The following is a 56,156-nucleotide window of genomic DNA, read 5'->3' on the forward strand; positions in this document are numbered from 1 at the left end:
CGGGCGTGCGGGCCCGCGCGGTGCGGCGGGGGCGCGCCCGCGGCGCCCCCCGCCCCCCCCGGGGGCGGGGGCGGGGGGGGGGGGGGGCCGGCCCCGGGCCCCCCCCCCCCCACCACCGATCCTCGCGGCCCGGACATCACCGGACCTGAGTACGGGTACTCAACTCGCCCTGGGTGATGGGGGCTTGGCCGCTGAGGCCTAGGCCTTCAGGCCTGCCCTGTCCCCCATCACCATCACCGGATGCAGATCCGGGTCGAGTGTCCGCAGCAGATACTCCATCGCCGACTTGGACACGCTGATGCACGCCGACGTACCGCTGCCGTGGTCCATGTGCAGCCAGATGCCGCCGCCTTTCTCGTCGCCCTGGGGGCGGTCCGGGTCGTCGGGCGGGGTGCCCTTGACGCGGTTGTAGTCGATGGCGATGACGTAGTCGAAGTCGTGCCAGTGGGACTCCGCCCAGTAGTGCGGGGCCGCGAAGGATGCGTCCTGCGTGTAGGGGAGGCGGGCACCGGGGTCGGCGAGGGTACCGCCCGCGTCGGACAGGGTGAACACACCGATCGGGCTGCGCCGGTCACCCTCGTGGTGGTCGGCGGTCCAGCCCTTCTTGCCGTTGTGCGCGGGCCAGCCGCGGGTGCGCTCCCAGGTCGAGCCGCGCTTGATGTACAGCACGGCGTTGGAGTACGCGGAGTTCCTGCCGGCGCCGTAGACCGCCACGACCTGGCGGGAGTCGGCGGGGATGCGGCGGTGCAGTCGGTCGCCGATGCCGGGGATCGTACGGGTACTGGTGGTGTCGGCGGTGTGCGGGCTCCTGAGGGCGACGCTGCCCGCAGCACCCTTTTCACCCTTGTCTCCCTGCTGTTCGCTGCCGCAGCCGGACGTGAGGGCCAGGAGGGTTCCGAGGGCCGCTGCCGCGACCGCTGTACGAGATGCACCGTTCTTTCGCATCGTCCCATTCTGTACGGCGCGGCAGAAAACCTGTTGCTTCCGACCACGCCGCGAGGCGAACCTTTCACGGTTTGCTACCGCCGTTCGCGGTCCCCATCAACCAACTGACACGAGCCACTGGGACGTCAGCCGTCATGCAGATTCAAGACCTTCCGTATCCCGACCCGGGCGTGCCGGACGCGCGTTCGGGTCCCCGGTTCCTGTGGTGGCTGGGCCGGAATCAACTGGGCGGCCAGTTCAAGGCGATGGCCTGGGGCCTGCTGCACTTCACGTCGGTCTCCGCGCTGCCGTTCTGCGTCGGCATGGCCATCCAGGCAGCGGTCGACCGCTCGGGGAGCCAACTTGCCCTCGCGGGCGGCCTGTTGGCGCTTGCCGCGTTCGGCATCGCGCTCGGCGACACCTTCCTGCACCGCACCGCGGTCACCAACTGGATCACAGCCGCGGCCCGCGTGCAGCAACTGCTCGCCCGCAAGGCCGCGCGGCTGGGCTCGGCGCTGACGCGCCGCGTAGCGGCCGGCGAGGTCGTCGCCGTCTCCACCGGTGACGTCGAGAAGATCGGCTGGTTCGTCGAGGCCGTCTCGCGGTTCACCGCGGCGGCGCTCACGGTCGTAGTGGTCTGCGTGGCCCTGCTCGTCTACCAGCCGGCGCTCGGCCTGGTCGTCGCCGTGGGCCTGCCCGTGGTGGCGCTGGCCGCGCTGCCGCTGCTGCCGCGGGCGACCCGGCGCGCCGACTTCCAGCGCGAGAAGGCGGGGCGGGCCACCGAACTGGCCTCGGACACCGTCGCCGGCCTGCGCGTGCTGCGCGGCATCGGCGGCGAGGAGCTGTTCCTGGACCGCTACCGCAGCGCCTCCCAGGAGGTCCGCCGCGCAGCGGTGCGCAGCGCCCGCATGTGGTCCCTGATCTCCGCGATCCAGGTGCTGCTGCCGGGGCTGCTGATGGTCGGGGTCGTCTGGTACGGCATCCATCTGGCCCGCCAGGGACAGATCACGGTCGGCGAACTGGTCACCGTCTACAGCTCCGTGATGATCCTCGGGTACCCGCTGCGGCACTTCGAGGAGATCGCCATGGCCTACTCGTTCTCCCGGCCTTCCGCCCGGCGAGCCGCGCGGGTGTTGTCGCTGGAACGGGCCACGGACACCGACGGCGCGCGCTCGGACGACGTACCGAGTGACGACGTACCGAGTGACGACGTACCGAGTGGTGATCTGTACGACCCCGCCACCGGGCTGCTCGCTCCCGCGGGCCGGCTGACCGCCGTGGTGTGCGGTGACCCGGACGCGGCGGGCCGGCTGGCCGAGCGGCTGGGCGGGCATCCGTCCGAGCCGGGCGCGTCAGTCCTGCTGGGCGGTGTGCGGCTGGACGACCTGCCGCTGGATGCGGCCCGTCAGGCCGTGCTGGTGCAGGACAAGGACCCGGTGCTGCTGTCCGGGTCGCTGCACGAGCTGCTCGACGTGCCCGCCTCGGGGAGCGTCAGCGCGAAGGACGCGCTGACGGCCGCGCAGTGCGAGGACGTACTGGAGGCGCTCGCGCAGGGCTCGTTGGACGCCGAGGATGCGATGGACACGCGGATCACCGAACGCGGGCGGTCGCTGTCCGGCGGGCAGCGGCAGCGGCTCGCACTGGCCCGGTCGCTGATCACCGACCCGGACGTGCTCGTCCTGGACGAGCCGACCTCGGCCGTCGACTCGCACACCGAGGCGCGCATCGCGCGCGGCGTGCGCGGCCTGCGGGAGGGGCGCACGACGGTGGTGTTCACCTCCTCGCCGCTGCTCCTGGACCACGCGGACCGGGTCGTGCTCGTGCACGAGGGCGAGGTCGCCGCGGTCGGTATGCACCGCGAACTGGTGCGCACCGAGCCCCGCTACCGGGCCGTGGTCACCCGGGAAACGGACGAAGAGGCCGCCCTGAGCGGCGTATTGGACGGACGTCAGGAAGCCGACGTGCGAGCGGACGAACTTCAAGAGATCGAGGAGTCAGCATGATCGGCGTGGCGCCACCCGCGTACGACCCGGCGGCCCCGACGACGGCGAACACCCTGCCCGTCGGCGCCCCGGCGACCGTACGCGCGTATGTGGCCGAACTGTTCCGGCGCCACCGCCGCGCCTTCGTGATCCTGATGGCCGTCAACACGGTGTCCGTGATCGCCTCGATGGCGGGCCCGTGGCTGCTGGGCGATCTCGTGGAACGGGTGTCGGACGGCGCGAAGGAACTCCATCTGCCGCTCATCCTCTCGCTGTTCGTGTTCGCGCTGCTCGTCCAGGCCGTCTTCGTACGGGAGGTGCGGCTGCGCGGGGCGATGCTCGGCGAGCGGATGCTGGCCGACCTGCGCGAGGACTTCCTCGTCCGGTCGGTCGGGCTGCCCCCGGGTGTCCTGGAACGGGCCGGCACGGGCGACCTGCTGTCCCGCATCACCACGGACATCGACCGGCTCGCCAACGCGATGCGCGAGGCGGTGCCGCAACTGTCGATCGGCGTGGTCTGGGCGCTGCTGCTGATCGGCGGTCTCGTCGTCACGGTGCCGCCACTGGCGCCCGCCGTACTGGTCGCCGTGCCGCTGCTGGTGATCGGCTGCCGCTGGTACTTCAAGCGGGCGCCGTCGGGCTACCGTTCGGAGGCCGCGGGATACGCCGCCGTGGCCGCCGCGCTCGCCGAGACCGTCGACGCCGGGCGCACCGTCGAGGCCCACCGCCTGGGCGACCGCCGCATCGAGCTGTCCGAGCGGCGGGTGAAGGAGTGGACGGCCTGGGAGCGCTACACGCTGTGGCTGCGCTCCGTGCTCTTCCCGGTCATCAACCTCACCCATGCGACCGTGCTCGGCTCGGTGCTGATGATCGGCGGCGTGTTCGTCCTGCAGGGCTGGATCGGCGTGGGCCAGCTGACCACGGGCGCGCTCATCGCGCAGATGCTCGTGGACCCGGTGAACCTGATCCTTCGCTGGTACGACGAGCTGCAGGTGGCGCAGGTGTCGCTGGCCCGGCTGGTCGGCGTGCGCGACATCGAGCCGCACGCCGGGGAGCCGACGCTGGCCCCCGACGGCCGCGACGTGCACGCGGACCGGGTGCACTTCGGCTACCGCGAGGGCGTGGACGTCCTGCGCAAGGTGTCGCTGCAGGTCGCCCCCGGCACACGGCTGGCGCTGGTCGGCCCGTCCGGCGCGGGCAAGTCCACGCTGGGCCGCCTGCTCGCCGGCATCTACGCGCCCCGCAACGGCAACATCACCCTCGGCGGCGCGGAGCTGTCGCGGATGCCCGCCGAACGCGTCCGCTCGCACGTGGCTCTGGTCAACCAGGAGCACCACGTCTTCGTGGGCTCCCTGCGCGACAACCTGCTGCTGGCCCGCACCTCCGCCGCCGACGCAGAACTGTGGGCGGCGCTCGGGGCGGTCGACGCGGACGGCTGGGCACGGGCGCTGGACGACGGCCTGGACACCGAGGTCGGCTCGGGCGGTCAGGCGCTCACCCCGGCCCAGGCCCAGCAGATCGCGCTGGCCCGCCTGGTGCTGGCGGATCCGCACACGCTGGTCCTGGACGAGGCGACCTCACTGCTGGATCCGCGCGCGGCACGCCACCTCGAACGGTCCCTGGCCCGCGTCCTGGACGGCCGCACGGTGGTCGCCATCGCCCACCGCCTGCACACCGCCCACGACGCGGACGTGATCGCCGTAGTCGAGAACGGCCGCATCGCCGAACTCGGCAGCCACGAGGAACTGGTGGCGGCGGACGGCGCGTATGCGGCGCTGTGGCGGTCCTGGCACGGGTGAGCCGGCCCGATTCAGGGGTCGGGAGCTGCGCCACGGCGGCTCCCGACCGGCTGGCGTACAGCGGCTCCCGACCGGCTGGCCTACGGCGGCTCCCGGCCTGGTCAGTAGCCTCCGCCGCCGCTGCCCCCGCTGCTGTTGCCGCTGCCCGTGCTGCTCGACGCCGGGGCGGCCGTCTTGATCGCGGTGCCCTTGTCGTTCATGACGTACCAGATCTTGTCGATGCCCTGCCCCTTCACGTCACCGGCCGAGTGGTCGTTGGCGTAGTAGTAGAGCGGGTGTCCGGCGTACGTCACCTGCGCCTTACTGCCACCCTTCGTGGCGCTGATGAGGCTCGACTGCACGCCCTTGCCGGCGTGCGGCTTTCCCTCCATGTGCGGCCAGAGCCTGACGCACGCCGCGTTGCAGTTCATCGAGTTGGTGTTCCTGCCGTCCTCGGTGAACAGATACAGCGTGCGTCCGCTGCCGTCGGTGAGGATGTTGCCGAGCGGCGAGCTGCTGACCTTGATCGTGGAGGTGTCCATGGCGGCCGGCGCCTGACTGGTGGCATGGCTTCCGCCGCCTCCGCTGCTACTGCTGCCGCAGCCGGCCAGCGCCAGTGCCGACGCGAGTGCGAACCCGGCCACGGTGATCCTGCTGATGCTCATGATCTCTCCGTCCGTTTCGACGGAGGTTGTACGAGCGAGCGGCCCCGGCGGATTGCGCCGCGGCCGGTTCAATCCCTTCGGCCCTTTCATACGTACCTTTAGACATGGAGCTGTTCCCGCGTGCGAACCGGGTCGACGACGCCTCGCTCGTCGCCGGTCTCGCGCTGGGCGACGAGCAGGCGGCGCTCGCCTTCGTCCGCCGCTTCCAGGACGCCGTGTACGGCCTGGCCGTGTCGGTGACCCGCGATCCGGCGCTCGCCGAGGACGTCAGCCAGGAGGTGTTCGTACGGGCCTGGCGGGCCGCGGGCAACTACGACCCCCGGCGGGCCTCGGCCCTCACCTGGCTCCTCACGATCACCCGCAACGCCGCCATCGACGCCGTCCGGGCACGGCGCCCCACCCCGGTCCTGGCCGAGACGCTGGAACGGCTCCTGGACGCGACCCTGCGCTCCGGCGCCGACGCGAACGACACGGAGCGCCAGGCCCTGCTCGCCCTGGAGAGCGATCGCGCCCTCGCCCGCCTGCAAGCCCTGCCGCCCGAGCAGGCCCGCGCCGTCGCCCTGGCCGTGCTCGGCGGCTGCACCGCCGCCGAGGTGGGCCGGCACGAGAACATTCCCCTGGGCACCGCCAAGACCCGCATCCGCACCGGCCTGCGCAGGCTGCGCGACACGCTGAAGGAGGGAAGCCGCGATGGAACGCCACCCTGACGAGCAACGCCGTCCTGACGAGGAACGCCACCCCGACGAGGACGAACTGACCGCCCTGGCCCTCGGCACCCTCCCGGGCGAACCGGCAGAACTGCTGCGCCACCTCACCGCATGCGACACCTGCCGCACGGCCTACGACGACCTCTCCGCGGCCGTCGACGCCGTCCTCCCCGCAGCCCCCGCCGTCGCGGCCCCGCCCGGCTTCGACTCCCGGGTCCTGGACCGCCTCGAACTGCGCCGCCCCTCCCCCGCCCGTCGGCCCCGCCCCGCCCGCTGGCGCCACCGCACCCCGTTGCTGGTCGCCGCGGCCGCAGCGGCCGGTCTCTGCCTGGGCACGGCCGCCACGGCTGTGCTGCACCACGATTCCGCCCCGGTCCAGGTCGCGCCGAGCGAGCACGGCGCCGCGCTGGTCACCGGCTCGGGCGCCCGGGTCGGCACGGTGGAGCCGAGCAGCGCCGGCAACGAACGCGTGGTCGTCATGCAGATCACCGCGGGCAGCCCCGGCACGCACTACACCTGCCGGCTCCAGCTCAAGGACGGCTCCACCCGCGACGCCGGCCAGTGGTGGATGCCGTCGTCCGGGCGGGCCACCTGGATCGCGTACGGGTCGGCGGCCTCCATCCACCGCGTCGACCTGGTGACGGACGACGGCCACGTCTGGTCCTCGGCCGTTCTGTCCGGCTGAGCCCGCTGCCGATTCCTCCCTGCCGGTACCTCCTCCCGCCGTGCCGTTGCGCAGTCACGAAAAGGGGTGGAAGGCTGGATAACGGCACCGGCTCGGGGAGCGCCCTGGGACCATCGGTTCCTCCGGGGCGCAGCGGGTGCTCCGCGCGGCGACGGCCCGACGTCCGGCGCGGTCCGGGCCCGTCCCCACCACTGGAGGTATCCGTGAACAGCGCCGACGGATGGGGAGACGAGGTCTACCAGCCCGATGGATCCGAGATCCAGGAAGACTCGGGCATTCTCGACGCCGAGGACACGCTGGTCGACGACGGTGTCGACGACCCCCTCGACCGCGGCTGGTCCCCTCCGGACAGGCCGTGGGCGGTGGAGCACGCCGGTGTGACCGCCGCCGAGGCCAGACGCGGAGAGACCCTGGAGGAACGGCTCTCCGAGGAGATGCCCGAACTCGTCATGTCCGACGGCGACGGCCTCGGCGACTGCGACGGCTCCGACGGCGAACTCCTGGACAACGAGGTCGGCGACCGCCGCTCCGGCCGTCTCGTCGCCCCGGACGAGGGCACCCACGAGGACGACGAGAGCGCGCTGATCGCCACGGACGTGGGCATCGACGGCGCGGCGGCGTCCGCCGAGGAGGCGGCGATGCACGTCGTCGACGAGGACTCCCTGTCCGGCTGACCTGTCCGGCTCACCTGTCCGGCTGACCCCGGCGCCCAGCACCCAAGGAGCACGTATGCAGCAGGACAAGCAACCCGACTACCACCCGGTCGTCTTCCGCGACCGCGCCGCGGGCTACGCCTTCCTGACCCGGTCCACCGCCACCAGCGACCAGACCATCGACTGGGACGACGGCGAGACCTACCCGGTGGTGGACGTGGAGATCTCCTCCGAGAGCCACCCCTTCTACACCGGCAAGGCGCGAACGGTGGACACCGAGGGCCGCATCGCCCAGTTCGAGCGTCGCTTCGGCGGTGGAGCGGGCCAGGGCTCGGGCAGCGGCAGCTGAAGCAGCCCCCGACCCTCAGATGAAGTTCAGCGCCGCCGCGCAGCCCACCCCGCCCAGCAGCATGAACACCGGCATCAGCACCTTCAGCTCGACCCAGCTGCCCGCACGGAAACGCATGATCTTCGGCGGGCCGATGGGGTACCAGCGCTTGCGGCCCACCGGGATCGGCCACAGGACCGGGCAGCCGGAGACGGTCAGTGCGTCCCCGATGTCGTGCACGAGCGCGCCCAGCACGATCGGCAGCCCCAGCCACAGGTACTGCTGGCCGGGCTGGGTGAACAGCCAGTCGGAGCCGTTGCCCGGCTTGTCCAGCACACCGGCGAGGATGTACGCGCTGGTCGCGGCCAGCAGCCAGACCAGGACGTCGCTGCTGGAGCCGCGGGCCGCCCGCCACAGCAGACCCTCGATGGCCAGCACCATGTGGACGAAGAGGATGGCCAGCACCGCCCAGCGGCCACCGGTGATGGCGATGACCGACGTACCCGCACCGATCAGGACCGCCCACAGCCAGGTGTGCGTCAGCGTGCGGTGCCCCCCGGAGCGGCGCGGGTCGCCCTGCTTCCTCGTCGCCTTGTAGACGCCGTAGGAGATCTTGTCGACGATCTCGCACAGTCCCCGTGAGAGGGGACCGAAGGCCCTCGAGATGGTGGCGGCCTTGTGGTCCAGGTCCGGGGCGAGTGCGGCTCCGGCGCAGATCAGCGCGCCGACGAGGAGAACCGGCCAGGGCATGGGGTGCCCGGTGGCGGCGGCCGCCGCACCGACCCCGAGCCAGGCCGCGGCGCCCGACAGTGAGTGTGCTGGTCCCATCATGGCCGTTGCCCGTCCCATTCCTCTTGTGCCGCTGTCCAGTTGACCGGGTGCGCTGACACTCCGTCGGCGTCACAGCGTACTGGTCGTGATCTTCGTACCGGCAACCGATTCCCCTATGAGGGAGGACGCCAGGCAAGATGGGTGCGTGACCCTTATCGATCAGCTGCCGCCGACCGCCGACCCCGACGCTCTCTACGAGGCCTTCGAGTCGTGGGCCGAGGAGCGCGGTCTCACGCTCTATCCCCACCAGGAAGAGGCACTGATCGAGGTGGTCTCCGGCGCGAACGTGATCGTGTCGACGCCCACCGGCTCCGGCAAGAGCATGATCGCGGCGGGTGCGCACTTCGCCGCCCTGGCCCGGGACGAGGTCACCTTCTACACGGCCCCGATCAAGGCGCTGGTCTCGGAGAAGTTCTTCGAGCTGTGCAAGATGTTCGGCACCGAGAACGTCGGCATGCTGACCGGCGACGCGTCCGTGAACGCCGACGCGCCCGTCATCTGCTGCACCGCCGAGGTGCTGGCCTCGATCGCCCTGCGCGACGGCAAGAACGCCGACGTCGGCCAGGTCGTCATGGACGAGTTCCACTTCTACGCCGAGGGCGACCGCGGCTGGGCCTGGCAGATCCCGATCCTGGAGCTGCCGCAGGCGCAGTTCGTCCTGATGTCCGCCACGCTCGGCGACGTCTCGATGTTCGAGGAGGACCTCACCCGGCGCACCGGCCGCCCCACCGCGGTGGTCCGCTCGGCGACCCGTCCGGTGCCCCTGTCCTACTCCTACGAGCTCACCCCGCTCACCGAGACGCTGACCGAGCTGCTCACGACCAAGCAGGCTCCGGTCTACATCGTGCACTTCACGCAGGCGCAGGCCGTGGAGCGGGCGCAGGCGCTGATGAGCATCAACATGTGCACGCGCGAGGAGAAGGACCAGATCGCGGAACTGATCGGCAACTTCCGCTTCACCACCAAGTTCGGCCGCAACCTCTCGCGCTACGTCCGGCACGGCATCGGCGTGCATCACGCCGGCATGCTGCCCAAGTACCGGCGCCTGGTGGAAAAGCTCGCCCAGGCCGGCCTGCTGAAGGTCATCTGCGGCACGGACACCCTCGGCGTCGGCGTCAACGTCCCCATCCGCACAGTGCTGTTCACGGCGCTCACCAAGTACGACGGCAGCCGGGTGCGCACGCTGCGCGCCCGCGAGTTCCACCAGATCGCCGGACGCGCAGGGCGGGCCGGCTTCGACACGGCGGGCTACGTCGTCGCGCAGGCGCCGGAGCACGTCATCGAGAACGAGAAGGCGCTCGCCAAGGCGGGCGACGACCCGAAGAAGCGCCGCAAGGTCGTGCGCAAGAAGGCGCCCGAGGGCTTCGTCGGATGGACGGAGAACACCTTCGAGAAGCTGATCGCCTCCGACCCGGAGCCGCTGACCTCCCGCTTCCGCGTGACGCACACGATGCTGCTGTCGGTCATCGCGCGCCCCGGCAACGCCTTCGACGCGATGCGGCACCTGCTCGAGGACAACCACGAGCCGCGCAAGCAGCAACTGCGGCACATCCGGCGGGCGATCGCCATCTACCGCTCCCTGCTGGACGGCGGCATCGTCGAAAAACTCGACGAGCCGGACCCCGCCGGCCGCATCGTCCGCCTCACCGTGGACCTGCAGCAGGACTTCGCCCTCAACCAGCCGCTGTCCACGTTCGCGCTCGCCGCGTTCGAACTCCTCGACCCGGACTCGCCGTCCTACGCCCTGGACATGGTCTCCGTGGTGGAGTCCACGCTGGACGATCCGCGGCAGATCCTCGTCGCCCAGCTGAACAAGGCCAAGGGCGAGGCCGTGGCCGCGATGAAGGCGGACGGCGTCGAGTACGAGGAGCGCATGGAGCGCCTCCAGGACATCAGCTATCCCAAGCCTCTGGAGGAGCTGCTCTTCCATGCCTACAACACGTACCGCAAGAGCCACCCATGGGTCGGCGACCACCCGCTGTCGCCGAAGTCCGTGATCCGCGACATGTACGAACGGGCCATGTCCTTCACGGAGTTGGTGTCCTTCTACGAGCTGGCCCGCACCGAGGGCATCGTGCTGCGCTACCTCGCCAGCGCGTTCAAGACCCTGGACCACAACATCCCGGACGACCTGAAGTCCGAGGACCTCCAGGACCTCATCGAGTGGCTCGGCGAGATGGTCCGCCAGGTCGACTCCAGCCTGCTCGACGAGTGGGAGCAGCTCGCCAACCCCGAGGTGATGACGGCCGAGGAGGCCCAGGAGAGGGCCGACGAGGTCAAGCCCGTCACCAGCAACGCCCGCGCGTTCAGGGTCCTGGTCCGCAACGCCATGTTCCGCCGCGTCGAGCTCGCCGCCCTCGACCACGTCGACGAACTGGGCGAGATGGACGCCGATTCCGGCTGGGACGCGGACGCGTGGGGCGAGGCGATGGACAAGTACTGGGACGAGTACGAGGACTTGGGCACCGGTCCCGACGCCCGCGGCCCCAAGCTGCTGCGCATCGAGGAGGACGCTGAGCACGGTCTGTGGCGCGTGCGGCAGACCTTCGCCGACCCCAACGGCGACCACGACTGGGGCATCAGCGCGGAGATCGACCTCTCGGCCTCGGACACGGAGGGCCGCGCGGTCGTCCGCCTCACCGACGTCGGCCAGCTGTGAGCCAAGGAGAGATCCCCCGCATGACGAACCCGGCCGAGCGCCTCGTCGACCTGCTCGACCTGGAACAGATCGAGGTCAACATCTTCCGCGGCCGCAGCCCGCAGGAGTCCCTGCAGCGGGTCTTCGGCGGCCAGGTGGCGGGCCAGGCCCTGGTCGCCGCCGGCCGCACCACCGACAGCGATCGCCCGGTGCACTCGCTGCACGCCTACTTGCTGCGCCCGGGCCGGCCCGGCGTGCCCATCGTCTACCAGGTGGAACGGGTGCGCGACGGCAGGTCGTTCACGACCCGCCGGGTCACCGCCGTGCAGCAGGGCCGCACGATCTTCAACCTCACCGCCTCCTTCCACAAGCCCGAGGAAGGACCCTTCGAGCACCAGCTGCCACCGGCCCGCAAGGTCCCGGACCCGGAGTCGCTGCCGACGGTGATGCAGGAGGTCCGCGAGCATCTGGGCGCCCTGCCCGAGCAGTTGGAGCGGATGGCCCGGCGCCAGCCCTTCGACATCCGCTACGTGGACCGGCTGCGCTGGACCGCCGAGGAGGTCAAGGAAGCCGAACCGCGCAGCGCCGTGTGGATGCGCGCGGTCGGCCCGCTCGGCGACGCCCCGCTGGTGCACACCTGCGCCCTGACCTACGCCAGTGACATGACCCTGCTGGACGCCGTCCGCCTCCCCATCGAACCCCTTTGGGGCCCACGCAGCTTCGACATGGCCTCCCTGGACCACGCCATGTGGTTCCACCGCCCCTTCCGCGCGGACGAGTGGTTCCTCTACGACCAGGAGTCCCCGATCGCCACGGGCGGCCGCGGCCTGGCACGCGGCCGGATCTACGACGTGGAGGGCAGGCTGCTGGTGTCGGTGGTCCAGGAGGGGCTGTTCCGGGCGCTGTAGATCAGGTGGTTCAGCCCCACCCTGGCCGCCACATACGCCGTCGGCGTGGGGCCTGCCCGGATGTGGACCGAGGCTGACGATTACGTCGCTGATCTGGGGCTTTTGCGCTGATTGGCATTGAAGCGCGCCTTCTTCTGACGATTCCCGCACGTGTTCATGTCACACCACCTGCGGGTGCGACTTTGACTGGTGTCGAAGAAGGCGGCTTGGCAGGTCGGCGATGCGCACAAGGCCAATTTTCCGTCTCGTTCGCCCGCGAGGATGCTGATCGCGTCGGCGGCGATCACGCCCAGGGCGTCTTCTACGCAGGAAGCCGAGCTGAGCCGCCATTGCCGATGGCCCTCGGGTGTCAGGAGCGCTGCGGCCCTGCCTTGAACGCTGCGGTCATTGATGACTTGGACAGCAGACTCAGGCAGAGCGTCCTGGATCGCGGCCGCTGTAAGCGTGGCGTGAATTGATTCCCTCAGTTCCCAAGCGAGTTCGAGCTGGGCGGTTGTGCAGGACTCCACGGCGAGGCCACTCACCACGAGCCAGTCGACGAGTCGCTGCGGCACGGGGATGCGTTCCACGGCGTCGCCACGACGCTCCGTCAGGGTCGCCGTGAAGCTGGTCGCCAGCACCTTGCCGAGACGGAAGTCAGGGTACCGAGCATGCATGGAACCACCTTAGCCGGTTGCACACCGGCATCGAGACTGTTAGAACCGTCTTAGACGGTTCTCAGGTCCAAGCCGGTTCCACGACGACCAGGAGGTCTCATGTCCAGCGACGTGCAAGCATTTGAAGCCCACGCAACTGACGCCGACCTCGACGATCTGCGCGCGCGACTGGCCGCGGCGCGGCTGCCGGAAGCCGAGACGGTCCATCGCGCAGCGCCCGGCCCTCGCCGATGGGAGCAGGGCGTTCCTCTCGCCGACCTCGTCGACGTCGTGAACTACTGGCGCACCGAGTACAACTGGCGGTCGTTCGAAGCGCGTCTTGACCGGATCGGCCAGTTCCGCACGACCGTTGATGGTCTGGGAATCCACTTCCTGCACCGCCGATCCGCGCGCGCAGATGCCACTCCCCTGGTCTTGACGCACGGCTGGCCAGGCAGCATCGTCGAGTTCGTCGATGTAGTGGACGAGCTGGCAGATCCGAAAGATGCGGACGCGCCGGCGTTCCACGTCGTGGTCCCGTCGCTGCCAGGCTTTGGCTTCAGTGACAAGCCGACCACCACCGGGTGGGGAATCGAAAAGATCGCGGCAGCATGGGTGGAACTGATGGGAAGGCTCGGCTACAGCAAGTTCGTAGCCCAGGGCGGCGACTGGGGAGGTGTGATCACCACGGTCCTCGGCGGCAGGTTCCCGGCGCACGTTCTCGGCATCCACACAACGTTCGCGGAGGCCCCGCCCGGGTTGACGACGGACGGGCTGACGGCGACCGAGCGCGAATGGACCGAGGAAACCCGCGATTTCTGGCTCAACCGCGCGGCGTACGCGAAGCAACAGGCGACCCGGCCGCAGACCATCGGCTACTCGCTCGTCGACTCACCGGTCGGGCTTCTCGCCTGGATCCTCGACAAGTTCGCCGAGTGGACAGATACCGACGACAGCCCGTTCGAGACGATTTCCAGGGACCGCGTTCTTGACGACGTCTCCCTGTACTGGCTGACGCGGACCGGAGCATCGGCGGCCCGCATCTACTACGAAAGCCACAAGTCGCTCGACCCCGAACTTCGGGTCGATGTCCCGTCAGCAATCAGCATGTATCCCCGCGACATCGAGAAGTGTCCGCGCGTTTGGGCACAGGAGCGGTACCGGCAGATCGTCCGATGGGGGTCGCCCAAAACCGGGGGACATTTCCCGTCGCTGGAGGTTCCCGAGTATTTCGTCAGGGATCTGCAAGAGGGCCTCGCTGCAGTGCTGGCCGCAAGTCGGTGAACGCGGCCGGGTCGGAGTACGAATCCACCGGCTGATGTTCTGCTGGTGTGAGGTGACGGTGCGTGGGTGCCGGTGTTGCGCAGGTGCAGATTGTCGGCGAGAGGAGCTGCAGCCCGACCCGCTCGGTGAGGCGCAGGAGCGGGACGAGCCCGGCGTCAGGGACGAAGTCCTGGACAAGCCCAGAGTTAAGCGGTGTCGCGCCGCAGCCACCGCATCAGGCCGCGCGAGCGTGGCGGTTCCTCTGGGACCGGCTGGATCTGGTCCGTCGCCGGAGCGGGCGTCGCGCGCGGCGGCACGGGGGCCACGGGAGCCGAACACGACGGTGTCGGCGTCGGGCGCGCTCCGGAAGCCGGGCGCGGCGCGGGCTGGAGTGTGCGCGCCTCGCTCACCGCCTGGGCCAGATCGGCTCGCAGCCAGCAGATCTCGTCCGGGTCCTGCGCCATGGCGAGGCTCTCGGCCAGCCGCGCGGCGGGCGAACCGGGTGCGCCGTGCGTGGACGGCCTGGGCCGAAACCTGTTCAAGTGGGCGCGCTCGTAGGGGTCCTGCACGATCTCCGCGACCTGGGCAGCGTCGAGCAGCGAGGCCACGGCCGCCGCATACGCCCACGGGTGGTCGCCGGCCTGTCGCCGCAGGAAACCGAGATTCCGGCCCCGCCAGGTCCGGGGCCGCAGATCCAGTCCCGTCTCCAGCCGCTCCCGCAGATCGGAGGGCGTACGGCCGGCCAGCAATTGCGCGTTGGTCTCGTCGGCCGCGAACTGCCGTAGTTCTTCGGCCAGATAGAGCCAGACGACGGCCCGGTATCGATTGAGGTAGAAGCGGACCGGGACGACGACGCCGAGCCTGGCCAGCCGGGTGAACCTGCCGTGGGAGACCTTCAGCAGGTCAGCGCCGTCCCTGGTCCCCACGGCCTCGACGCGTTGCTGCAGCGCCTCGGGATATCCCTCCTCGGCACACAGCCGATCGATCTCGGTTCGGGCGACCCGCAGGCCCCCGCCTCCCTCGTCGGGCACGGCGCGGATGTGTCCGAGGTTCACGGCGAGGTCGAACTCTCCTCGCTTGAGCCCCAGTTCCCGCGCCGCCCGGCTCGGCGTGCAGAAGGTGTTGAAGGTGTCGTTCGCTTGCGTGACGGTGTTGCCTGACATGGTCGGTCTCCCCCGTGGAGTGCGTGGTCCGCGCCGTCCGCGCGGCCTCGGGAAAAACCGTAGCCGCATCGGCGGATCTTGGGGCTGGCCTGTGGATAACCCCAAGGGAGAGGGTAAATGTGCAGGTCAGGAGTCTGCCTTCGGGAAGACCTCGGGCTGCCGGGTCTCCACGTCGAGGCGCTCTCCGACCCGGTTGACGAGCAGGGTCATCTCATAGGCGATCTGGCCGATGTCGGCCTCGGCACCGGCGAGGACGCACAGACAGCTGCTGTTGCCGGCGGCGGTGACGAACAGCACCGCGTCGTCGAACTCGACCATGGTCTGGCGCACTCTGCCCGCGCCGAAGTGGCGTCCCGAGCCCTTGGCCAGGCTGTGCAGTCCGGACGAGACGGCGGCGAGGTGCTCGGCGTCCTCGCGCCGCAGCCCCGTGCTCGCTCCCGTGACCAGCCCGTCGTTGGACAGGACCAAAGCGTGCCGTACGTGTTCGACACGCTCGGTCAGATCGTCCAGCAGCCAGTCAAGTCCCTGGTTCTGCGCCATGTTCCGGTCTCCCCGTGTGACGACTCCCCCTGGCCGGAGGATCTCCAGCAAGCCTTCACCACCACCGGCCCACGGGCAAGGAGGATAGGTCCATGGCGCAGAAGATGACCGAGGAAGAGTGGCGGGCGTTCCTCTCGCAGGGCACCCGCACCGCGAAGCTCGCGACCGTCCGGGCGGACGGAAGCCCACATGTGACGCCGATCTGGTTCGTGCTCGACGGTGACGACCTGGTGTTCAACACCGCCGGCACCAGCGTGAAGGGACGCAACCTCGTCCGTGACGGCCGGGTCGCCCTGTGCGTCGACGACGACAGGCCGCCCTTCGACTTCGTCGTGCTGCACGGCCGTGCCCGGATCTCCGAGGATCCCGGGGAGTTGAGGCACTGGGCCGCCCGCATCGGCGCCCGGTACATGAGTGAGGACCGCGCGGAGGAGTTCGGGGCCCGCAACGGCGTACCGGGCGAACTCCTGGTTCGCGTCGCGATCGACAAGGTCCTGACCGTGAAGGGCGTCGCGAACTGAGCTTGTTCTCTCGCCCCGTCCGGCCAGCATGCCGACCATGCTCGGTCTTCACCTCGCATCGGGCCGAGGTCGGCAAAGCTCAACGCCCGGGACAGCGACGCGGACGGGGACAGGGACAGGGACGGTCAGTCCGCGAGGTCGGCCGCCTGCCGGCGCAGCGCGTGTGTCAGCGCCTGCGTGGGAGCCTCGACGGGACCCGGCATGCGCACCAGGCTGACGCGTCGTACCTCCTCCGCAACGCCTTCGACGGGCACGAAGCGCACGCCGGGCGGGACGACGGGCAGCAGTGTGGGCGTGGCTGTGGTGATGCCGGCACCGGCCGCGACCAGGTGGAGCTTGGTCAGCCAGTCGCGGGCGGTGTGACGGACCTTGGGCCGCCCGGGCAGCCCGGGCCAGACGCCGAGCAGTGGCTCGTTCGCGGTGCCGGGACTGGCGATCCACGGTTCGCGCGCGATCTCCTCGACGCTGACGCTGCCCCGTTCGGCGAACGGCCCGCCCGCCGGCACCGCCACGGCCAGGTGCGTTTCCAGCAGTGGCTCGACACTCAAGGGCGGATCTTCCGTGTCCGGCGAACGGTGCGGTGGCCTGGAGGAGAGGATCGCGAGATCCAGGGTGCCGGCACGCAGCGCGCGCACCAGCGAGGGAGTGGTCCCCTCACGCGTCGTCACCTGGAGGTGCGGGTTCTCGCGGCGCAACATCGTCAGGGCATGGGGCACGATCACCGCTCCGGCGGTGGGGAAGAAGCCGAGCCGGACGCGGCCCCTCTCGAGCTCCTCCGCTCCGCGCAACTCCCGGTCGGCCGCCTCCAGGGCGTCCAGGGCGACAACGGCGTTGCGCAGCAGGGCACGGCCTGAGCCGGTCAGCCGGACACCACCGGCGAAGCGGTCGAAAAGCCGGACACCGGTTGCCTGTTCCAGCGCAGCCATCTGCCGGGAGACGGCCGACTGCGTGTACCCGAGCGCGTCTGCCGCAGCGGTGAAGGTGCCTCGCTCCGCCACCTCGCGCAGCATTCGCAGCCCGACCAGCGTCATCTCCATGAGCGTTCCGTTTGGTCTCCATGAGCTATGAACATGAGTAATCAGCATGTCCATTATGCCGAACATTCGCTGGTGGAATGTCTCCTGCGTTCCTAGCGTGGAGGGCGTGAACGAGCACCCCGTCAACGGAACTTCCGGACTGGGCGGCCGGTTGTCCCTCCTGCCTCCCGACGCCCTCGATGAAGCACAACGCGCACTGCGCGACCGTCTGCAGGCCACGCGAGCGCGCGACGCCCAGGAGGCGGGCTACACGGCCGCCCTGCCCGACGGGCGGTTCATCGGACCGTTCAACGCCCTGCTGCGCACACCGCACATCGCCCGGCCTCTACTGGAGTGGGCCCAGGCGCTCACCCGGGCGGGCATTCCGGCGGATGTCCGAGAGGTGGTCATCCTCACCGTGGCCGCTCACTGGCGGGCCGAGTACGCCCTGTACGCCCACACCGCGGCTGCCGGGAAGGCCGGTCTGCCCGGCCCTGCCATCGCATCTCTGCTCCGTGGCGAGGCTCCGCGCGGTCTGCGCCCCGACGCTGATATCGCCCACCGTCTGGCCGTCGCGCTGGTCCGCGACCATCACGTGCCGGACGACCTGTATGACGAGGCAGCGGCGGCGTTCGGCACCAACACACTCATCGCCCTGGTCAGCCTCGTCGGCCAGTACCTCAGCACCTCGGCCCTGCTGGCCTGCTTCCAGGTACCGGCACCCGGCCACACCCAGGCACCCGCCACGTGAAACGCCGGCCCGAGGCACCGCTGACGGCCCGGACAAGAACCAGGAACCGGAAAGCACCGGGAACGTGAAGGAAGGCAAGACACCATGCCGCTGATCAACGTCTATCTGCGCCAGGGCACCAGCTCCGAGTACCGCCGGAACGTGTCCCTGGGCATCCACAAGGCGATGGTGGACGTCCTGAAGATCCCTCAGGACGACCAGTTCCATGTCTTCCACGAGGTGTCGCCCGACAACTTCCAGATGCAGCCGGTCGTGTTCGGTCTGCCCCGCGGCGAGCGCGCCATGCTCATCCAGATGTCCTTCAACCACCGCACCGCCGAGCAGAAGGCCGAGCTGTTCCAGGCGGTCGTCGACAACCTGCGGCTGTTCGCCGACGTTCCTGAAGAGGACATCCTGATGATGGTCGTCGAGACGGCCCGCGAGAACTGGTGGGCGGCCGGCCGCGTCGTCGACCCCGCCACCGGCTACGACGAGCGCATGAACGACGTCCTCACCGGCGCCGAGGCGCCGAGCTGAGCCCGCGCCGGAACCGTAGGACAAGCCGGCCGTGCCTGCCCGCCGACAAATCCCGTAGCACCCGATCGAAACCAGCTGTCAGCCAACCGAGTTGAGCAGTCGGGCGGTGTGCACCCGCCCTGCGTACTCGACGAGGCTGATCAGCACCTCCTTTCCGGACGCGCGGTCTCGGGCGTCGCAGAGCACCACCGGTGTGCCGCTGTCGAGGTCGAGTGCGTGGGAGATGTCTTCGGCTTCGTAGGTGCGGCTGCCGGTGAAGCAGTTGACGGCCACCACGAACGGGATGCTGCGGTGCTCGAAGTAGTCCACCGCGGGGAAGCAGTCCGCGAGTCGTCGGGTGTCGGCCATGACCACGGCGCCGAGCGCGCCGTGCGCCAGCTCGTCCCACAGGAACCAGAAGCGGTCCTGGCCGGGCGTGCCGAAGAGGTAGAGCGAGAGGCCGGAGCGGATGGTGATGCGGCCGAAGTCCATGGCGACGGTCGTGGTGACCTTCTGGTCCACGCCGCCGGTGTGGTCCACCGACCGCCCGGCCTCGCTGAGCAGTTCCTCGGTGCGCAGCGGCCTGATCTCGCTGACCGCGCCCACCAGGGTGGTCTTGCCCACGCCGAAGCCGCCGGCGACCAGGATCTTCAGCGCCAGCGGGGCCGTGTCACCGCTGTCCGCGTCGGAGTACTCGGAGACCATCGATCACTTCTCTCGGGATTGCCGGCCAGGGCCGACGCAACTGGGCATCATCACAACTACGTTCTCTCTGCGAAGGCTCGGCCCGGTCGGCGTGCGCGTCCTGGCGGCTTCGTCTACAGCCCCGAAGCCCTTCACAGCCCTCGCAGTCCTTCGATCACCTCGCGCAGCACGACTTCGTCCGGGAGCTGACCGGGCGGCGCCGGACGGCTCACGAAGACGCAGCCGAGCTCCAGCAGATCGCCCAGAAGCACGCGGACGACTCCCACCGGGAGGTCGACGCCCGCGGCGAGTTCGGCGACCGACTGGGTCTCCGTACGGCACAGTTCGATCAGGGCCCGGTGTTCGGGCCCGAGCCCCATGTCGTATCCGGGACGTGGCGCGCCCAGGTTGAGGGTGACCAGGGCGATCAGGTCGCAGTGGACTCCGGCGAGACCGGGCCGGGTGCGTCCGCCCGTCAAGGCGTACGGGCGGACGAGCGGCCCGGCCTCGCCGTCGTACCACTGACTGCCCGGCACGCGCGTGCCGCCGTTGCTGTCCTGACTCATGGGTGCGCCTCACCTCGCCCAACCCGCCTCACCGGCCGGTGGGCGGCCGCGCGGTGGCGCGCGTCGGCGTGTACAGGTGCTCGCCGACGCGTTTGACCAGCCGTGCCATCTCGTACGCCACCAGGCCGATGTCGGCGCTCACGGCGGTGAGGACGGCGAGGCAGGAGCCGTCGCCGGCGGCGGCCACGAACAGGAAGCCGTCGTCCATCTCCACCAGCGTCTGGCGCACCCCGCCCGTGCCGAAGTGGCGTCCCGCGCCCTTGGCGAGGCTGTGGAAGCCGGAGGCCACGGCGGCGAGGTGTTCGGCGTCCTCGCGGCGCAGGTCGGTCGAGGCGCCCACGGCGAGGCCGTCGTTGGAGAGCACCACGGCGTGCCGCACCTCGCGCACGCGCATCACCAAGTCGTCCAGCAGCCAGTCGAGTTCGCCTGAGCGCCGGGAGGCTCTCGGGCTCGGTTCCTGGATCATGCGCGGTCTCCTTCGCTGCTGTCGCGGCGCGGTGTGGGATCCGGTCCGGCACCGCGGCCGGGCTGCCTGCCGCCGCCGCGCCGCCAGCCGTCGCGGTAGGCCGCGATGCGCTCGCGTACGTCCTCGGGGGTGCGCCGGTCCTCGCGCGGGGAGGCCGGGCCGGCCGATGTCCGCATCGGCTCCTCGGTGTGGCGTGCGCGCAGTTGGGGGGCGAGGTTTGCCTGGCGTACGCGGCGTGGCAGGTCTTCGGACTCTTCTCTGTCCTCCGGGGGACGGTGCAGGCGCAAGGTGGTGACTCCGGGAGGTTGGGGGTCGGACGTCGTCTCCGCCGCGGCCGGCAAGTGCGCCACCAGCGCGGGCCGTTCTGCCGTCGCCGGGACGGACTCCTGGTGCGTTGCGGCGTCGGGTGTGCGCGCGTACGCGCGTGCCACGGCCGGCGGTGCGTCCGAGGCCTGGTCCGGCGAGCGTTCGGCCGTGCCCTCGTGCAGCAGTGCCGTGGGGATCAGGACGACCGCGGTGGTGCCGCCGTAGGGCGAGGTGCGCAGGTGCACCTTGATGCCTTGGCGGGCCGCGAGCTTGCTGACGACGAACAGGCCCAGCCGGTCGCTGTCGAAGAGGTCCAGTGCCTCGGACTGCTCGATGCGCCGGTTGGCCTCGGCCAGGGTTTGGGTGCCCATGCCCAGGCCCCGGTCCTCGACCTCGATGACGTAGCCGTTGCCGACGGGTTCGCCGATGACGCGCACGCGCGTGTGCGGCGGCGAGAACTGCGCCGCGTTCTCGATGAGTTCGGCCAGCAGGTGGGTGAGGTCGGCGACGGCCGCGCCGACGACGGACGCCACCGGGAACTGCCGTACCTCCACGCGCGCGTAGTCCTCGACCTCCGACACGGCCGCGCGCACCACGTTGGTCAGCGGGACCGGCATGCGCCAGGCCCGGCCGGGTGCTGCCCCGGAGAGGATGATCAGGCTCTCGGCGTGGCGGCGCATGCGGGTGGTGAGGTGGTCGAGCCGGAAGAGGTCGCCGAGTTCGTTCGGGTCGTCGGAGCGGCGCTCCATGCTGTCGAGCAGGTTCAGTTGGCGGTGGACGAGCACCTGGCTGCGGCGGGCGAGGTTGACGAAGACTCCGGAGATGCCGCTGGCGAGTTCGGCGCGCTCGACGGCTGCCCTGAGGGCGGCGCGGTGCACGGTGCCCAACGCCTCGGCGACCTGTCCGGCCTCGTCCTCTGTGGGCCGCCCGGGCGGGGCCTCGGCCTGTACGTCGATCTCCTCGCCCGCGCGCAGCCTGCGCATCGCGTCGGGCAGGCTGCGCCGGGCGATCTCCAGGGCGCTGTCGCGCAGGCTCACCAGCTCGACGACGAGGCCGCGTCCGATGCGGACCGAGATGACGAACGAGGTGATGATCGCGAGGAGGCCGAAGAGGACGGCGGCACCGGCCGGGGTGAGCAGAGCGCGGCGGAAGGGGGCGGCCCGGTCGACCATGCCGCGTGCCGCGTCCCCCTGGATCGTCTGCATCCCGTGCTGCACGCGCGCGTGCGCGTCGGTCCAGGTGGTCTCGGGTGCCGTGGTGAGCGGCCCCGGGGTGCCGTCGACGGCCGCGTCCTCCGCCGTGGTGAGTGCGGCGTACGAGCTGCTGCCGGCGAGCGTGTGCCAGGCGTCGCGCTGCGGTCCGCGCAGGTCGGTGGCCGCGGCGTCGGTGAGGGCGCGGCGGGTGGCGACGGCCCCGGTGAACAGCCGCAGCCGCTCACCGCTGAGGGCATCGGCCGGGCGGACGCCGGCCAGCACCGCGTCCTCCTGGGCCAACGCCTCTCCCGCGCGGGAGAGTTCGAGCAGCACGCGCACGTCGGAGCCGAGTCCGGCGTCCTGGATGCCGGTGAGCGCGCCGTCCACGCCGAAGGCGCCGCCGATGGTGTGGGTGTACTGCGCGTACGTCGTCTCCCAGGCCGCGCGGCGGTCGAGCACGGAGGCTCGCAGGGACCGCAGCCCTTCGGCACCTTCGACGAAGGCCTCGAGCCGCCGGTTCACCGCGGCGGGCAGTTCCTCGCTGTCGGCGACGGTGTGGTGGTTCCCGAGCCGGAGTTTGGCCAGTGCCTTGTCGGTGCGGCCGGCCAGCTTCTTGTAGGTGCCGCACTGTCCCGCTGCCGGGACGGTGGTGCAGCGCACCGCGGCCGTGCGTTCGGCCTGCAGCGCGGCGACAGTTGTGGCGAGCGGGGTGCGGATCTGGGCGTCGACGCGCTGCACCTGCCTCAGGCGTGCGATGTCCTGCGCGGTGGTGACGGTGGCGTAGGACCACAAGGCCAGCAGCGAGACCACCGGCACCATCAGGAGGCAGACGATCTTCGCGCGTACCGTGCGCGGGCGTATCCGCCAGCGGCTCTCGGGTGCGGCCGCGCCGCCCGTGGCTCCGCCCGCGGGTTCGTCCTGGTCCTCGTCGGCGGCCGGACCGGCATGGGCCCGCCGGCCGCGCACGGGAGGTGGTGGCGACGGCTCGGCGCCCGGTGTCCATCGGGGTGTACGCATGGCCTCCTCGCTCGGGCAGGTGATGGGGGCGGGCCGGCCCTAGGGGGCGGTCTCGACCGGCCGCTGTGCCGGGGCGGGCGCCTCGCCCTCCCCGGTCGTCGGCGACAGTGCGACGAAGGCCGAGGTCAGGAACAAGTAGGAACCGAGGCCGACGGCGAGGGGGAAGATGAACTGCATCGCCGTGGCCCCGGGCAGGGTCTGGCCGGACGGCGTGACGCGGACGCTCACCGCGAGCATGCCGGTGTAGTGCATGCTGCTCACCGCGGCTCCCATGATCAGCGAGGCGGCGGTGACGGCGAGCGGTGACTTGATGTTGAGGCCCGCCCACAGGGCCGCCGTCGCCGCGATCACGGCGATCAGCACGGAGAGCACGACGAGCGCGGGGTCGTAGCTGACGTCGCCGTGCAACTGCACCGCCGCCATGCCCAGGTAGTGCATGCTCGCCACACCGAGCCCGGTGGTGACTCCGCCGAGCAGGAGCGCGCGGGTGCGGTCGCGACCGTAGCCGACGGCGAAGACGCCGGCACAGACCATGATCATCGCGACGAGGAGGCTGGCGAGGGTGAGCGGCACGTCGTAGCGGATGTCGGTGCCGCTGACTCCGAATCCGAGCATGGCCACGAAGTGCATGGTCCAGATGCCGGTGGCGATCGCCGAGGCCGCGGTGAGGAGCCAGTTGCGGCGTGAGCGTCCGGTGGCGCCGAGCGCGCGGACGGTGCAGCGCAGCCCGAGTGCGGCGCCTGTGCACGCCATCGCGTACGACAGCACGGGGGTCAGCCAGCCGAACGTGGCATGGTCCATGTGTCCCATGGCCCCGGGACGCTAGACCCGTCGGGGGCGCGTCAAGGGGGCGCATTTCGAAAGCTGTTGGAAGATGACGCAGAGGTGCAACTGAACGACCGCGTCACGCTCGAACGTGTGCACTGCGGCGTCATCCGTGTCGGTGAGGGAGCATGCGGAACATGAGCGACGGCCACACACACGTCCAGGAATTCTTCGGCGCCCGTGCCGCCGACTGGGACAGCCGCTTCCCCGACGACGGCCCGGCCTACGCCGCCGCGGTCGCCGATCTGGGGCTGCGCGAGGGCGATCGGGTGCTCGACGCGGGCTGCGGCACCGGCAGGGCCCTGACGCCGCTGCGCGCCGCCGTGGGGGCCTCGGGAGTCGTCCTCGGGGCCGATCTGACCCCGGCCATGCTTCAGGCCGCCGTACGCGCAGGCAGGGCCGACGACGGGCAGCTGCTGATCGCCGACGTGGCCGCGCTGCCACTGCAGTCGCACGCGCTCGACGCCGTGTTCGCCGCCGGCCTCATCGCGCATCTGCCCCAGCCGGGCGAGAACCTGCGGGAGTTGGCCCGGGTGGTCCGCCCGGGCGGCAAACTCGCGCTGTTCCACCCCATCGGCCGGGCGGCGCTGGCGGCGCGGCAGGGCCGCCAGATCACCCCTGACGACCTGCGGGCGGAGCCCAATCTCCGCCCGCTGCTGGCCGGTTCGGGCTGGCGTATGACCTCCTACGTGGACGAGGACGCCCGCTTCCTGGCACTGGCCGTGCTGGATGGCTGAGCCTCGGCGCACCGGCCGTACGCAAGGCTGAGCCTCAGTTGCCGCCCGCGACGGCCGCCACGAAGGCGTCGGCATTGTCGAACATGATGTTGTGGCCGGCACCGGCCACCGTCACCACGCGCACACCGGACGCCTCCAGGGCCTGACTGCCGGCGAGTTGGCCGCTCCGCTCGCCCTGCAGATACACGCGCTCGATCGGCAGTCCTTGGAGGATCTCCCGCATGGGCGGGTCCGATCCGAGGCGCAGATGCGTGGCCGAGCGGTGCAGGGCGCGCGGATCGGCCAGGCGCATGGTCGCGGCCCACAGGGGGCCGACGTTCTCCAGCACGCGCGCGTGGGCGCCGTCGACGAACTCCTCCTCCTCGTAGGAGGCGATGTTGCTGCTGCCGGCGGTGGGCGGCGGCATGGAGTCGAGGTTGGCCTCCGTGAGGAGAAGCCGGGAGACCAGCTCCGGGCGCCGGTGGGCGAGCACGATGGCGACGGCGCCGCCCATGCTGTGCGCCACCAGTTCGCAGCCGGTCAGACCTGCCGCGTCCAGAGCCGTCGCCAGGGCGTCGGCGTGCCCTTCCAGCGTGTAGCCGAAGTGCTCGGGTCGGTCGCTGATGCCGTGCCCGGGGAGATCGACGAACAGGCTGCGCCGCCCCGCGAGTTCGGGCCGGGCCGCGATGTGCGCGTGGTAGACGGCCGAGATCGAGCCCAATCCGTGCACGTACACGCGCGCGGGTTCCTCACCCGGCATCTCCGTCCACCGGATACAGCTTCCCTTGCCGTCGAAATCGGCCTGCCTCATCGCGTCCTCCCTCGTGGTCCCGAGGCCATCCTCGGCACGCACCGAAGATACATCGGAATCGAGGTATAGCGAAAGCGAGGTACCGGGAAAGCGAGGTACAACGGTTGTAGGAGACAATGCGCGCATGCTGGAGCTGGCCATCCTCGGATTCCTGTACGACACCCCGCTGCACGGCTACGAGCTGCGCAAGCGCATCACCGCATTGACCGGCCACGTGAAACCGGTCGCCGAGAGCACGCTGTACCCCGCGATCAAGCGCCTGGAGAAGGCCGGCCTGCTGGCACGCGCCACCGAACCCGGCGCCGTCGCCGCGCCGCGTCACGTCCTGACCCTCACCGAGGACGGCCGGCAGGAGCTGCGCCGGCGCCTCGCGGAGCCCGCCCAGGGCGACCTCACCGACGAGAACCGGTGGTTCACGGTCCTCGCCTTCCTGCGCCACCTCGACGACGCCCCGGCGCAGGCGGCCGTGCTCCGGCGCCGACTGGCCTTCTTGGAGGAACCGGCAAGCTTCTTCTACGACGGCGACAGGCCGCTGCGCGCCGAGGAGCTGGACGACCCCTTCCGCCGCGGGCTGCTCACCATCGCGCGCGCCACGTCCCGGGCCGAGCTCAGCTGGCTGCGCGAGACGATCGGGGCTCTGGACGGCTGATCCGCTTCGGCTTCACCGTTCCGTCCCCCTTCTGCCGCCGGAACTCCAACTCTAGGTTGAATAGCAGGAGATGAACGATCGAACGATCAGCCGCGGGCAACCACGCAGGGGGAAGGTGGTCAGCATGTTGGGCAGGGTGCACAAGTTCTGTACAAGATTCTTCAACGCCGTTCGGGCCGACGTGAGCAACGGCCGGGACAAACGTACACACAATCTTTTCGAAGCCGCCGCCGCGTACGTCTCGGCCTGCGCGGAGGACGACCAGGACCGCATCGACGAGGCGGCGGGCTGGGTGTCGCCCGAGGCCCTGTCGTTCGGGGTCAACGAGCTGGCATGCAGGGCTGTCATCGCCTTGGCGCGGGAGCGTGACGAGTCACCGGGGACGGTGGCCCGCACGCTGCTGGGGCTTCCGGCGGCCTGATACGTGAGGGGCACAGGTGGTCGATTCGCCCCGTCCAGCCGGAAAACTGCAGGTCCACGTGCTCTTGCGGGTCGTGACAAGCTGCTTCCGCTCGCATTAGGGTGCGCGCGATCGGATACATCCATGGGGAGGCTGGCATGGCCGGGACGGACGAGGACGCCGTCACCGCCGCGGACGAGGCGCTTTATGTGCTCACGGCGGTACTTCTGACGCCGGCGAAGTTCCCGAGCGTGCTCGGCGACGACTATCCGGAGGCCTGCGCGGCCCTCGGACTCGCGCCGCTCGCCGACGGATACGGCCTGGTGATCGGCCAGGACGGCGACGGTGCCCGGTGGACCGTCGTGGTCGACGACGTCTCCCTGGTCGCGGTCGCCATCGCCTCCTGGGACTGCGGGATGGAGTACGACCTCTCGCCCGACGAGCGGTCCGTCGTGGCCGCGCTGCCTGGCTGGCCCCTCGCGGTCGCCGTCGCGGCGCCCAACGTGCCCGCTCCGCACGACCCCGGCCCCGATGTCGCGGACGGCCCGCCGCTGGCGCCGCCGGACACGAGCAGGTGGGGACCGGCCCAACGGCGCCTGGGTGCCGACGAGATCGCGCTCCAGTGGGCGATCTGGCGGGAGCAGATCAGCGATACGGACTTCGCCGTTCCGGGCGGTGCGGGCGGCGCCGGCAGTCCGGACGAGGCCACCGCGTCCGCCGAAGCCGCGGAAGAGGCCGTGGCTGTGGCCGTGAAGGACGAGCCGGTCGAGCAGGACGGTCAGACGGACGGGTCCAAGGGGCACGGCGGAGTGCGGCGCGTGCTCGCCGAAGCACGCGCGTACGTGGAATCGCCGCCGCCGCTCGGCCGTGTCCGGTCGTCCTTCGCCCCGGGCGACGCGCGCACGCTGCGTGCCGACGGGCCGGGCTGGTCGCTGGTGGCCAGGACCGACGACATCGCGTTCGTGCTGCTCGACGCGGAGCCCGGCGAGGTGCTGCCGGTCGGCCGCGGCCCGGAGCTGCCCGGACTTCTGGACGCGCTCGAGAAGATGGCGGTACGGCCCCTCTGAGTCCCGTCCGCGGCTCCTCGTTCGTGGCTCTCCGTCCGAGTCTCCCGCCGATTTGCCGGGGCGGTCGGGACGGCGTTCGCGCCGCCCCCGGTCCGCCCCCTCGGCGCTCACCGGGGCGTTGCTGGTCTCCTCCGCCGATTCGCCTCCTCCATACGGGACTTCATCTACGGGCCTCTGCACACGGGCCCTACCCACGAGCCCTGTATTGAGCCGCCATGCGGTGACGGCTTTCAATGTGGTCCCGGCCCATGGATGCCGCCAAAACCGCACCGCACGATGGGGCAGCCCGCGGCGCCCGCTTCCCTGCGGTCGCCTCCCACTCCCCTGCCCCGGAGGCCGTCATGCGTCCGTCCCGCGGTGTTCCGCTCGCCGCCGCCACACTGGCGGCGGCGGCCCTCGCCTGGCCGACCCCCGCCGATGCCACGGCAGCCGGCGGTGAGCACTGCGCCCGCCAGGCGCACGTGCACGTGCCGGGCGCCGCCTTCCAGCAGAGCGCCTGTCTGACCGATCTGACCACCACGGGACTCGCCGGTACGCCATACACGGACATGGCCGACCAGGCCGGCCTGACCGCAAAGGCCACCCGCACCCCGTCCGGGGTGCCAGGAGTGCAGATCGACGGCTATTTCCCGGACTCCTCGCACTTCAACAACACCCACGGCTGGCAGCACGACGCCCAGTTCGTGATCCGGTTCCCCGACCACTGGAACGGTGGCCTGGTGGTCACCGGCGCGCCCGGCACGCGCAAGCAGTACTCGACGGACACCGCGATCTCCGACCAGGTGCTCGCCCGGGGCTACGCCTACGCCGCGACCGACAAGGGCAACAGCGGATCCGACTTCTACCGCGACGGCTCCCGGCCCGGCGACGCGATCGCCGAGTGGAACGCTCGCACCACCCAGCTCACCCGGGCCGCCAAGCGCGCGGTCGCCCAGCGCTACGGGCACGCCCCTCGCCGCACCTACATGACCGGCATCTCCAACGGCGGCTACCTCACCCGCTGGCAGCTGGAGAACCACCCGGAGCTCTACGACGGCGGCGTGGACTGGGAAGGCGCGCTGTGGACCGCCGACGGCCCCAACCTGCTCACCTCCCTGCCCACCGCGGCGGCCCGGACGCTGGGCACGGCACAGGACGAGGACATGTACGCGGCGGGCTTCGCACGGGGCTCGGAGTTCCTGTGGCCGTACCACGAGAAGGCGTACTGGGGCGTCACGCAAAAGATCTACCGCGCGGAATTCGACCCGACCTACGACCCCGCCTGCCCCGGCCCGTCCGCCGGCAGCACCACGGACCAGATCCTGTCGCCCTGCGCGAGCGACGCGACGTACGACTACGCGTCACGCCCCGCCTCCGTGCACCGGGCCGTGGCCCGGGTGTCGCTGACCGGGCGCATCGGCCGCCCGCTGATCACACTCCACGGCGACATGGACTCCCTGCTGCCCAAGGCCGCCGACTCGGACGTGTACGCGCGCATGGTCGACGAGAGCGGACGCGGCCCGCTGCACCGCTACTACACGATCCAGGGCGGCACCCATGTCGACGGGCTCTACGACACGTATCCGGACCGGCTGCGGCCGATCCTGCCCTGCTACCGCTCCGCGTTCGACACCCTGGTCTCCTGGGTCGAGCAGGGGACCCGGCCGCCCGCGGACCACACGGTCGCGCGGCCCACGGGCGGGGACGTGGTCAACTCCTGCGGGCCGGCCGACCGGGCCGACCCCGTGCGGTAGAAGGTCAGCGACCGAGCTCCTTGCGGGTGGCGCGGCGCAGCCTGCGCCGCTGTGAGGGGTCCAGCGTGAGGTACGCGGCGGTCGGCACTCCCAGGACGATCAGGAGCGATGCCCACCAGGGCAGCCAGATCAGCAGAATGAGCCCGACCGCCACACCCCCCGCCGCGATCTTCGCGTTCTTCGACATTGCGTCGCCTCCTTCGCGGCCACTGCCGCTCTCTGTCCTGAAAACGGACCCGCGCTGCCTGCGGTTCCTGACCGCGACCCTGAGACGTCCCTGATACGCGACCCCGACTCGTCCCTGAGAGCCGCCCTGTCATTCTGCCCGCAGCGGCTCGCCCACCTCGTGCAGATGACGCAGTGCCTGCCGGTACGAGTCGACGAGCCCGGTCTCCGCATAGGAGATACCCAACTCCTGGCAGTGCGCGCGCACCAGGGGCTGGGCGAGACGGAGATGGGGCCGGGGCATGCTGGGGAAGAGGTGGTGCTCGATCTGGTAGTTGAGGCCACCGAGGAACCAGTCGGTCAGAACGCCGCGGCGGATGTTGCGCGAGGTCAGTACCTGCCGGCGCAGATGACCCCACCGCTCGCCGTCCGGGTCGGGCATCTCCATGCCCTTGTGGTTGGGAGCGAAGGCCAGCCCCAGGTGCAGGCCGAACAGCGCGTGATGGAGAGCGGCGAACGCGAGCGCCTTGCCCGGAGAGAGCGTGGTGAGCAGCAAGGTGGCGTACGTGGCCACATGCGTCACGAGGAGCAGGCCCTCCACCGCCCGCTCCCGGGGAGGCTGCCGGCGCAGGTCCTGGAAGCCGTGAACCTTCAGGGCGACGCCCTCGAGGAGGGTGAGGGGGAAGAACAGCCAGGCCTGGTTGCGGGTCAGCCAGCGCCGGAACCCGGACCGCACCTTGGCCTGCTCACCGGTGAAGACCAGGACGTCGGCGACGACATCGGGGTCCTTGTCGATGTGGTTGGGGTTGGCGTGGTGACGGTTGTGCTTGTCGTTCCACCAGGCGTAGCTCATGCCCAGGAGCAGATTGCCGTGGATCAGGCCGATCGCCCGGGCGGCCGACTTGCCGTTGGTGATCTGGGAGTGGCCCGCGTCGTGGCCTATGAAGGCCGTGCGGGCGCAGAACACGGCCAGGAGCGGGGCCAGCAGGAGCGACCACCAGGAGTCGCCGATGAGGGCGACACCCGTGACGACGGCGGCCAGGGCGAGAGCGTTGGTGGCGATGCGGAGGGCGTACCAGAGGGGACGCCGGTCCAGGAGTCCCTGGCCCCGGACCGTGCGCAAAAGAGGAGCGAACTCGCTTCCGCCGGGCGGGGCGTCGCGGGTTTTCCGCGGCGGTTCGGCGACGGCTGTGGTGGGCTCGGGCATGTCCGGTCTCCGGCTCTCTCAGGCAACGGGCTGACCTGAGGAAACGTACGAACCAACGACCTTCCGTGACCATGACGCCACCCCCCGGGTACGGGCGGGGGCCAGCCTGCGGCGCACAGGGGGGCTGACAGCACCCGGCGCTCGAAGATCGGGATGGCGGAGAGCTGACAGCACCCCGGCGGCCGAAGATCGGGACGATGGCCCGCGCTCTCGCCCATCACGGGCCGAGTTGATGTACCCTCGGCGACCCCGCCCCCGGTAGTCAAGTTTGAGGAGTACAGCTTCGCTGTGCAGACGTTCCCCGCGGCAACGCCCTCCGAGATCTCCGAACTGGCCCGCTACTGCGCCGTCTTCCTGTCCGGCGATCCGGCCCGTACCGGCCGGGTCGCGTTCTGGCGGCCAGACGGCACCGCCCCTCCGCCCCTCGCGGCCGGGTCGATCGAGGAACTGAGCGTCGTCCTGCCCCGCTGCGACGATGGCGACGCCGTCGAGGTGGTCGAGGTCCCCGCACTGCTGCTGCCGGTGCGGGCCGCGCTGCCGGTCCTCGCGCGTGCGCGAACCGACGCGCACGGACACCCGGCGGCCGTCTTCTGGGGCGCGGCCACCGTGCTGGCCCTGCAGTTCGTGGCGCGCGGCCTGCTGCTGCCGGGCCTGTCGGCGGGCGATCACGACGCCTGGCGTGTAGGCCCGCTGCCCCTGGAGGACATCGACCGGGTGCGTCGGCTGGCCGCCTCGATGCCGCCGGAGGCGCACGCTGTGTCTGTGGCCGGCGGGGCAGGGCCGCCGCGGCTGCCCGCACCGGAGCGGCTGCTGCGCGCCTTCCTGGACGCGGTGACTGACGCCCTCCCCCGCTCTCCCGCGGCGTCCATGGTGACGGGCGGGCCCGCCTACGCGGCGCAGGAGCCGCAGCACATGCCCGAACAGCGCGCGTGGGCCGCCGATGTCGCAGCGGGCCACGACGCGGCCGTACGACTGTCGCTGCGGATCGAGGTGCCCGGCCTCACCGAGGTGACGCAGGACGACGCCTCCGTGCATTTCCAGGCCGTGCTGCAGGTGCACAGCGTCAGCGACCCGGCGCTCGTGGCGGACGCCGCCGAGGTCTGGGGCGACTCCAGGGGCGGAGGCTTTGGCGCACGTGCGCGTATGGACGCCCTGCTCGCGCTTCGCCGGGCAGCCAGGTCCTGGCCGGCCTTGACGCCTCTGCTCTCGGCGAGCGTGCCGGATGCCGTCGAGCTCGCCGACGAGGAGATCACCGAGCTCCTCGGACAGGGCGCCCGGGCACTCGCCGAGGCCGGAGTCGAAGTGCACTGGCCCAAGGAGATGTTCCGCACGCTGACCGCTCGCGCGGTGATCGGCCCTTCGGACGAGGAACCGGCGACCGCCCGGGCCGCCGTGGGCACTCCTTCGTTCCTGTCCGCCGACGCGATGCTCGCCTTCAACTGGCGCTTCGCGCTGGGCGACGAGCAACTCACCCGTGAAGAACTGGACCGCCTCGCCGAGGCCAGTCGCCCCATCGTGCGCCTGCGCGACCAATGGGTTCTGGTCGACCCACAGGAGGTGCACCGCGCCCGATCCCAGCAGGACCGGAAGGTCAGCCCCGTAGAGGCGCTCAGCGCCGCGCTGACGGGCTCGACAGAGGTCGACGGCCGCCGGGTCGACGTGGACCCCACCGGGTGGCTGGCGAGCCTCAGAGAGCGCCTCGCGTCCCCCGAGACGCAGGAGCCGGTCGCGCAGCCCGACGCTCTCGCGGCCACCCTGCGCGACTACCAGCGGCGCGGACTGAACTGGCTGGCCCGGATGACGTCCCTGGGACTGGGCTGCTGTCTGGCCGACGACATGGGCCTCGGCAAGACGATCACCCTGATCGCGCTGCATCTGCACCGGCAGAACGACCCGTCGACGGCCGGTCCGACGCTGGTGGTGTGCCCGACATCGCTGATGGGCAACTGGCAGCGCGAGATCGAGAGGTTCGCACCCGGCACACCCGTACGCCGCTTCCACGGGACACGGCGCGGCCTGGACGCCCTGGCCGACGGGGAGTTCGTGCTCACCACGTACGGGACGATGCGTCTGGACGCGGACCGCCTCGCCGAGGCGTCTTGGGGCATGGTCGTGGCGGACGAGGCACAGCACGTCAAGAATCCGTACTCGGCGACCGCGCGGGAGCTGCGCTCCATTGGTGCACGCGCGCGCGTGGCGCTCACGGGCACCCCGGTGGAGAACAACCTCTCGGAGCTGTGGGCGATCCTCGACTGGACGACACCCGGGCTGCTGGGCGCGCTCGGCACCTTCCGCACACGCTATGCACAGGCCGTCGAGAGCGGTCAGGACCCGGCCGCCGCGGACCGACTCGCCCGTCTGGTACGGCCATTCCTGCTGCGGCGCCGCAAGGCGGACCCGGGGATCGCGCCCGAACTGCCACCCAAGACCGAGACCGACCGCGCCGTGTCGCTGACCACCGAACAGGCGGGCCTGTACGAGGCGGTGGTGCGCGAGACGCTGGCCGAGATCTCCGGCGCCGACAGCATGTCGCGACGCGGGCTGATCATGAAGCTGCTGACGGGGCTGAAGCAGATCTGCAACCACCCGGCGCAGTTCCTCAAGGAGGAACTGCCAAGGATTCCCGGCCGGTCGGGAAAGCTGGAACTGCTGGACGAACTGCTCGACACCATCCTCTCCGAGGGGGCGAGCGTCCTGATCTTCACACAGTACGTGCGCATGGCGCGCATCATCGAACGCCATCTGACGGCTCGCGGCGTCGGCTCGCAGTTCCTGCACGGCGGCACACCCGTCGCCGAACGCGAGGCGATGGTGCGGCGCTTCCAGGACGGCGAAGTGCCGGTGTTCCTACTGTCGTTGAAGGCCGCAGGCACGGGACTGAACCTGACACGGGCCGAACACGTCGTGCACTTCGACCGCTGGTGGAACCCCGCCGTCGAAGCGCAGGCCACCGACCGCGCCTACCGCATCGGCCAGAACCGGCCCGTGCAGGTGCACCGGCTGATCGCGGAGGGCACCATCGAGGACCGCATCGCCGACATGCTCGGCCGTAAGCGCGAACTGGCCGACGCGGTCCTGGGCTCAGGCGAGGCGGCACTCACCGAACTGACGGACGCGGAGCTGGCCGATCTGGTGGAACTGCGAGGTGGCGCGCGATGAACGACCGTGACACGGAGCGTGGCGAGGAGCGCACGTTCGCCGCGCTGCCGCCCGCGCACGGGCGCGGCTTCGCCGAAACCTGGTGGGGCCGGGCCTGGTTGAAGGCCCTGGAGGAGACGGCGCTCGACTCGCAGCAGCTGAAGGCGGGCCGCAGGCTCGCACGCGCGGGAGCCGTGGGCGCGGTGTCCGTTCGCCCGGGCCGCATCACCGCCGTGGTCCAGGACCGCGATCGCACCGCGCATCGGGCCGACGTCCTGCTGGAGCAGCTGGACGGCGAACAATGGGGCCGTTTTCTGGACCTGGTCGTCGAGCGCGCCGGGCACGTCGCGGCGCTGCTGGACCGGGACATGCCGCCGCATCTGGTCGAGGACGCGGCGAGTGAGGGCATCGAACTCCTGCCGGGCATGGGCGATCTGGAGCCGGAGTGCGACTGCGACGCGTGGGATCACTGCGCGCACTCGACGGCCCTGTGCTACCAGGTGGCACGGCTGCTGGACCAGGATCCCTTCGTGCTGCTGCTGATGCGCGGACGGGGGGAAGGCACCTTGCTCGACGATTTGCAGGCACGCACCAGCAAGCGCACTGAAGTGCGGTCCGAGCCGGACGGGGTGAACGCTGCCGAGGCGTACCGGAGCGGCGACATCCTGCCGCCGCTGCCCGCTTCCCCGGAGCTTCCCGCCGACCCCGGGCTGCCGCCGTCGCTGGACACAGAGACCCCGCCCGCACCAGGCGTCTACCCGGCCGCCCTGCGCCACCTGGCCGCCCGGACCGCCGTAGAGGCACGCCGTCTACTCGCGCGCGCCCTCAGCACCGAGCGGGAAGAGCCGGGCGCGGAAGCAGAGTTGACGACTTCGCAGGACGCCGTCCGACTCGCCGTGGGAACGCCGGAGCGGGCCGTGGCCGACCGGTTGGCCGACGGCTCGGGACGGGACCGGGAGGCTCTGGCGCGGGCCACGCACGCGTGGATCCTGGGAGGTGCGGCGGCGCTGGCCGTCCTGGAGGAGGAGTGGGCCCTCACGGATGAGGCGCTCGCACGCGCGCGTGCCGCGCTGGAGTCGGCCTGGGAGGAAGACGAACGGCCGCCGCTGCGGGCGAAGGGAAACCGCTGGACTGTCGTCGGCGCACCGGCTCAGCTCCGCCTGGGGCGGGACGGGCGCTGGTGGCCGTACCGGAAGGAGCGGGGCCGCTGGGTGCTCGCTGGGGCGTCCTGCCAGGATCCGGGCACGGCTCTGGCCTCAATGGGACCTGCGATCGGTCAGGAGCCCGCCTGAGATGCGCTCCGGGCGGTTCCGGACGGCCCAAAGGATCAGTCCAGCGGCGGGAGTCGCGTACGCCGTGGACCGCTGGCGAACCGTTCCGGGGACGGGACGGTAGCGCCTGGGCGCCTCCCTTGTGCCGCGGCAGCCGGAGCCGCACCACCGCTGACGGGCCCGGCGTGAACACCGGTGTGGCTGAGCCCAGTTGCCTTGTTACCGAATGCGGACAGACCCGACTGAACGCCCCCAGCCGGGACGTCATCTCATGGGGTGCAGCGAAACAGACGATGCGGCCGGTCGCCCTGCGGGAGCAGGGGAAGCCGCGTCCTGACAGTCCATGGGGGACCTTTCATCATGACCACGCACCGTGCCCGCCGTACCGCCCGTTCCGCCGCCCTGGCCACCGTCACCGCCGCGTTGGCGCTGGGCCTGACCGCGTGCGGCGGCTCCGACGACGGCTCGAAGGCGGCGGGTGGCGACCACGCCGCTGGTACCGCACAGAGCCAGTCCGCGTCCAACGGGGCCGGCAAGGGCAGCAACGGGAGCGGCAAGGGCAGCGCGAAGCAGGCCAACAGCGGAGGCACCACCAAGGAGGGGGCGCGCCCGGCGACCGCCTCGGGCGGGACGGACGAGGTCGCGAGCAAGGGCACGCCGGGCGGCGCCCAGCAGTGCCGAGGAGACGAGATGCTGGTCACCGCGGTGCACCGGTTCGCCGGTCAGCAGGGCGACCACCTGCTGATCACCGCGTCGAACGAGGGCACCAAGCCGTGCTGGGTCACCTCGTACCCGGCCGTGAAGCTCGGCGGGGACGTCGACAGCGCCGCACTGCCGCACTCGAAGAAGGACAACCCGGGCGGCGACAAGCACATCACGCTCCAGCCCGGAGGCAAGGTTTACAGCGCGGTGAACCTCTTCGACTACGGCTCGAAGAACCACACGGCGAGCTCGTTCGCCATCGCACTGCGCGGCGCGAACGGCCATGACGGCCCCTTCTACTCCGTCGACACCAAGGGCCAGAAGCCGCAGTTCACTTGGAACGAGGCCGACGTGCTGAACTGGAACACCGAGAAGCCGTACAACTTCTGACGGTGTTGGTGGGCGCGTCAACCGTCGTCGCCTTGTGTGGTTACGCCTCGGGGTGCCGGGACCGCGTCGAGTCGACGCGGTCCCGGCATCCCGCGCCGTTACCCGGTTCTGGCGGCGGGCACAGGTTGCGAACACCTATTCATGCAGTCGTGCTGTTGCGATGTGGACTTTGACAGCGCAGGGGACGGTCCACTCGGGCGTGGTCATGTCGCGCACGCTCGCGACGAAGGAGTCACGCAGGCCCTCCACGACCGCCCCATCAAGGGGGCCGAGATCATAGAAACCGGAGACGGAAGCCCATACCTGTTCCACCGATCCACTCAGGTCGATGGGAACCGTCTCCCAGTCCACCGCGGCGAAGCCGGCCGGGGCGAGGACGTCATCGAGCCCGTTGCGGCTGCGTGTCCTCCTGTCGCCCAACGCCGGGATGCGCTGCGTGGCCGGAATCTCGTTGATCGCCTCTCGCAACAACGCGAGAAAGCGGTCATAGGCGTCGCCGCCGACGGCCCCGCCTCCCACCACGCAGGCCAGGGTCCCGCCCGGTGACAGAACGCGGGCGACCTCTGCTGCCACTTGCTCGATCTCGCCCATCAGCATCAGCGCCATGTGGGAAACACATGCGTCGAAACTGTCGTCGCCGAAGGGGAGTTCCTGAGCCCGCCCCTCTTCCAGCCTGGCCCCGGTGAGCGCCGGACGACGTCGTGCCAGCGCCAAGGACTGCGGGGACAGGTCAACTCCCGCGAGCAGTCTGCCGTCTTCCCGGGCCAGAAACTCGAGCAGCAGGCCGTCACCACAGCCGAGGTCGAGGACGCGCTTGCGTCCAGCCACCCGATCGCTCAAGAGCTCATAGCTGGATCTGCCATCTGGAGCGCGACCGCGGCCGAACGCCTCTGCGGTCACCCCCGGGCGCTCAGCGTGAAACGCCCGCAGAAATGCCTCTTGCGTAGCAGTAGTCGTCACTCATCCAACCTACGGCGCAGGCCGGCCCGCGACTGTTCCTTCGCCACCAGTGAACCGGCGTCGGACATGAGCAATCGCGTCACGCGGCCCCCGCGAAACGCCCTCCCCCGCGCTGCCGCACCGCAATGCGCCCGCCACCCACCAACAGCTCGCTCATGTGCTCGAAATCCCGACGCCCTCCGTTCACCCGGCGGTAGCGAGACGTTCGCTGCAGGACCCAAATCTGGCCACTGTCAACGTACTTGCTCCTCAGGAGGCTCGATGTCCGCGCACGCCACAGGCCGGTCCAGCGTTCGGCGCTCTGTCACAGCAGGCGTTCCGCTTGCCGTGGTCGCGGCCCTTGTGGCGGCCTGTCCGCCCGCGAGTGCGGCGTCGCAGGACGCGCATGTCGTGCGGACCGCGACGCTCGGCAACATTCCGCTCGGCGCCTTCAGCAACGCGCTGCTGCCCGGGACGGTGGACGACGACCGGGGCATCAACCTCGGCGGCATCGGCAGCGACATCTACCCGGCGGGCCGCAAGGGCGAGTTCTGGACGGTCACCGACCGCGGGCCCAACGGGCAGATCAAGGTGGACGGGACCAAGCGCCGTACGTTCCCGGTACCCGGGTTCGATCCGGCGATCGTCAAGGTGCGCGTCTCCGGCGACAGCGTGAAGGTGCTTCAGGCCATCCCGATCACCACCTCCTCCGGCAAGGCCGTCACCGGGCTGTCGAACCAGGCCGGCCGGGACGAGGCGCCGTACACCTACGACGCCAAGACGCTCCTGTCGTACAACCCGAACGGGCTGGACACCGAGGGCATCGTGCGGGCGAAGGACGGGAGTTTCTGGCTCGTCGACGAGTACGGCCCCTCCCTGGTGCACGTCTCCGCGCGCGGGAAGGTGCTTACGCGTTACGTGCCCAAGGGGCTCAATCTCAAGGGCACGGACTACCCGGTGGTGGAGGCACTCCCCGCGATCTTCCTGCACCGTAAGATCAACCGCGGTTTCGAGGGCCTGGCCCAACTGCCCAGCGGCGACCTGGTGATGGCCCTGCAGAGCCCGCTGTCCCTGCCGGACGGGGATGCCGGTGACGCCTCGCGCACCACGCGCCTGGTGCGCTTCTCGCCGAAGAAGAAGGCGGCCACCGCCGAGTACGCGTACCGCTTCGACCCGGTCGACGTGGTCGACCCCGGCGAGGACGACACCTCCGAGCTGAAGATCTCCTCGATCGTCGCCGTGGGCGACGACCGACTGCTCGTGGAGGAGCGCACCGACAAGGCAGCCCGGCTGCAGATGGTGAAGCTGGACCGGCATTCGAGCATCCTTGGCGGCGCGTACGACAACGACAAGACGTCCCCGTCCCTGGAGCAGCTCGACGACCCGGCGGCCTCCGGTGTCCCGGTGCTGCGCAAGCGACTGGTCGTCGACCTGGGCAAGGTCGCGGGCGTGCCCGGGAAGATCGAAGGCATCGCGCGCGTGGACCACGACACGCTCGCCCTCATGAACGACAACGACTTCGGCATGACGGACGGGGCGGGCGCGTTCGACGCGCAGGGCCGGCTGATCGACAGCGGGATCAAGACGACGCTGACCTACCTGCGGCTGCCGCACAGCATCTGACCACCGTGTAAGCGGCCGAACGGCCTGGTGATCACGGCAGTTGGACGTCTCCCAGGGACGGGATCAGTGATTCCAGGCCGCTCGGGACCTCACTGGGCAGCTTCGACGGAAGCTCGCTGGGCAGTTTGCTCGGCAGCTCGGTCGGAATGCTCAGCGAGGGTGAGGGTTTGGCGCTCGTACTGCTCCCCGCGGGCGACTTCTTGTCGGGCGAGTCGTCGTTCCCGGAGTGGGACAGCAACAGGACGACGGCGACGGCTGCGAACCCCGCGAACAGGACGAGCAGGATGTGGAGCCGGCTTCCTCGCTTCCTCGGAGGTTCCGGCGGGGGTTGCCAACCCCCAACAGTGGGCGGCTCGTTGCCGCCCGGCGGCGGCCCGTACCCTCCTCCAGGACCGTACCCTCCTCCGGGTCCATAGCCCCCGCCCGCTCCGTAGCCGGAGCCGTAGTCGTCGGGGGGTGGTCCGAAGCCGCCGCCGGGAGGCGGCGTGTCCCCCGGCGGTCCGGGCGGCGGAGGCGGTGCGGGCGGCATGGCCATACCGTCCAGAGTCCCCGCACATCGGGCAGCGGGCGACCCCCGTACGGCGGTTGATACGGATCCATGCCCTGGAGGGCATGATTCCGGAGCATTCCGTACGGGGATCGCTCACGCGCGCGTGCACGTCACGCAAACCGTGCCTACGGACACGCACACACGGCTTGCGGACACGCGCGCGTGCCTCGTGCTTCAGCCCCGCGCCCCCAGCAGGTGGTCCATGGCCAGCTGGTCGAGGTGCTCGAAGGCCATCCCGCGCGCGGCGGCCGCCTCGACGTCGAACTCCTCGAAGGCGCCGCGGTCGGCGAGCAGGCTCTGCAGGCCGTCGGCGGCGGTCTGCTGGGCGAGCTGGTCCAGGCGCGAGGCGCGCAGGGCCTCCTGGACCTCCGGGTCGGCGCGGAAGGCGGCCGCGCGGTCCTTGAGGATCAGGTAGTTGCGCATGCAGCCCGCGGCCGACGCCCACACGCCGTCGAGGTCCTCGGTCCGGGGCGGCTTGAAGTCGAAGTGACGGGGACCGGCGTAGCCGGCCGTCTCCAGGAGGTCGACCAGCCAGAACGCGGCGCGCAGGTCGCCGGCGCCGAAGCGCAGGTCCTGGTCGTACTTGATGCCGGACTGGCCGTTGAGGTCGATGTGGAAGAGCTTGCCCGCCCACAGGGCCTGCGCGATGCCGTGCGGGAAGTTCAGCCCGGCCATCTGCTCGTGGCCGACCTCGGGGTTGACGCCGTACATCTCCGGGCGCTCCAGGCGCTCGATGAAGGCCAGGGCGTGGCCGACGGTGGGCAGCAGGATGTCGCCGCGGGGCTCGTTCGGCTTGGGCTCGATGGCGAACTTCAGGTCGTAGCCCTGGGAGACCACGTACTCGCCGAGCAGGTCGAAGGCCTCCTTCATGCGGTCGAGGGCGGCGCGCACGTCCTTGGCGCCGCCGGACTCGGCGCCCTCACGGCCGCCCCAGGCGACGTAGGTCTCGGCGCCCAGCTCGACGGCGAGGTCGATGTTGCGGATGGTCTTGCGCAGGGCGTAGCGGCGCACGTCACGGTCGTTCGCGGTGAACGCGCCGTCCTTGAAGACGGGGTGCGTGAAGAGGTTGGTGGTGGCCATCGGCACGGTCATGCCGGTCGTGTCGAGAGCCTGGCGGAAGCGCTTGATGTGCGACTCGCGCTCGGTGTCCGAGGACCCGAACGGGATCAGGTCGTCGTCGTGGAAGGTCACGCCGGCAGCGCCGAGCTCGCTCAGGCGCTGCACCGTCTCGACCGGGTCGAGGGCACGCCGCGTGGCGTCGCCGAACGGGTCCCTTCCCTGCCAGCCGACGGTCCACAGGCCGAAGGTGAACCTGTCCTCGGGGGTGGGCTGGTAGTTCATGCCGCGACTCCTTGCTGCTTCGACTTGCTTGCTCCGACTATTTCGTCATGGCAGTTTACAAATTAGTATGCGGACGCAGCTCTGGGAAGAGACAAGATGTCTTTGTCACCGCAGAGCCCCTGTCTTCGTCCCACAGAGCCGCATAAAAGGGAGAGCACGATGTCAGCTGCCGAGGGTCCGCTCGTCGTCGGCGTGGACACGTCCACCCAGTCCACCAAGGCACTCGTCGTCGACGCGGCCACCGGGCAGGTCGTCGCCCGCGGCCAGGCCCCGCACACCGTCTCCACCGGGGCCGGCCGCGAGAGCGACCCGCGCCAGTGGTGGGACGCCCTGCGCGAGGCCCTGCACCAGTGCGGCGACGCTGCGCACGAGGCGGCCGCGGTGTCGATCGGCGGCCAGCAGCACGGCCTGGTCACGCTGGACGCGCGGGGCGAACCGGTCCGCCCGGCACTGCTGTGGAACGACGTGCGCTCGGCGCCGCAGGCCCGCCGCCTGGTCGAGGAGCTGGGTGGCCCGAAGGCCTGGGCGGAGCGCACCGGAAGCGTGCCCGGCCCGTCCTTCACGGTCACGAAGTGGGCCTGGCTGGCCGAGAACGAGCCGGAGGCGGTCCGCGCGACCAAGTCCGTGCGCCTGCCCCATGACTACCTCACCGAGCGGCTGACCGGTCAGGGCACGACCGACCGCGGCGACGCCTCCGGCACCGGCTGGTGGGCCTCAGGGACGGAGTCCTACGACCACGAGACCCTCGCGCACGTCGGGCTCGATCCGGCGCTGCTGCCCCGTGTCGTGCGGCCCGGCGAGGTGGCGGGCACCGTCCGCGACAGCCACGACCTGCCGTTTTCCAAGGGCACCCTGGTCGCCCCGGGGACCGGCGACAACGCGGCCGCCGCGATGGGCCTGGGCCTGCGCCCCGGCACCCCCGTGCTCAGCCTCGGCACCTCCGGCACGGTGTACGCCGTCACCAAGCGCCGCCCGGCCGACCCGACCGGCACGGTGGCGGGCTTCGCCGACGCCCACGGCGACTGGCTGCCCCTGGCCTGCACCCTGAACTGCACGCTCGCCGTCGACCGTGTGGCGGCGCTGCTGAACCTGGACCGCGAGGCCGTCGAGCCCACCACCGGCGTGACCCTGCTCCCGTACCTGGACGGCGAGCGCACGCCGAACCTGCCGAACGCCTCCGGCCTGCTGCACGGCCTGCGCCACGACACCACCGGCGGTCAGCTCCTGCAGGCCGCCTACGACGGCGCCGTCCACTCCCTGCTCGGCGCGCTCGACCTGGTCCTCGACGAGGACGCGGATCTCTCGGTCCCGCTGCTGCTGATCGGCGGCGGCGCCAGGGGCACGGCCTGGCAGCAGACCGTACGCCGGCTGTCGGGCCGCCCGGTCCAGGTCCCCGAGGCCGGGGAACTGGTCGCGCTGGGCGCCGCCGCGCAGGCGGCCGGCCTGCTCACGGGCGAGGACCCGGCCTCGGTCGCACGACGCTGGAACACCGCCGCAGGCCCTGTACTGGAGGCCGTGGAACGCGACGAGGAAGCACTGGCGAGGATCGCCGGGGTACTCTCCGACGCGGCCCCGCTGCTGGAGCGGAGCACGGAGAGCCGTTGAGGACGGGGGCATGACCGCACCGTTGCACGAGGCACACCCGACCGGACCGGGGCGGGTGCTGCTCGACACCCAGCAGGGCATGCGCCGTCGCAATCTCGCGCGCGTGATGCACACCGTCAGCGCCGAGGGACCGCTCTCCCGTGCGGCCGTCGCCTCGCGTATCGGGCTGACCAGGGCGGCGGTGTCGACGCTCGTCGACGAGCTCATCCGTTCCCGGCTGCTCGAGGAGCTGGGGCCCGAGCGGCCCGGCCGGGTGGGCCGCCCCGGCTCGGCGCTCGCCGTCAGCGGGCACGGTCCGGCCGGGATCGGCGCCGAGGTCGGCGTCGATCACCTCGCGGTCTGCGCGGTCGACCTGCGCGGCCAGGTACGCGCGCGTGCCGTGCGGCACGGCGCGAACCGAGGGCGCGCTCCCGAGCCGGTACTCGAAGAGCTCACCGGCCTGGTGCGCCAGGTCGTCGCCCAGGCGCAGGACGAGGGACTATGGCCCGCAGGGCTCGCGGTGGCCGTGCCCGGCCTGGTGGCGCGCGACGCCCGCACCGTCGTACGCGCCCCGAACCTCGAATGGCACGACACCGACATCGGCGCGCTGCTGCCCGGCGACATACCGCTGACCGTCGACAACGAGGCCAACTTCGGTGCTCTCGCCGAACTGTGGCTCGGCGAGAGCACCCCGCAGGACTTCCTGCACGTGTCGGCGGAGATCGGCATCGGCGCGGCGGTCGTCGTGGCCGGCGGACTGCTGCGCGGCACACGCGGTTTCGCGGGCGAGTTGGGGCATGTTCCGGTGCAGCCGGAAGGGCCCGCATGCCCCTGCGGCGGGCGCGGCTGCCTGGAGCAGTACGCCGGTGAGGAGGCGGTGCTGCGGGCCGCCGGACTGGAGCCGGGCGAGGACCGCGTCGGGCTGCTCGCGGGCCGGGCCGCCGAGGGCGACGAGAACGTACGCAGCGCGCTGCGCGACGCGGGCACGGCGCTCGGCATCGCGCTGACCGGGGCGGTCAACCTGCTCGACCCCGAGAGCGTCGTGCTCGGCGGCGCACTGGCCGGGCTCGCGCCCTGGCTACTGCCTTCGCTGGAGGCCGAGTTGGACCGGCGCACGGCGGGCCCGGCCTGTCCGGTGTCCGTGTCGCGACTGGGCCCTGAGGGTCCGCTGATGGGCGCGGCGCACTCAGTGGTGCGGGCGGTACTGGACGATCCTGCGGCGGTGGGTGCCCGCGCCTGAGCAGGGCGCGCCTGGGCTGCGGCGGTTGGCGTACGCATCTGTGCAGGGGCCCGCCCAGACTGTGGCGGTCGGTGCACGCGCCTGACCATGGACGCGCCTAGGCTGTCGTCCGGCACCAGCACCATCGGCCTTCGCCCCGTCTCCTCAAGGAGCACACTCGTGTTCGACCCTGCCGCCGCACACCCGTACCCCGACAGCCACCGACCGGATGCGGCGCCCGCACCGCACGCGCTTCTCACGCCCGCGCTCGGTCTGCTGGGCACGTGGAAGGGCCGCGGCGAGGGCCAATACCCCACGCTCGACGCGGACTTCAGGTACGGGCAGGAGGTCACGTTCAGCCATGACGGGCGGCCCTTCCTCCACTACGAGGCCCGGGCCTGGCTGCTCGACGCCGACGACGCGCCGTTGCGTCCGGCGGCCCGGGAGAGCGGCTGGTGGCGGCTTCAGCCCGACGGCCGGGTGGAGGCGTTGATCACCCAGCCCACCGGCATCGCCGAGATCGCGGTCGGCCGGGCGGCCGACGACACGATCGACCTGTCCACCCACGAGGTGGCTCTCACCCCCACTGCCAAGCAGGTCGACGCCACCCGCCGCCGCTACACCCTGGCCGGCGGCGACAGCCTCACGTTCGTCTTCGATCTCGCGGCCGTCGGCCAGCCGCTGCAGCACCATCTCTCGGCGAACCTGCAGCGGGTTCGGTAGGCCGCAGCGGCGCGTGCCGGCACCTTCGCGGCACACGATTGGTACCGGCCTCACCCGAACGGGTGGCCAGGTTATCCACATCGGCGCCGCCGTCCACCGAAGCACTCCGCGCCCTTCTGCCCAACTCGCAAGCGCCGTACCGTGAATCACGCGAGGCGCACCCGTCGAGACGGGCGACGCAGGGCATGTGTGCGTGAATTGAGGGGGATTCACATGGCGGGGGAAGCGGTCGTAGGTCTCAGGCGCGACGCGATCGGGCTGCGCGAGGTTCTGTTCCAGAGCATCACGGCCATGGCGCCGGCCGCCGCGGTCGCCGCGTCCATTCCGTCCGGTGCCGCCTTCGCCGGCGGGAGTCTGCCCCTGGCCGTGCTGATCGCGCTGGTGGCCTGTCTGTTCACCGCGTCCTGCGTGGCCGAGCTGGCACGTGAGCTCCCGGCCGCGGGCTCGGTGTCCACGTATGCGGCACGCGGCCTGCACCCGGCCGTCGGCTTCCTCGTCGGCTGGGGCTATGTGTTCGTGGAGGCGCTGGTCCCGCCGCTGCTGCTTCTGCAGCTCGGCTTCACCACGGCGGGCACGCTGCACCAGGAGTGGTCCTCGTATTCTGCGGACCTGTGGTGGCCCTGGGCGCTGGCGGGAGCCGCGATCATCGCGGCCGCCGGGTACTTCGGGGTACGCGCCTCCGCCCGCTTCGGCACCATCCTCGGCATCTTCGAGGTCCTCGTCTTCCTGGTGTTCGCCGTCTGGCTCATCGCCAAGGCAGGCGGCGACAACACCCTTACGGTGTTCGGCACTTCGCACACCGCGGAAGGCTACGAGGGCGTCAGCGGCGTCTTCGCCGGTTCCGTCTACACGGTGCTGGCCTTCGCCGGCTTCGAGGCCGCCGCACCCCTCGCCGAGGAGACCCGCAACCCCCGCCGCACGATGCACCGCGCCGTCCTCGGCGCGGCCCTCGGCATCGGCCTCTTCTACGTGATCACCACCTACGCCATGACGGTGTACTTCGGGCCGGACCGGTTCGCCAAGTTCGGGGCCTCCGGCGCGGCGTCCTGGGACGGCGTGGCCCGCGCGTCGTTCGGACTGTTCTGGCTGCTGGTCTTCCTGGCCGTGGTGAACTCCACGATCGCCAACGCCAACGCGTGCTCCAACGTCTCCACCCGCACGGCCTTCGCCCTGGCCCGCATCCGCGTCCTGCCCCGCCCCTTCGCCACGCTCCACCCGAAGTACCGCTCCCCCGTGACCGGGATCGCCGTGCAGAGCGCCGTGGCGGTCGGGGCCGTGCTCGGTCTGGGGCTGGGCTACGACCCGGTGACGGCCTTCCTGCTCCTCGCCACGGTGATCGTCACAGTGGTGATCGGCGTGTACATAGTCGTGAACCTCTCCTGCGTCGGCTACTTCCTGCGCCGCAGACGGGAGTTGTTCAATCCGGTGCGGCATCTGCTGCTGCCCGTGCTCGGCATCGTCGCCTTCGTGCCCGCGCTGCTGACCGCGGCGGGACTGCCCGCCTTCGACTTCGTCACCGAGCTGACCGCGCCGGTGTCGTACGCCGGACCGATCGTCGGCGTGTGGATGGCCGCCGGAGTCGCGGTGCTGCTCGTGCTGATGCGGCGCCATCCCGAGCGCATAGCCGAGACCGCCCGTGTCCACCTCGAAGACCCCACCCCCAACGATCCTGTGCAGAACGGAGCAGCTCAAGCATGAGCGACCCCCGCATCCTGACCGTCCGGCCCCAGCCGGACGAGTACGCCTGGACGTTCGGCGGCGCACCGCCCGTGGCGCGCATCGCGCCCGGCACCGTCCTCGACCTGTACACGGAGGACTGCTTCGCCGGACGGGTGCGGTCCGAGAAGGACCTGGTGTCCGAGGTGTGCGAGTTCCCCTTCCTCAATCCGCAGACCGGGCCCTTCCACGTCGAGGGCGCCGAACCGGGCGACACGATCGCCGTGCACTTCGTGTCGATCGAGCCCGCCCGCGACTGGGCCGCCTCGACGACGGTCCCCCTTTTCGGCGCGCTCACCTCCACCCACACCACGGCGACCCTGCAACCGCCGCTGCCGGAGACCGTGTGGATCTGGCAGCTCGACCGGACCCGGCGCACGGCGCTGTTCAAGGCGCACGACAGCGACCTCGAGGCCGAGCTGCCCATGGACCCGATGCACGGCACCGTGGGCGTGGCGCCCGCCAACCTGGAGGTCCGCTCGGCCCTGGTGCCCGACGCGCACGGCGGCAACATGGACACGCCCGAGATGCGGGCCGGCGTCACGTGCTACCTCGGTGTGAACGTGGGGGGCGCGCTGGTCAGCCTCGGCGACGGGCACGCGCGCCAGGGTGAGGGCGAGACGTGCGGGGTCGCCGTCGAGTGCGCGATGAACACCGTGGTGATCGTGGAGCTGCTGAAGGGCGTCGCCACGCCGTGGCCGCGCATCGAGTCGGACACGCACATCGTCTCGACGGGCTCGGCGCGCCCGCTGGAGGACGCGTTCCGGATCTCCCAGCTGGACCTGGTGCAGTGGCTGGTGCGCGACTACGGGTTCAGCGAACTGGACGCGTACCAGTTCGCGACCCAAGCGGTCGAGTCACCCTTGGCCAACGTCTGCGACACCAACTACACGTGCGTGGCGAAGATCCGCAAGCAGTGGCTTCCGGCGCGCGAGACTCACCGCGGGATGCACGCGCAACTGCGGGAGATCGCGGCCGGCCTGCGAGGCTGAGCCACGCCTCCGGCGGCTGAGCCGCATCCCACCGGCCGGTCCCCAGCCCCGGCCGGCCCCACCCCACCGGGTCAGACCCCACCGGGCGGGCCCTCCAACCAGGCGGGCCCACCACCGGATGGGGCAACCCACCTGAGGGGTCATCTCACCGGGCGGGTCCACCAACCAGGCGGGCCCACCACCGGATGGGGCGACCCACCAGATGGGTCATCCAACCGGGCGAGCCACACCCGCCCACCCCCACCGAAAGGCATGGCCTCATGGAACGGGCAAGACCGACCACCAACAGGCGGCGGTTCCTCAAGGGCGCCGCCCTGGCCGCCGTCCCGTACGCCTTACTCCCCGACACCCGGGCCGGCGCTCAGGCGCAGGCCGTCGACTACCCCGGCGCCGAGTGGCTGCCGGCGAGCACCTCCAACTACACGGTGTCGAGCCGCCCCACGTCCTATCCCATCGACTACGTCGTCATCCACGTCACCCAAGAGACCTACCCGGACGCAATCTCGATCTTCCAGAACCCGGCGAAGCAGGTGTCCATCCACTATCTGGTGCGATCCGCCGACGGGCACATCGCGCAGTGCGTGCGGGAGAACAACATCGCCTGGCACGCGGGCAACTGGGACTACAACACGCGCAGTATCGGCATCGAGCACGAGGGATGGGTGGACCAGCCCGCCTACTTCACCAACGCTCTGTTCGAGCAGTCGGCCAAGCTCACCGCGGCGATCTGCACCAAATACGGCCTCCCGAAGGACCGGGCGCACATCATCGGGCACTACGAGGTGCCCGGGACGGACCACACCGACCCCGGTCCCAACTGGGACTGGGTGCGTTACATAAGGCTCGTCAACTTCGCCTGACGTGGGCGCAACGGCCTTCCATCGTGTTGATCGCGGTCGAAACGGTTGTCCGAGCCCGTACGCGGAGTGACGATGTCCCCAGCCAGATGGCATCAGCCGTATCGCAGCCGGGGAGGGTGAGTTGACCGATCCATGGGTGGCCCTGGAGCCGGGGACCGACCCTGCCGAGCGCACGCGGATGCTGCGTCGCGCGCACGAGACCTTCACCGAGGCGGGCACGGTGCCGCGGCCGGTGCGTTCGGTGGTGGCGGATTCGTGGCGGCGTTCCGCGCGGGCAGGCGTGGGGCCCGACGGCAGCGCGACCGTGGATCTCGTGGACGGTGACCTGGGCAGTTATCGGGCGGAGCATCCGCTGGCGCGGGTGATGCCGTTGTTCCGGGAGCTGATGGGCACGTTCGCGGCTGACGGGGAGCATCTGCTCGCGGTGTGCGACGCGCACGGCAGGCTGCTGTGGGTCGAGGGCCATCCCACGACCCGCAGGCAGGCAGGGCGGATGAACTTCGTGCCGGGTGCCCGCTGGGCGGAGACGGCGATGGGGACCAACGCGCCGGGCACCGCGGTCGCCGTCGACCGCCCCGTACAGGTGTTCGCGGCCGAGCACTTCATCCGGCGCGTGCAGCCGTGGACGTGCGCGGCGGCTCCGGTGCACGACCCGCGCACCGGGCGGGTGATCGGTGCCGTGGACATCACTGGTGGGGACGGGCTCGCGCATCCGCACAGCCTGGCCTTCGTGCAGGCGGTCGCCCGTGCGGCCGAGTCCCAGCTGGCGCTACTCACCCCGGATCGGCCCGCCCCCGACACACCCGAGCTGACCGTGCTGGGCCGGGACGAGGCGCAGCTGCTCACCGACGGGCGCAAGGTCAGGCTCAGCCGACGGCACAGCGAGATCCTCGTGCTGCTGGCCCGGCACCCGGAGGGGCTGACCGGCGACGAGCTGCTGTGTGCGCTGTACGAGGACGAGTCGGTGACGCCGGTGACGTTGCGTGCCGAACTGGCGCGGCTGCGGCGGGTGTTGGGCCCGGGCGTGCTGGACTCGCGGCCCTACCGGCTTCGGGTCCCCGTCGAGAGCGATGTCGCGGTCGTGGAGCGGCGGCTGGAGACCGGGGCGGTCACGGCGGCGGCGACGGCGTACGCGGGACCGTTGCTGCCCGGTTCGCAGGCGCCGGCGGTGGTGCGGCTCAGGCGGCGCCTCGCCGACGGCCTGCGTACCGGCGCTGATCGCCCGCCGCGATCCCGATCTGCTGGCCGACTGGGCGCACGCGCCGTGGGGTGAGGACGACCTGGACATATGGCGGGCGCTCGTCGCCGTCCGCCCGACGGCGACGGTGCAGGCCCGACTGGCCGCGCTGGAGGGCGAGTTGGCGGTGCCGGTCGACTGGCCGGGCGGCACAGGCCGCCGGGGTGCCGCGTCGGCGTAGCGACCCACCCACCTGACCACGCGCCTGTCCACGTACCTGTGCCGGTACGCACGGCAACGTGGTTGCAACGTCTTCGTCCCTAGCCTCCCGAAGGAAGCTGCCCAACGGCGGGCAGCGCTGCGAAGGAGGCAGACCAGCATGACCCGTTACGCTGCGCCCGGCACCGACGGCGCGATCGTCTCCTACCAGGCGCGCTACGACCACTTCATCGGCGGCGAGTACGTGCCGCCGCAGCGCGGGCAGTACTTCGAGAACCCGTCACCGGTGAACGGGCAGCCGTTCACGGAGGTCGCGCGCGGCACGGCGGAGGACGTGGAGCAGGCGCTCGACGCGGCGCACGCGGCCGCCCCCGGATGGGGCCGCACGTCGGTGACCGAGCGTTCAGACATCCTGCTGAAGATCGCCGACCGTATGGAGGCGAACCTCGAGCGGCTGGCGGTCGCCGAGAGCTGGGAGAACGGCAAGCCGGTGCGCGAGACGCTGGCCGCCGACATCCCGCTCGCCATCGACCACTTCCGCTACTTCGCGGGCGCGATCCGCGCGCAGGAGGGCTCGCTCGGCGAGGTCGACGACGACACGGTGGCGTACCACTTCCACGAGCCGCTCGGCGTCGTCGCGCAGATCATCCCGTGGAACTTCCCCATCCTGATGGCGACTTGGAAGCTGGCTCCCGCGCTCGCCGCGGGCAACGCGGTCGTCATCAAGCCCGCCGAGCAGACGCCGGCCTCCATCCACTACTGGATGAGCCTGATCGCGGACCTGCTGCCGCCGGGCGTGGTGAACATCGTCAACGGCTTCGGCGCGGAGGCGGGCAAGCCGCTCGCGTCCAGCCCGCGGGTGGCGAAGGTGGCGTTCACGGGCGAGACCACGACGGGGCGGCTGATCATGCAGTACGCCTCCGAGAACATCAAGCCGGTCACCCTGGAGCTGGGCGGCAAGTCGCCCAACATCTTCTTCGACGACGTCTGGGCGCAGAACGACGACTTCCGCGACAAGGCCCTCGAGGGCTTCACCATGTTCGCGCTCAACCAGGGCGAGGTGTGCACCTGCCCGTCCCGGGCGCTCGTCCAGCGCGGCAACTACGCCGAGTTCGTCGAGGCCGCCGTCGCCCGCACCGAGCTGATCAAGCCGGGCCACCCCCTCGACACCGGCACGATGATCGGCGCCCAGGCCTCCAACGACCAGCTGGAGAAGATCCTCTCCTACCTGGACATCGGCCGGCAGGAGGGCGCGAAAGTCCTCACCGGCGGCGAACGCATCGAGCACGACGGCGAGTTGAAGGGCGGCTACTACGTCCAGCCGACCATCTTCGAGGGCGACAACCGTATGCGGATCTTCCAGGAGGAGATCTTCGGCCCGGTCGTCTCCCTGACGTCCTTCGACGACTTCGACGACGCCATCAAGATCGCCAACGACACGCTCTACGGCCTCGGCGCCGGTGTGTGGACCCGCGACATCAACACCGCCTACCGCGCGGGCCGAGCCATCCAGGCCGGCCGTGTCTGGACGAACTGCTACCACGCCTACCCCGCCCACGCGGCCTTCGGCGGCTACAAGCAGTCCGGCATCGGGCGCGAGAACCACAAGATGATGCTGGAGCACTACCAGCAGACCAAGAACCTGCTGGTGTCGTACTCCCCCAAGAAGCTGGGCTTCTTCTAGAGACAAGCGAAAAGGCGCCTGACCTGGGTCTTCACCCGTCAGGCGCCTTTTGCTCAGCCGCGTGTACACCACCAAGCAGGCCTCCCCTGAAGGACCCGGCGCAGATCGTGGCCCGCAGGCGACCGGATACAGTGCGCGAGACGGCAGCCTGGTCAGGGAGGCGAAGCGTGACCGACACCAGCGACACCCGGCCCGCCGAGGGTGAGGCGCAAGCGCCGCGGCGGAGCCGACTGCACCGCCTCATGCGCTACATCCCCCTGATCGCCCCCGTCCTGCTGTGGGCCGTGCCCTGCGGGGTGCTCCTGTACGGCGGCCAGCACTGGCCGCTGCCCGTCACGCTGACCGGCACCGCCCTGTTCGTCCTGGGCCTCGTCGGTATGCCGATCGCGATGATGCGCGGCCACGGCCGACGCCAGCAGGACAGGGCGGCGATCATCGGCGACTCCCTGCTGGGCACCGGCTGGGTCCTGTTCACCTGGTCCGTTCTGCTCGGCGTTCTCTTGCGGCTCGCCCTGATCGTGGCCGGCGTCGGCCAGGGCCAGGACCGGGCCCGAATCGTCACCTGGGCCGTCCTCGGCGTGACCGCCGCACTGCTCGCGTGGGGATACACCGAGGCCCGCCGCGTGCCACGCGTGCGCCGACTCGACGTGCAACTCCCCCGGCTCGGTGCCGGGCTGGACGGCACCCGCGTCGTCCTCATCACCGACACCCACTACGGCCCGCTCGATCGCGCTCGCTGGTCGGCACGGGTGTGCGAGACGGTGAACACGCTGGAAGCCGACCTGGTCTGCCACACCGGCGACATCGCGGACGGAACGGCTGAACGCCGCCGCACCCAAGCCGTGCCACTCGGCACCGTGCGGGCCACCAAGGCCCGGGTCTACGTCACCGGCAACCACGAGTACTACAGCGAGGCCCAGGGCTGGGTCGACCTGATGGACGAGCTGGGCTGGGAGCCGCTGCGCAATCGCCATCTGCTGCTCGAACGCGGAGGCGACACCCTCGTCGTCGCCGGCGTGGACGACGTCACCGCCGAGTCCTCCGGCCTGGAAGGCCACCGCGCCCACCTCGCCGGAGCCTTGGACGGCGCCGACGCCGACCTGCCCGTCCTGCTCCTGGCACACCAGCCCAAGTTCGTCGACCGGGCGGCGGCCGCCGGCATCGACCTCCAACTCTCCGGCCACACCCACGGCGGCCAGATCTGGCCCTTCCACCACCTGGTCCGCATCGACCAGCCCGCCGTCGCGGGCCTCAGCCACCACGGCACCCGCACTCTCCTCTACACCAGCCGCGGCACCGGCTTCTGGGGCCCGCCGTTCCGCGTCTTCGCCCCCAGCGAGATCACCCTGCTCGTGCTCCGCTCCCCGCACGTGCCCACCTCGTCGTAGTACCGGGCACTTCGGCACCTATCGCGGCATGCCAATGCCCCCTGCCCAACCGGCCGTTGCCCAAGTCGTTGACATGGCCCTGCCTAGTGGCTAGCTTCACGACGAGTTCACATGCACACCCGGGGTGCCATCCGTCCCGGGGTCCCACCGAAGCGCTCCTTTCGTCAGGCACCTCACCTCCAGAGCCCGACAACGTTGTCACACGCAATCACGCACGATCACTCCCAAGCACCTGATCGAACCCGATCACCCCCGTCACCGCCCGGACGCCCGCACCCCGCGTTCCCGCGTCCCTGCGCACGGAGACAACGTTGTCGGACCCCCCGCTCCGAGTAGAGGAGAACTCTCCGTGATGACACGACTGTTGAGACCCCCGAGATCCACGGTGATCGGCCTGTTCGCGGCGGCGGCGCTGGCCGCGTCCGGGTTGTGCACGCCCGCCTCGGCGGCCGGGAAGGCCGCGTTCGTCGCCTCTCCGGCCACCGTGGTGAACCCGTTCATCGGGACGTCGAACCAGGCCGACGACTTCCCCGGCGCCGACGTGCCGTTCGGCATGGTGCAGTGGAGCCCGGACACGCCGTCGCGCCCCTCCGGCGGGGGCTACGAGTACAACGACTCCTCGATCACCGGTTTCAGCCTGACCGACATCGCCGGACCCGGCTGCGGCGCGGCCGGCGACGTTCCGGTCCTGCCCACGGTGGGGGCCGTGAACACCGGCGCCACGGACGCGTTCTCGCACGCCAACGAGTCCGCGTCGGCCGGCTCGTACAAGGTCGCGCTCAACAACCAGGTGACGACCGAGCTGACCACCACCACCCGAAGTGGCATGGCGCGCTTCACCTTTCCCTCGACCAGCCAGGCCAACCTGATCTTCAAGTTGACGGGCAGTCAGAACGGTGCCAGCAACACCCAGTTCACCAAGGTCTCGAACACCGAGGTGAGCGGCCAGGTCACCAGCGGCCGCTTCTGCGGCGCGGGCAACACGTATACCGTGTACTTCGACATGGTCTTCGACCAGCCCTTCGCCTCCCAGGGCAGCTCCCTCGCGAAGAAGTCGACCCTCAAGCCCGTCCAGCCGGGCAAGGCGTCCAAGAACGCCGCCGAGAAACCCAACAAGCCGGTGCTGCACGGCAAGGTCCCGAGCACGACGGCCTCGAAGTCCGCCAAAAACACCGCCTCCCCGGACGCCGCCGCCTCGAACGGCTACGTCACCTTCAACACCACCTCCAACCCGGTCGTGCAGGCAAAGGTCGGGGTCTCCTACGTGTCCGTAGCCAACGCCGTCGCCAACCGCACAGCGGAGAACTCCGGTTGGGACTTCAACGGAACCCGCACCGCCGCGCAGAACGCCTGGAACAGCGCACTCGGCAAGGTGCAGATCACCGGCGGGACGACCGCACAGCAGCAGACCTTCTACACCGCCCTCTACCACTCGCTGCTGCATCCGAACGTCATCAGCGACACCAACGGCCAGTACTACGGCTTCGACGGCAAGACGCACACGGTGGACGCGGGCCACGACGCGGCCTACGCCAACTACTCCGGCTGGGACATCTACCGCTCGCAGGCCCAACTCGAAGCCCTGCTCGCACCCAAGGTGGCGTCGGACACCGCGCAGTCGATGGTCGACGACTACACCCAGACCGGTATCTTCCCCAAGTGGTCGGAGAACAACGGGGAGTCGTACGTCATGGTCGGCGACCCGGCGGACGCCATCCTCGCCGACTACTACGCGTTCGGCGCCAAGGACTTCGACACCAAGACCGCCCTGGCCGACATGGTCAGGCAGGCGAGCACCACCAACAACGACCGCCCCGGCCTCAACTACCTGAACTCACCCGGGTACATGCCGCACGACGGCAGTTACGGCTGCTGCAACTTCTACGGTCCGGTGGCCACCACGCTGGAGTACGACACCGCCGACTTCGCGCTCTCCGCGATGGCCGGGGCGCTCGGCGACACCGCCAACCAGAAGACGTACGCGAACCGCGCGCAGGACTGGCGCAACGTGCTCAACCCGGCCTCCGGCTTCGTCCAGCCGCGCAACGCCAGTGGTGCGTGGACCGGCGGGTTCGACCCCACCAGCGGCACCGACATGGTCGAGGCCGACTCCTGGATCTACACCGGCATGGTCCCCTTCAACATCGGCGGCCTGGCCCACGCCAAGGGCGGCAACACGGCGATGAACCACTACCTGGACACCGTGCTGCGCAGCTACACGGGTGCCAACGGCTACGCCTGGGTCGGCAACGAGCCCAGCATCGAACTGCCTTGGGAGTACGACTACACCGGGCAGCCCTACAAGACGCAGGGCACCGTGCGGGCGATCCAGGACCAGATCTGGGCGAACACCCCTGGCGGGCTGGCCGACGGCAACGACGACCTCGGCGCGATGAGCGCCTGGTACGTGTGGTCCGCGCTCGGCATGTTCCCCGAGACCCCGGGCACCTCCGATCTCGCCCTGGGCTCGCCGCTGTTCACGCAGGCCGTCGTCACCCTCCCGTCGGGCAAGACGCTGACGATCAACGGCAACGGCGCTGCGGACAACGCGCCCTATGTGCAGTCCGCGACGTGGAACGGCACCGCCTGGAACAACGCCTACGCCCCCACGACGGCGATCACGGCCGGCGGCACGCTCAACTACACCCTCGGCACCAGCGCCAACACCTCCTGGGCGAGCGGGGCGTCGGCGGCGCCACCCTCCTACGCCGGTGACACCACGGCCCCGGCGTCACCCCGCATCGGCCCCCTGGCCTCCTCGGTCGCCGCGAACCTCTGCGCGGACGACGCCTCCTCAGCCACGGCCGACGGAACCCACGTCCAGATCTACACCTGCAACAACACCTACGCCCAGGATTGGATCATCGCCGGCGACGGCACGCTACGCACCCTCGGCAAGTGCCTGGACGCCGATCACAGCGGGACCACCAACGGCACCCTGATCCAGCTGTGGACGTGCAACGGCAGCGGCGCCCAGCAGTGGACCCAGGGCGCCGACGGATCGCTCGTCAACCCCCAGTCCAAGCTGTGCCTGGACGACCCCAACTCCTCGACCACGAACGGCACCCAGCTCCAGCTGTACACCTGCAACGCCTCGGCCGCACAGAACTGGAAGCTGCCGAGCTGAGCGGTCGGCACGCCCAGGCCTCGCGACAGCGGGGCCAAACAGCAAGATCCATCTCGCTTGCGGCGGATGGGGCCGGCCGAGAGGCCGGTCTCAGCCGCCGCGGCGCACCCGGGCCGCCTTACGGGCCTCCGCGAGCTTGCGGGCCTCGCTGCTCTTGCGGGACGACCGGCCGCCGGAACCGCCTCCCGTTCCACCACCGGATCCGGCCTTCGCGTCCTTGGTGCTGCCCAGGCCGCGGAACGGGGCGTTGTGGTTCTTGGGGCGCGCTGCGGCCGGTCCGCCGTCGAGCGGCGTTCCGGAGGGGGCCTTGGCGCCCGTGATCCGGCTCAGCTCCGCCTCGCCGGACCGCACCTTGGTGACCTTCGGAGCGACCCCGGCGTCCGCCATGACCTGGCTCGTCTCGCGGCGCTGTCCCGACAGGACGAGTGTCACGACGGTGCCGGAGCGGCCGGCCCGGGCCGTGCGGCCCGCGCGGTGCAGATAGTCCTTCGAGTCGGTGGCCGGGTCGACGTTGACGACGAGATCGAGGTCGTCGATGTGCAGGCCACGTGCGGCGACGTTCGTCGCTACGAGCGCGGTGACCTGTCCGTTCTTGAACTGGGCCAGCGTCCGGGTGCGCTGCGGCTGGGCCTTCCCGCTGTGCAGGGCGGCGGCGGCCACGCCGCTGGCCCGCAGATGCCGCGTGAGCAGGTCGACGCCGTGCTTGGTGTCCAGGAACAGCAGGACACGGCCGTCCCGGGCGGCGATCTCCGTGGTCACGGCGTACCGGTCCGGGCCGTGTACGACGAAGACGTGGTGCTCGATCTCGGAGACCGCGCTGGACGAGGGGTCCACGGAGTGCACGGCGGGGTCGCGCAGGTAGTGCTGCACCAGCTGGTCGACGTCGCGGTCGAGGGTGGCGGAGAAGAGCATGCGCTGCCCGTCGGGACGCACCTGGTCCAGGATCTCGGTGACCTGCGGCAGGAACCCCATGTCACACATCTGGTCGGCCTCGTCCAGGACCGTGATGCGCACCCGTCCCAACCGGCAGCCCTTGCGCTCGATGAGGTCGTGCAGCCGACCGGGCGTGGCGACGACGATCTCGGCGCCGTCCCGCAGCGCGGCGGTCTGCCGACCGATCGACACTCCGCCCACCACGGTCGCGATCCGCAGTCGCAGTGCCTCGGCGTACGGGGCGAGCGCCTCACCGACCTGCTGCGCCAGCTCCCTGGTCGGCACCAGAACG

At 70.8% G+C, this 56,156-nt stretch carries 48 protein-coding genes and 1 pseudogene (1 of these 49 running past the window's edge); 31 read left to right on the plus strand and 18 right to left on the minus strand.

Annotation, left to right across the window (positions count from 1 at the left end):
- Positions 1-198 precede the first annotated feature (198 nt).
- Positions 199-945, minus strand: coding sequence for a L,D-transpeptidase family protein (locus ACGFYN_RS35290; protein ID WP_393870022.1), 747 nt, complete (start codon positions 943-945; stop codon positions 199-201).
- Positions 946-1,079: 134 nt separating this feature from the next.
- Here ACGFYN_RS35290 and ACGFYN_RS35295 point away from each other — a divergent pair, with 134 nt between their 5' ends.
- Positions 1,080-2,927 carry an ABC transporter transmembrane domain-containing protein gene (locus tag ACGFYN_RS35295; RefSeq protein ID WP_393870023.1) on the plus strand — a complete coding sequence of 616 codons (1,848 nt, stop codon included), beginning with the start codon at positions 1,080-1,082 and terminating at the stop codon, positions 2,925-2,927.
- On the plus strand, positions 2,924-4,705 hold the full coding sequence (locus ACGFYN_RS35300; protein WP_393870024.1) for an ABC transporter ATP-binding protein: 1,782 nt from the start codon (positions 2,924-2,926) through the stop codon (positions 4,703-4,705). Before ACGFYN_RS35295 ends, ACGFYN_RS35300 begins: the two co-directional genes overlap by 4 nt.
- A gap of 101 nt (positions 4,706-4,806) precedes the next feature.
- Here the strand turns inward: ACGFYN_RS35300 and ACGFYN_RS35305 are convergent, their stop codons facing one another.
- Positions 4,807-5,349, minus strand: coding sequence for a hypothetical protein (locus tag ACGFYN_RS35305; RefSeq protein WP_393870025.1), 543 nt, complete (start codon positions 5,347-5,349; stop codon positions 4,807-4,809).
- Between the two features lie 104 nt (positions 5,350-5,453).
- Here ACGFYN_RS35305 and ACGFYN_RS35310 point away from each other — a divergent pair, with 104 nt between their 5' ends.
- The 4 genes from ACGFYN_RS35310 (at position 5,454) to ACGFYN_RS35325 (ending at position 7,743) form a co-directional block, all read left to right on the plus strand.
- Positions 5,454-6,056, plus strand: a complete 603-nt coding sequence (locus ACGFYN_RS35310) for an RNA polymerase sigma factor (RefSeq protein WP_393870026.1) — start codon at positions 5,454-5,456, stop codon at positions 6,054-6,056.
- On the plus strand, positions 6,040-6,741 hold the full coding sequence (locus ACGFYN_RS35315; protein WP_393870027.1) for a hypothetical protein: 702 nt from the start codon (positions 6,040-6,042) through the stop codon (positions 6,739-6,741). Before ACGFYN_RS35310 ends, ACGFYN_RS35315 begins: the two co-directional genes overlap by 17 nt.
- Before the next feature lie 203 nt (positions 6,742-6,944).
- Positions 6,945-7,415 (plus strand): DUF5709 domain-containing protein, encoded by a 471-nt coding sequence (locus ACGFYN_RS35320; RefSeq protein WP_393870028.1) that lies wholly within the window; start codon positions 6,945-6,947, stop codon positions 7,413-7,415.
- Between the two features lie 55 nt (positions 7,416-7,470).
- The gene (locus ACGFYN_RS35325; RefSeq protein ID WP_393870029.1) at positions 7,471-7,743 is read left to right on the plus strand and encodes a type B 50S ribosomal protein L31; all 273 of its coding nucleotides are present in this window, start codon (positions 7,471-7,473) and stop codon (positions 7,741-7,743) included.
- 15 nt (positions 7,744-7,758) lie between these two features.
- Here ACGFYN_RS35325 and ACGFYN_RS35330 read toward each other — a convergent pair whose 3' ends face one another.
- Complete coding sequence (locus ACGFYN_RS35330) at positions 7,759-8,553, minus strand: metal-dependent hydrolase (protein ID WP_393870030.1); 795 nt, start codon at positions 8,551-8,553, stop codon at positions 7,759-7,761.
- 145 nt (positions 8,554-8,698) lie between these two features.
- Here ACGFYN_RS35330 and ACGFYN_RS35335 point away from each other — a divergent pair, with 145 nt between their 5' ends.
- Entirely contained in the window at positions 8,699-11,212 is a 2,514-nt protein-coding gene (locus ACGFYN_RS35335; RefSeq protein WP_393870031.1) for a DEAD/DEAH box helicase, read from the plus strand.
- Positions 11,213-11,232: 20 nt separating this feature from the next.
- A complete protein-coding gene (locus ACGFYN_RS35340) occupies positions 11,233-12,099 on the plus strand; it encodes an acyl-CoA thioesterase (protein WP_393870032.1) in 867 nt (288 codons plus the stop codon).
- An 80-nt stretch (positions 12,100-12,179) separates the two neighbouring features.
- On the opposite strand, the gene ACGFYN_RS35345 is transcribed toward ACGFYN_RS35340, so the two are convergent.
- Positions 12,180-12,755, minus strand: coding sequence for a CGNR zinc finger domain-containing protein (locus ACGFYN_RS35345; protein ID WP_393870033.1), 576 nt, complete (start codon positions 12,753-12,755; stop codon positions 12,180-12,182).
- Between the two features lie 99 nt (positions 12,756-12,854).
- On the opposite strand from ACGFYN_RS35345, the gene ACGFYN_RS35350 reads away from it, so the two are divergent.
- A complete protein-coding gene (locus ACGFYN_RS35350) occupies positions 12,855-14,018 on the plus strand; it encodes an epoxide hydrolase (protein ID WP_393870034.1) in 1,164 nt (387 codons plus the stop codon).
- A 185-nt stretch (positions 14,019-14,203) separates the two neighbouring features.
- Here ACGFYN_RS35350 and ACGFYN_RS35355 read toward each other — a convergent pair whose 3' ends face one another.
- Positions 14,204-15,160, minus strand: coding sequence for a DUF6397 family protein (locus ACGFYN_RS35355; protein ID WP_393870035.1), 957 nt, complete (start codon positions 15,158-15,160; stop codon positions 14,204-14,206).
- Between the two features lie 126 nt (positions 15,161-15,286).
- Entirely contained in the window at positions 15,287-15,700 is a 414-nt protein-coding gene (locus tag ACGFYN_RS35360) for a roadblock/LC7 domain-containing protein (protein ID WP_393870036.1), read from the minus strand.
- Between the two features lie 92 nt (positions 15,701-15,792).
- Here ACGFYN_RS35360 and ACGFYN_RS35365 point away from each other — a divergent pair, with 92 nt between their 5' ends.
- Positions 15,793-16,221 carry a PPOX class F420-dependent oxidoreductase gene (locus ACGFYN_RS35365; RefSeq protein WP_393870037.1) on the plus strand — a complete coding sequence of 143 codons (429 nt, stop codon included), beginning with the start codon at positions 15,793-15,795 and terminating at the stop codon, positions 16,219-16,221.
- A 125-nt stretch (positions 16,222-16,346) separates the two neighbouring features.
- Here ACGFYN_RS35365 and ACGFYN_RS35370 read toward each other — a convergent pair whose 3' ends face one another.
- Positions 16,347-17,258 (minus strand): LysR family transcriptional regulator, encoded by a 912-nt coding sequence (locus ACGFYN_RS35370; protein ID WP_393870038.1) that lies wholly within the window; start codon positions 17,256-17,258, stop codon positions 16,347-16,349.
- A 106-nt stretch (positions 17,259-17,364) separates the two neighbouring features.
- Here ACGFYN_RS35370 and ACGFYN_RS35375 point away from each other — a divergent pair, with 106 nt between their 5' ends.
- Positions 17,365-17,988 carry a carboxymuconolactone decarboxylase family protein gene (locus ACGFYN_RS35375; protein WP_393870039.1) on the plus strand — a complete coding sequence of 208 codons (624 nt, stop codon included), beginning with the start codon at positions 17,365-17,367 and terminating at the stop codon, positions 17,986-17,988.
- Positions 17,989-18,072: 84 nt separating this feature from the next.
- Positions 18,073-18,504: a tautomerase family protein gene (locus ACGFYN_RS35380; protein ID WP_393870040.1), complete on the plus strand. Its 432-nt coding sequence runs from the start codon at positions 18,073-18,075 to the stop codon at positions 18,502-18,504.
- Between the two features lie 78 nt (positions 18,505-18,582).
- Here ACGFYN_RS35380 and ACGFYN_RS35385 read toward each other — a convergent pair whose 3' ends face one another.
- The 5 genes from ACGFYN_RS35385 to ACGFYN_RS35405 all read right to left on the minus strand — a co-directional run bounded on the left by ACGFYN_RS35385 (position 18,583) and on the right by ACGFYN_RS35405 (position 23,525).
- Entirely contained in the window at positions 18,583-19,188 is a 606-nt protein-coding gene (locus ACGFYN_RS35385) for an ATP/GTP-binding protein (protein WP_393870041.1), read from the minus strand.
- Positions 19,189-19,319: 131 nt separating this feature from the next.
- A complete protein-coding gene (locus ACGFYN_RS35390) occupies positions 19,320-19,733 on the minus strand; it encodes a DUF742 domain-containing protein (protein WP_393870042.1) in 414 nt (137 codons plus the stop codon).
- A 28-nt stretch (positions 19,734-19,761) separates the two neighbouring features.
- The gene (locus ACGFYN_RS35395; protein ID WP_393870043.1) at positions 19,762-20,199 is read right to left on the minus strand and encodes a roadblock/LC7 domain-containing protein; all 438 of its coding nucleotides are present in this window, start codon (positions 20,197-20,199) and stop codon (positions 19,762-19,764) included.
- On the minus strand, positions 20,196-22,715 hold the full coding sequence (locus ACGFYN_RS35400) for a nitrate- and nitrite sensing domain-containing protein (protein ID WP_393870044.1): 2,520 nt from the start codon (positions 22,713-22,715) through the stop codon (positions 20,196-20,198). The genes ACGFYN_RS35395 and ACGFYN_RS35400 overlap by 4 nt, the downstream gene beginning before the upstream one ends.
- 39 nt (positions 22,716-22,754) lie before the next feature.
- Entirely contained in the window at positions 22,755-23,525 is a 771-nt protein-coding gene (locus tag ACGFYN_RS35405) for an MHYT domain-containing protein (RefSeq protein ID WP_393870045.1), read from the minus strand.
- A 152-nt stretch (positions 23,526-23,677) separates the two neighbouring features.
- Here ACGFYN_RS35405 and ACGFYN_RS35410 point away from each other — a divergent pair, with 152 nt between their 5' ends.
- A complete protein-coding gene (locus tag ACGFYN_RS35410; RefSeq protein WP_393870046.1) occupies positions 23,678-24,277 on the plus strand; it encodes a class I SAM-dependent methyltransferase in 600 nt (199 codons plus the stop codon).
- 34 nt (positions 24,278-24,311) lie between these two features.
- Here the strand turns inward: ACGFYN_RS35410 and ACGFYN_RS35415 are convergent, their stop codons facing one another.
- Positions 24,312-25,067 (minus strand): alpha/beta fold hydrolase, encoded by a 756-nt coding sequence (locus tag ACGFYN_RS35415; protein WP_393870047.1) that lies wholly within the window; start codon positions 25,065-25,067, stop codon positions 24,312-24,314.
- Between the two features lie 124 nt (positions 25,068-25,191).
- Here ACGFYN_RS35415 and ACGFYN_RS35420 point away from each other — a divergent pair, with 124 nt between their 5' ends.
- From ACGFYN_RS35420 to ACGFYN_RS35435, 4 genes are all read left to right on the plus strand, one after another.
- On the plus strand, positions 25,192-25,716 hold the full coding sequence (locus ACGFYN_RS35420; protein WP_393870048.1) for a PadR family transcriptional regulator: 525 nt from the start codon (positions 25,192-25,194) through the stop codon (positions 25,714-25,716).
- A 124-nt stretch (positions 25,717-25,840) separates the two neighbouring features.
- Positions 25,841-26,137: a hypothetical protein gene (locus tag ACGFYN_RS35425; protein ID WP_393870049.1), complete on the plus strand. Its 297-nt coding sequence runs from the start codon at positions 25,841-25,843 to the stop codon at positions 26,135-26,137.
- Positions 26,138-26,274: 137 nt separating this feature from the next.
- Positions 26,275-27,183 carry a hypothetical protein gene (locus ACGFYN_RS35430; RefSeq protein WP_393870050.1) on the plus strand — a complete coding sequence of 303 codons (909 nt, stop codon included), beginning with the start codon at positions 26,275-26,277 and terminating at the stop codon, positions 27,181-27,183.
- Positions 27,184-27,524: 341 nt separating this feature from the next.
- Positions 27,525-28,916: a tannase/feruloyl esterase family alpha/beta hydrolase gene (locus tag ACGFYN_RS35435; RefSeq protein WP_393870051.1), complete on the plus strand. Its 1,392-nt coding sequence runs from the start codon at positions 27,525-27,527 to the stop codon at positions 28,914-28,916.
- 4 nt (positions 28,917-28,920) lie between these two features.
- On the opposite strand, the gene ACGFYN_RS35440 is transcribed toward ACGFYN_RS35435, so the two are convergent.
- Positions 28,921-29,103 (minus strand): hypothetical protein, encoded by a 183-nt coding sequence (locus ACGFYN_RS35440; RefSeq protein WP_393870052.1) that lies wholly within the window; start codon positions 29,101-29,103, stop codon positions 28,921-28,923.
- Between the two features lie 129 nt (positions 29,104-29,232).
- Positions 29,233-30,288 carry an acyl-CoA desaturase gene (locus ACGFYN_RS35445; RefSeq protein ID WP_393870053.1) on the minus strand — a complete coding sequence of 352 codons (1,056 nt, stop codon included), beginning with the start codon at positions 30,286-30,288 and terminating at the stop codon, positions 29,233-29,235.
- Positions 30,289-30,576: 288 nt separating this feature from the next.
- On the opposite strand from ACGFYN_RS35445, the gene ACGFYN_RS35450 reads away from it, so the two are divergent.
- From ACGFYN_RS35450 to ACGFYN_RS35460, 3 genes are all read left to right on the plus strand, one after another.
- Positions 30,577-33,447: a DEAD/DEAH box helicase gene (locus ACGFYN_RS35450; RefSeq protein ID WP_393870054.1), complete on the plus strand. Its 2,871-nt coding sequence runs from the start codon at positions 30,577-30,579 to the stop codon at positions 33,445-33,447.
- Complete coding sequence (locus ACGFYN_RS35455) at positions 33,444-34,718, plus strand: SWF or SNF family helicase (protein ID WP_393870055.1); 1,275 nt, start codon at positions 33,444-33,446, stop codon at positions 34,716-34,718. The genes ACGFYN_RS35450 and ACGFYN_RS35455 overlap by 4 nt, the downstream gene beginning before the upstream one ends.
- A gap of 339 nt (positions 34,719-35,057) precedes the next feature.
- On the plus strand, positions 35,058-35,789 hold the full coding sequence (locus ACGFYN_RS35460) for a DUF4232 domain-containing protein (RefSeq protein ID WP_393870056.1): 732 nt from the start codon (positions 35,058-35,060) through the stop codon (positions 35,787-35,789).
- Positions 35,790-35,924: 135 nt separating this feature from the next.
- On the opposite strand, the gene ACGFYN_RS35465 is transcribed toward ACGFYN_RS35460, so the two are convergent.
- Positions 35,925-36,749, minus strand: a complete 825-nt coding sequence (locus ACGFYN_RS35465) for a class I SAM-dependent methyltransferase (protein ID WP_393870057.1) — start codon at positions 36,747-36,749, stop codon at positions 35,925-35,927.
- Between the two features lie 261 nt (positions 36,750-37,010).
- On the opposite strand from ACGFYN_RS35465, the gene ACGFYN_RS35470 reads away from it, so the two are divergent.
- The gene (locus ACGFYN_RS35470; RefSeq protein ID WP_393870058.1) at positions 37,011-38,351 is read left to right on the plus strand and encodes an esterase-like activity of phytase family protein; all 1,341 of its coding nucleotides are present in this window, start codon (positions 37,011-37,013) and stop codon (positions 38,349-38,351) included.
- Between the two features lie 724 nt (positions 38,352-39,075).
- Here the strand turns inward: ACGFYN_RS35470 and xylA are convergent.
- Positions 39,076-40,242, minus strand: coding sequence for a xylose isomerase (gene xylA / locus ACGFYN_RS35475; protein ID WP_393870059.1), 1,167 nt, complete (start codon positions 40,240-40,242; stop codon positions 39,076-39,078).
- A gap of 159 nt (positions 40,243-40,401) precedes the next feature.
- Between xylA and xylB the strand changes: the two genes are divergently transcribed.
- The 10 genes and pseudogenes from xylB to ACGFYN_RS35525 all read left to right on the plus strand — a co-directional run bounded on the left by xylB (position 40,402) and on the right by ACGFYN_RS35525 (position 54,931).
- Complete coding sequence (xylB, locus tag ACGFYN_RS35480; RefSeq protein ID WP_393870060.1) at positions 40,402-41,847, plus strand: xylulokinase; 1,446 nt, start codon at positions 40,402-40,404, stop codon at positions 41,845-41,847.
- Positions 41,848-41,857: 10 nt separating this feature from the next.
- The gene (locus ACGFYN_RS35485) at positions 41,858-43,066 is read left to right on the plus strand and encodes an ROK family protein (RefSeq protein ID WP_393870061.1); all 1,209 of its coding nucleotides are present in this window, start codon (positions 41,858-41,860) and stop codon (positions 43,064-43,066) included.
- Between the two features lie 159 nt (positions 43,067-43,225).
- Positions 43,226-43,768 carry an FABP family protein gene (locus ACGFYN_RS35490; protein WP_393870062.1) on the plus strand — a complete coding sequence of 181 codons (543 nt, stop codon included), beginning with the start codon at positions 43,226-43,228 and terminating at the stop codon, positions 43,766-43,768.
- A gap of 213 nt (positions 43,769-43,981) precedes the next feature.
- On the plus strand, positions 43,982-45,466 hold the full coding sequence (locus ACGFYN_RS35495) for an APC family permease (protein ID WP_393870063.1): 1,485 nt from the start codon (positions 43,982-43,984) through the stop codon (positions 45,464-45,466).
- Positions 45,463-46,476, plus strand: a complete 1,014-nt coding sequence (locus ACGFYN_RS35500; protein WP_393870064.1) for an acetamidase/formamidase family protein — start codon at positions 45,463-45,465, stop codon at positions 46,474-46,476. Before ACGFYN_RS35495 ends, ACGFYN_RS35500 begins: the two co-directional genes overlap by 4 nt.
- A 260-nt stretch (positions 46,477-46,736) precedes the next feature.
- Positions 46,737-47,336, plus strand: a complete 600-nt coding sequence (locus ACGFYN_RS35505) for an N-acetylmuramoyl-L-alanine amidase (RefSeq protein WP_393870065.1) — start codon at positions 46,737-46,739, stop codon at positions 47,334-47,336.
- Positions 47,337-47,457: 121 nt separating this feature from the next.
- Positions 47,458-48,754, plus strand: a pseudogene (locus ACGFYN_RS35510) (GAF domain-containing protein).
- A gap of 138 nt (positions 48,755-48,892) precedes the next feature.
- Positions 48,893-50,416: an aldehyde dehydrogenase family protein gene (locus ACGFYN_RS35515; protein ID WP_393870066.1), complete on the plus strand. Its 1,524-nt coding sequence runs from the start codon at positions 48,893-48,895 to the stop codon at positions 50,414-50,416.
- Between the two features lie 167 nt (positions 50,417-50,583).
- Positions 50,584-51,804 carry a metallophosphoesterase gene (locus tag ACGFYN_RS35520; protein ID WP_393870067.1) on the plus strand — a complete coding sequence of 407 codons (1,221 nt, stop codon included), beginning with the start codon at positions 50,584-50,586 and terminating at the stop codon, positions 51,802-51,804.
- Between the two features lie 352 nt (positions 51,805-52,156).
- Positions 52,157-54,931, plus strand: a complete 2,775-nt coding sequence (locus ACGFYN_RS35525) for a lectin (RefSeq protein ID WP_393870068.1) — start codon at positions 52,157-52,159, stop codon at positions 54,929-54,931.
- 90 nt (positions 54,932-55,021) lie between these two features.
- Here the strand turns inward: ACGFYN_RS35525 and ACGFYN_RS35530 are convergent, their stop codons facing one another.
- Positions 55,022-56,156: the 3' portion of a DEAD/DEAH box helicase gene (locus ACGFYN_RS35530; RefSeq protein ID WP_393870096.1), read on the minus strand. The gene runs 230 nt beyond the window's last position; only the last 1,135 of its 1,365 coding nucleotides appear in the window; the start codon falls outside the window, past its right edge; its stop codon occupies positions 55,022-55,024.

This window comes from Streptomyces sp. NPDC048419 (assembly GCF_043200415.1).
Lineage (GTDB): Bacteria > Actinomycetota > Actinomycetes > Streptomycetales > Streptomycetaceae > Streptomyces.

What these genes read in the sequence shown, in the direction of transcription:
- ACGFYN_RS35290 (WP_393870022.1), bottom strand. Translation starts at nt 945, where the DNA reads ATGCGAAAGAACGGTGCATCTCGTACAGCGGTCGCGGCAGCGGCCCTC.
- ACGFYN_RS35295 (WP_393870023.1), top strand. Translation starts at nt 1,080, where the DNA reads ATGCAGATTCAAGACCTTCCGTATCCCGACCCGGGCGTGCCGGACGCG.
- ACGFYN_RS35300 (WP_393870024.1), top strand. Translation starts at nt 2,924, where the DNA reads ATGATCGGCGTGGCGCCACCCGCGTACGACCCGGCGGCCCCGACGACG.
- ACGFYN_RS35305 (WP_393870025.1), bottom strand. Translation starts at nt 5,349, where the DNA reads ATGAGCATCAGCAGGATCACCGTGGCCGGGTTCGCACTCGCGTCGGCA.
- ACGFYN_RS35310 (WP_393870026.1), top strand. Translation starts at nt 5,454, where the DNA reads ATGGAGCTGTTCCCGCGTGCGAACCGGGTCGACGACGCCTCGCTCGTC.
- ACGFYN_RS35315 (WP_393870027.1), top strand. Translation starts at nt 6,040, where the DNA reads ATGGAACGCCACCCTGACGAGCAACGCCGTCCTGACGAGGAACGCCAC.
- ACGFYN_RS35325 (WP_393870029.1), top strand. Translation starts at nt 7,471, where the DNA reads ATGCAGCAGGACAAGCAACCCGACTACCACCCGGTCGTCTTCCGCGAC.
- ACGFYN_RS35330 (WP_393870030.1), bottom strand. Translation starts at nt 8,553, where the DNA reads ATGATGGGACCAGCACACTCACTGTCGGGCGCCGCGGCCTGGCTCGGG.
- ACGFYN_RS35340 (WP_393870032.1), top strand. Translation starts at nt 11,233, where the DNA reads ATGACGAACCCGGCCGAGCGCCTCGTCGACCTGCTCGACCTGGAACAG.
- ACGFYN_RS35345 (WP_393870033.1), bottom strand. Translation starts at nt 12,755, where the DNA reads ATGCATGCTCGGTACCCTGACTTCCGTCTCGGCAAGGTGCTGGCGACC.
- ACGFYN_RS35350 (WP_393870034.1), top strand. Translation starts at nt 12,855, where the DNA reads ATGTCCAGCGACGTGCAAGCATTTGAAGCCCACGCAACTGACGCCGAC.
- ACGFYN_RS35355 (WP_393870035.1), bottom strand. Translation starts at nt 15,160, where the DNA reads ATGTCAGGCAACACCGTCACGCAAGCGAACGACACCTTCAACACCTTC.
- ACGFYN_RS35360 (WP_393870036.1), bottom strand. Translation starts at nt 15,700, where the DNA reads ATGGCGCAGAACCAGGGACTTGACTGGCTGCTGGACGATCTGACCGAG.
- ACGFYN_RS35365 (WP_393870037.1), top strand. Translation starts at nt 15,793, where the DNA reads ATGGCGCAGAAGATGACCGAGGAAGAGTGGCGGGCGTTCCTCTCGCAG.
- ACGFYN_RS35370 (WP_393870038.1), bottom strand. Translation starts at nt 17,258, where the DNA reads ATGGAGATGACGCTGGTCGGGCTGCGAATGCTGCGCGAGGTGGCGGAG.
- ACGFYN_RS35380 (WP_393870040.1), top strand. Translation starts at nt 18,073, where the DNA reads ATGCCGCTGATCAACGTCTATCTGCGCCAGGGCACCAGCTCCGAGTAC.
- ACGFYN_RS35385 (WP_393870041.1), bottom strand. Translation starts at nt 19,188, where the DNA reads ATGGTCTCCGAGTACTCCGACGCGGACAGCGGTGACACGGCCCCGCTG.
- ACGFYN_RS35390 (WP_393870042.1), bottom strand. Translation starts at nt 19,733, where the DNA reads ATGAGTCAGGACAGCAACGGCGGCACGCGCGTGCCGGGCAGTCAGTGG.
- ACGFYN_RS35395 (WP_393870043.1), bottom strand. Translation starts at nt 20,199, where the DNA reads ATGATCCAGGAACCGAGCCCGAGAGCCTCCCGGCGCTCAGGCGAACTC.
- ACGFYN_RS35400 (WP_393870044.1), bottom strand. Translation starts at nt 22,715, where the DNA reads ATGCGTACACCCCGATGGACACCGGGCGCCGAGCCGTCGCCACCACCT.
- ACGFYN_RS35405 (WP_393870045.1), bottom strand. Translation starts at nt 23,525, where the DNA reads ATGGGACACATGGACCATGCCACGTTCGGCTGGCTGACCCCCGTGCTG.
- ACGFYN_RS35410 (WP_393870046.1), top strand. Translation starts at nt 23,678, where the DNA reads ATGAGCGACGGCCACACACACGTCCAGGAATTCTTCGGCGCCCGTGCC.
- ACGFYN_RS35415 (WP_393870047.1), bottom strand. Translation starts at nt 25,067, where the DNA reads ATGAGGCAGGCCGATTTCGACGGCAAGGGAAGCTGTATCCGGTGGACG.
- ACGFYN_RS35420 (WP_393870048.1), top strand. Translation starts at nt 25,192, where the DNA reads ATGCTGGAGCTGGCCATCCTCGGATTCCTGTACGACACCCCGCTGCAC.
- ACGFYN_RS35425 (WP_393870049.1), top strand. Translation starts at nt 25,841, where the DNA reads ATGTTGGGCAGGGTGCACAAGTTCTGTACAAGATTCTTCAACGCCGTT.
- ACGFYN_RS35430 (WP_393870050.1), top strand. Translation starts at nt 26,275, where the DNA reads ATGGCCGGGACGGACGAGGACGCCGTCACCGCCGCGGACGAGGCGCTT.
- ACGFYN_RS35435 (WP_393870051.1), top strand. Translation starts at nt 27,525, where the DNA reads ATGCGTCCGTCCCGCGGTGTTCCGCTCGCCGCCGCCACACTGGCGGCG.
- ACGFYN_RS35440 (WP_393870052.1), bottom strand. Translation starts at nt 29,103, where the DNA reads ATGTCGAAGAACGCGAAGATCGCGGCGGGGGGTGTGGCGGTCGGGCTC.
- ACGFYN_RS35445 (WP_393870053.1), bottom strand. Translation starts at nt 30,288, where the DNA reads ATGCCCGAGCCCACCACAGCCGTCGCCGAACCGCCGCGGAAAACCCGC.
- ACGFYN_RS35455 (WP_393870055.1), top strand. Translation starts at nt 33,444, where the DNA reads ATGAACGACCGTGACACGGAGCGTGGCGAGGAGCGCACGTTCGCCGCG.
- ACGFYN_RS35460 (WP_393870056.1), top strand. Translation starts at nt 35,058, where the DNA reads ATGACCACGCACCGTGCCCGCCGTACCGCCCGTTCCGCCGCCCTGGCC.
- ACGFYN_RS35470 (WP_393870058.1), top strand. Translation starts at nt 37,011, where the DNA reads ATGTCCGCGCACGCCACAGGCCGGTCCAGCGTTCGGCGCTCTGTCACA.
- xylA (WP_393870059.1), bottom strand. Translation starts at nt 40,242, where the DNA reads ATGAACTACCAGCCCACCCCCGAGGACAGGTTCACCTTCGGCCTGTGG.
- xylB (WP_393870060.1), top strand. Translation starts at nt 40,402, where the DNA reads ATGTCAGCTGCCGAGGGTCCGCTCGTCGTCGGCGTGGACACGTCCACC.
- ACGFYN_RS35485 (WP_393870061.1), top strand. Translation starts at nt 41,858, where the DNA reads ATGACCGCACCGTTGCACGAGGCACACCCGACCGGACCGGGGCGGGTG.
- ACGFYN_RS35495 (WP_393870063.1), top strand. Translation starts at nt 43,982, where the DNA reads ATGGCGGGGGAAGCGGTCGTAGGTCTCAGGCGCGACGCGATCGGGCTG.
- ACGFYN_RS35500 (WP_393870064.1), top strand. Translation starts at nt 45,463, where the DNA reads ATGAGCGACCCCCGCATCCTGACCGTCCGGCCCCAGCCGGACGAGTAC.
- ACGFYN_RS35505 (WP_393870065.1), top strand. Translation starts at nt 46,737, where the DNA reads ATGGAACGGGCAAGACCGACCACCAACAGGCGGCGGTTCCTCAAGGGC.
- ACGFYN_RS35515 (WP_393870066.1), top strand. Translation starts at nt 48,893, where the DNA reads ATGACCCGTTACGCTGCGCCCGGCACCGACGGCGCGATCGTCTCCTAC.
- ACGFYN_RS35525 (WP_393870068.1), top strand. Translation starts at nt 52,157, where the DNA reads ATGACACGACTGTTGAGACCCCCGAGATCCACGGTGATCGGCCTGTTC.